At 70.5% G+C, this 54,690-nt stretch carries 53 protein-coding genes and 1 tRNA gene (2 of these 54 cut by a window edge); 32 read left to right on the forward strand and 22 right to left on the reverse strand.

What is annotated here, in order from left to right; all coding sequences use genetic code 11:
* From ACIBQ6_RS21490 to ACIBQ6_RS21510, 5 genes are all read left to right on the forward strand, one after another.
* On the forward strand, positions 1-163 hold the final stretch of the coding sequence (locus ACIBQ6_RS21490) for a GntR family transcriptional regulator (RefSeq protein ID WP_397213826.1). The gene continues 626 nt to the left of window position 1, outside the view; 163 of the gene's 789 nt are visible here — the last part of the coding sequence; its start codon lies off the left edge, out of view; the stop codon is at positions 161-163.
* Between the two features lie 120 nt (positions 164-283).
* Complete coding sequence (locus ACIBQ6_RS21495; RefSeq protein ID WP_397213828.1) at positions 284-682, forward strand: plasmid replication, integration and excision activator; 399 nt, start codon at positions 284-286, stop codon at positions 680-682.
* Positions 683-1,007: 325 nt separating this feature from the next.
* Positions 1,008-1,877: a hypothetical protein gene (locus ACIBQ6_RS21500; RefSeq protein WP_397213830.1), complete on the forward strand. Its 870-nt coding sequence runs from the start codon at positions 1,008-1,010 to the stop codon at positions 1,875-1,877.
* A gap of 1,079 nt (positions 1,878-2,956) precedes the next feature.
* Positions 2,957-3,442: a SigE family RNA polymerase sigma factor gene (locus ACIBQ6_RS21505; protein WP_358289926.1), complete on the forward strand. Its 486-nt coding sequence runs from the start codon at positions 2,957-2,959 to the stop codon at positions 3,440-3,442.
* Entirely contained in the window at positions 3,439-4,488 is a 1,050-nt protein-coding gene (locus tag ACIBQ6_RS21510; protein ID WP_397213832.1) for a hypothetical protein, read from the forward strand. Before ACIBQ6_RS21505 ends, ACIBQ6_RS21510 begins: the two co-directional genes overlap by 4 nt.
* Positions 4,489-5,370: 882 nt before the next feature.
* Here ACIBQ6_RS21510 and ACIBQ6_RS21515 read toward each other — a convergent pair.
* Positions 5,371-5,916: a GNAT family N-acetyltransferase gene (locus tag ACIBQ6_RS21515; protein ID WP_397213834.1), complete on the reverse strand. Its 546-nt coding sequence runs from the start codon at positions 5,914-5,916 to the stop codon at positions 5,371-5,373.
* 642 nt (positions 5,917-6,558) lie between these two features.
* Here ACIBQ6_RS21515 and ACIBQ6_RS21520 point away from each other — a divergent pair.
* Positions 6,559-7,113 carry a hypothetical protein gene (locus ACIBQ6_RS21520; RefSeq protein ID WP_397213836.1) on the forward strand — a complete coding sequence of 185 codons (555 nt, stop codon included), beginning with the start codon at positions 6,559-6,561 and terminating at the stop codon, positions 7,111-7,113.
* Positions 7,114-7,306: 193 nt separating this feature from the next.
* Here ACIBQ6_RS21520 and ACIBQ6_RS21525 read toward each other — a convergent pair whose 3' ends face one another.
* The 4 genes from ACIBQ6_RS21525 to ACIBQ6_RS21540 form a co-directional block, all read right to left on the reverse strand.
* Complete coding sequence (locus ACIBQ6_RS21525; protein WP_397213838.1) at positions 7,307-7,816, reverse strand: hypothetical protein; 510 nt, start codon at positions 7,814-7,816, stop codon at positions 7,307-7,309.
* 652 nt (positions 7,817-8,468) lie between these two features.
* The gene (locus ACIBQ6_RS21530) at positions 8,469-9,269 is read right to left on the reverse strand and encodes a hypothetical protein (protein WP_358289915.1); all 801 of its coding nucleotides are present in this window, start codon (positions 9,267-9,269) and stop codon (positions 8,469-8,471) included.
* A gap of 147 nt (positions 9,270-9,416) precedes the next feature.
* A complete protein-coding gene (locus tag ACIBQ6_RS21535; RefSeq protein ID WP_397213840.1) occupies positions 9,417-10,667 on the reverse strand; it encodes a serine hydrolase domain-containing protein in 1,251 nt (416 codons plus the stop codon).
* 34 nt (positions 10,668-10,701) lie between these two features.
* A complete protein-coding gene (locus ACIBQ6_RS21540; protein ID WP_397213842.1) occupies positions 10,702-12,219 on the reverse strand; it encodes a serine hydrolase domain-containing protein in 1,518 nt (505 codons plus the stop codon).
* Between the two features lie 224 nt (positions 12,220-12,443).
* Between ACIBQ6_RS21540 and ACIBQ6_RS21545 the strand changes: the two genes are divergently transcribed.
* Both ACIBQ6_RS21545 and ACIBQ6_RS21550 read left to right on the forward strand, forming a co-directional pair.
* On the forward strand, positions 12,444-13,646 hold the full coding sequence (locus tag ACIBQ6_RS21545) for a helix-turn-helix domain-containing protein (RefSeq protein ID WP_397213844.1): 1,203 nt from the start codon (positions 12,444-12,446) through the stop codon (positions 13,644-13,646).
* 423 nt (positions 13,647-14,069) lie between these two features.
* Positions 14,070-14,666, forward strand: a complete 597-nt coding sequence (locus ACIBQ6_RS21550; protein ID WP_397213846.1) for a hypothetical protein — start codon at positions 14,070-14,072, stop codon at positions 14,664-14,666.
* Positions 14,667-15,256: 590 nt separating this feature from the next.
* On the opposite strand, the gene ACIBQ6_RS21555 is transcribed toward ACIBQ6_RS21550, so the two are convergent.
* Positions 15,257-15,973, reverse strand: coding sequence for a VOC family protein (locus tag ACIBQ6_RS21555; protein WP_397213848.1), 717 nt, complete (start codon positions 15,971-15,973; stop codon positions 15,257-15,259).
* Positions 15,974-16,380: 407 nt separating this feature from the next.
* Between ACIBQ6_RS21555 and ACIBQ6_RS21560 the strand changes: the two genes are divergently transcribed.
* From ACIBQ6_RS21560 to ACIBQ6_RS21570, 3 genes are all read left to right on the forward strand, one after another.
* Positions 16,381-16,758 carry a hypothetical protein gene (locus ACIBQ6_RS21560; RefSeq protein ID WP_397213850.1) on the forward strand — a complete coding sequence of 126 codons (378 nt, stop codon included), beginning with the start codon at positions 16,381-16,383 and terminating at the stop codon, positions 16,756-16,758.
* Positions 16,759-17,098: 340 nt separating this feature from the next.
* Entirely contained in the window at positions 17,099-17,245 is a 147-nt protein-coding gene (locus ACIBQ6_RS21565) for a hypothetical protein (protein ID WP_358289887.1), read from the forward strand.
* Between the two features lie 142 nt (positions 17,246-17,387).
* Positions 17,388-17,918: a hypothetical protein gene (locus tag ACIBQ6_RS21570; protein ID WP_397213852.1), complete on the forward strand. Its 531-nt coding sequence runs from the start codon at positions 17,388-17,390 to the stop codon at positions 17,916-17,918.
* 18 nt (positions 17,919-17,936) lie between these two features.
* On the opposite strand, the gene ACIBQ6_RS21575 is transcribed toward ACIBQ6_RS21570, so the two are convergent.
* Both ACIBQ6_RS21575 and ACIBQ6_RS21580 read right to left on the reverse strand, forming a co-directional pair.
* Positions 17,937-19,127, reverse strand: coding sequence for a DUF6461 domain-containing protein (locus tag ACIBQ6_RS21575; protein ID WP_397213854.1), 1,191 nt, complete (start codon positions 19,125-19,127; stop codon positions 17,937-17,939).
* A gap of 196 nt (positions 19,128-19,323) precedes the next feature.
* Positions 19,324-19,884 carry a DUF6461 domain-containing protein gene (locus ACIBQ6_RS21580; RefSeq protein ID WP_397213856.1) on the reverse strand — a complete coding sequence of 187 codons (561 nt, stop codon included), beginning with the start codon at positions 19,882-19,884 and terminating at the stop codon, positions 19,324-19,326.
* 291 nt (positions 19,885-20,175) lie between these two features.
* Between ACIBQ6_RS21580 and ACIBQ6_RS21585 the strand changes: the two genes are divergently transcribed.
* A complete protein-coding gene (locus ACIBQ6_RS21585; RefSeq protein WP_397213858.1) occupies positions 20,176-22,458 on the forward strand; it encodes an SCO7613 C-terminal domain-containing membrane protein in 2,283 nt (760 codons plus the stop codon).
* Positions 22,459-22,653: 195 nt separating this feature from the next.
* Entirely contained in the window at positions 22,654-23,316 is a 663-nt protein-coding gene (locus ACIBQ6_RS21590; protein ID WP_358290757.1) for a DUF4097 family beta strand repeat-containing protein, read from the forward strand.
* Between the two features lie 200 nt (positions 23,317-23,516).
* Here the strand turns inward: ACIBQ6_RS21590 and ACIBQ6_RS21595 are convergent, their stop codons facing one another.
* The gene (locus ACIBQ6_RS21595; protein WP_358289875.1) at positions 23,517-23,861 is read right to left on the reverse strand and encodes a nuclear transport factor 2 family protein; all 345 of its coding nucleotides are present in this window, start codon (positions 23,859-23,861) and stop codon (positions 23,517-23,519) included.
* On the reverse strand, positions 23,858-24,295 hold the full coding sequence (locus ACIBQ6_RS21600; protein WP_397213860.1) for a MarR family winged helix-turn-helix transcriptional regulator: 438 nt from the start codon (positions 24,293-24,295) through the stop codon (positions 23,858-23,860). The genes ACIBQ6_RS21595 and ACIBQ6_RS21600 overlap by 4 nt, the downstream gene beginning before the upstream one ends.
* An 884-nt stretch (positions 24,296-25,179) precedes the next feature.
* On the opposite strand from ACIBQ6_RS21600, the gene ACIBQ6_RS21605 reads away from it, so the two are divergent.
* The 10 genes from ACIBQ6_RS21605 to ACIBQ6_RS21650 all read left to right on the forward strand — a co-directional run bounded on the left by ACIBQ6_RS21605 (position 25,180) and on the right by ACIBQ6_RS21650 (position 30,903).
* A complete protein-coding gene (locus tag ACIBQ6_RS21605) occupies positions 25,180-25,734 on the forward strand; it encodes a hypothetical protein (protein WP_397213862.1) in 555 nt (184 codons plus the stop codon).
* Positions 25,731-27,188 carry an SRPBCC family protein gene (locus ACIBQ6_RS21610; protein ID WP_397213864.1) on the forward strand — a complete coding sequence of 486 codons (1,458 nt, stop codon included), beginning with the start codon at positions 25,731-25,733 and terminating at the stop codon, positions 27,186-27,188. The genes ACIBQ6_RS21605 and ACIBQ6_RS21610 overlap by 4 nt, the downstream gene beginning before the upstream one ends.
* A 56-nt stretch (positions 27,189-27,244) precedes the next feature.
* Positions 27,245-27,664, forward strand: coding sequence for a gas vesicle protein GvpJ (gene gvpJ / locus ACIBQ6_RS21615; RefSeq protein WP_358289862.1), 420 nt, complete (start codon positions 27,245-27,247; stop codon positions 27,662-27,664).
* Position 27,665: 1 nt separating this feature from the next.
* Positions 27,666-28,469 (forward strand): GvpL/GvpF family gas vesicle protein, encoded by an 804-nt coding sequence (locus ACIBQ6_RS21620; protein ID WP_397213866.1) that lies wholly within the window; start codon positions 27,666-27,668, stop codon positions 28,467-28,469.
* Between the two features lie 111 nt (positions 28,470-28,580).
* Positions 28,581-28,790 (forward strand): gas vesicle protein GvpG, encoded by a 210-nt coding sequence (locus tag ACIBQ6_RS21625; protein WP_397214246.1) that lies wholly within the window; start codon positions 28,581-28,583, stop codon positions 28,788-28,790.
* A 44-nt stretch (positions 28,791-28,834) separates the two neighbouring features.
* Positions 28,835-29,200 (forward strand): gas vesicle protein GvpO, encoded by a 366-nt coding sequence (gene gvpO, locus ACIBQ6_RS21630; protein WP_358289856.1) that lies wholly within the window; start codon positions 28,835-28,837, stop codon positions 29,198-29,200.
* 26 nt (positions 29,201-29,226) lie between these two features.
* The gene (gvpJ, locus tag ACIBQ6_RS21635) at positions 29,227-29,604 is read left to right on the forward strand and encodes a gas vesicle protein GvpJ (protein ID WP_358290755.1); all 378 of its coding nucleotides are present in this window, start codon (positions 29,227-29,229) and stop codon (positions 29,602-29,604) included.
* Positions 29,594-30,382, forward strand: a complete 789-nt coding sequence (locus ACIBQ6_RS21640) for a GvpL/GvpF family gas vesicle protein (protein WP_397213869.1) — start codon at positions 29,594-29,596, stop codon at positions 30,380-30,382. The genes gvpJ (ACIBQ6_RS21635) and ACIBQ6_RS21640 overlap by 11 nt, the downstream gene beginning before the upstream one ends.
* Positions 30,369-30,608, forward strand: coding sequence for a gas vesicle protein (locus ACIBQ6_RS21645; protein WP_358289850.1), 240 nt, complete (start codon positions 30,369-30,371; stop codon positions 30,606-30,608). The genes ACIBQ6_RS21640 and ACIBQ6_RS21645 overlap by 14 nt, the downstream gene beginning before the upstream one ends.
* Positions 30,592-30,903 carry a gas vesicle protein K gene (locus ACIBQ6_RS21650; RefSeq protein WP_358289847.1) on the forward strand — a complete coding sequence of 104 codons (312 nt, stop codon included), beginning with the start codon at positions 30,592-30,594 and terminating at the stop codon, positions 30,901-30,903. The genes ACIBQ6_RS21645 and ACIBQ6_RS21650 overlap by 17 nt, the downstream gene beginning before the upstream one ends.
* Before the next feature lie 95 nt (positions 30,904-30,998).
* On the opposite strand, the gene ACIBQ6_RS21655 is transcribed toward ACIBQ6_RS21650, so the two are convergent.
* From ACIBQ6_RS21655 to ACIBQ6_RS21675, 5 genes are all read right to left on the reverse strand, one after another.
* Complete coding sequence (locus ACIBQ6_RS21655; RefSeq protein ID WP_397214249.1) at positions 30,999-33,311, reverse strand: FtsX-like permease family protein; 2,313 nt, start codon at positions 33,309-33,311, stop codon at positions 30,999-31,001.
* Complete coding sequence (locus tag ACIBQ6_RS21660; RefSeq protein ID WP_352320949.1) at positions 33,308-34,042, reverse strand: ABC transporter ATP-binding protein; 735 nt, start codon at positions 34,040-34,042, stop codon at positions 33,308-33,310. Before ACIBQ6_RS21660 ends, ACIBQ6_RS21655 begins: the two co-directional genes overlap by 4 nt.
* A 179-nt stretch (positions 34,043-34,221) precedes the next feature.
* Entirely contained in the window at positions 34,222-35,619 is a 1,398-nt protein-coding gene (locus ACIBQ6_RS21665; protein WP_358289844.1) for a glutamate decarboxylase, read from the reverse strand.
* A gap of 660 nt (positions 35,620-36,279) precedes the next feature.
* Positions 36,280-36,741 carry a hypothetical protein gene (locus ACIBQ6_RS21670; protein ID WP_397213871.1) on the reverse strand — a complete coding sequence of 154 codons (462 nt, stop codon included), beginning with the start codon at positions 36,739-36,741 and terminating at the stop codon, positions 36,280-36,282.
* 29 nt (positions 36,742-36,770) lie between these two features.
* The gene (locus ACIBQ6_RS21675) at positions 36,771-37,340 is read right to left on the reverse strand and encodes a DinB family protein (protein WP_397213873.1); all 570 of its coding nucleotides are present in this window, start codon (positions 37,338-37,340) and stop codon (positions 36,771-36,773) included.
* Between the two features lie 59 nt (positions 37,341-37,399).
* Between ACIBQ6_RS21675 and ACIBQ6_RS21680 the strand changes: the two genes are divergently transcribed.
* Positions 37,400-38,380, forward strand: a complete 981-nt coding sequence (locus ACIBQ6_RS21680; protein WP_397213875.1) for a helix-turn-helix transcriptional regulator — start codon at positions 37,400-37,402, stop codon at positions 38,378-38,380.
* On the opposite strand, the gene ACIBQ6_RS21685 is transcribed toward ACIBQ6_RS21680, so the two are convergent.
* Together ACIBQ6_RS21685 and ACIBQ6_RS21690 are read right to left on the reverse strand one after the other, a co-directional pair.
* Positions 38,364-40,856 (reverse strand): bifunctional copper resistance protein CopD/cytochrome c oxidase assembly protein, encoded by a 2,493-nt coding sequence (locus ACIBQ6_RS21685; protein WP_397213877.1) that lies wholly within the window; start codon positions 40,854-40,856, stop codon positions 38,364-38,366. The genes ACIBQ6_RS21680 and ACIBQ6_RS21685 overlap by 17 nt on opposite strands.
* A gap of 166 nt (positions 40,857-41,022) precedes the next feature.
* The gene (locus ACIBQ6_RS21690) at positions 41,023-42,639 is read right to left on the reverse strand and encodes an AMP-binding protein (protein ID WP_358289824.1); all 1,617 of its coding nucleotides are present in this window, start codon (positions 42,637-42,639) and stop codon (positions 41,023-41,025) included.
* 86 nt (positions 42,640-42,725) lie between these two features.
* Between ACIBQ6_RS21690 and ACIBQ6_RS21695 the strand changes: the two genes are divergently transcribed.
* From ACIBQ6_RS21695 to ACIBQ6_RS21705, 3 genes are all read left to right on the forward strand, one after another.
* A complete protein-coding gene (locus ACIBQ6_RS21695; RefSeq protein WP_358289821.1) occupies positions 42,726-43,601 on the forward strand; it encodes a LuxR C-terminal-related transcriptional regulator in 876 nt (291 codons plus the stop codon).
* A 68-nt stretch (positions 43,602-43,669) separates the two neighbouring features.
* Complete coding sequence (locus ACIBQ6_RS21700; RefSeq protein WP_358289818.1) at positions 43,670-44,047, forward strand: DUF2255 family protein; 378 nt, start codon at positions 43,670-43,672, stop codon at positions 44,045-44,047.
* Between the two features lie 68 nt (positions 44,048-44,115).
* On the forward strand, positions 44,116-44,781 hold the full coding sequence (locus tag ACIBQ6_RS21705) for a flavin reductase family protein (RefSeq protein ID WP_397213879.1): 666 nt from the start codon (positions 44,116-44,118) through the stop codon (positions 44,779-44,781).
* Here the strand turns inward: ACIBQ6_RS21705 and ACIBQ6_RS21710 are convergent.
* Genes ACIBQ6_RS21710 through ACIBQ6_RS21720 form a run of 3 tightly spaced genes read right to left on the reverse strand, consistent with a single transcriptional unit; the run spans position 44,778 to position 46,959 of the window.
* Entirely contained in the window at positions 44,778-45,284 is a 507-nt protein-coding gene (locus ACIBQ6_RS21710) for an NUDIX hydrolase (protein WP_397213881.1), read from the reverse strand. The two genes, ACIBQ6_RS21705 and ACIBQ6_RS21710, sit on opposite strands and share 4 nt — an antisense overlap.
* Before the next feature lie 9 nt (positions 45,285-45,293).
* Positions 45,294-46,037, reverse strand: a complete 744-nt coding sequence (locus ACIBQ6_RS21715) for an ABC transporter permease (RefSeq protein ID WP_358289809.1) — start codon at positions 46,035-46,037, stop codon at positions 45,294-45,296.
* Positions 46,018-46,959: an ATP-binding cassette domain-containing protein gene (locus ACIBQ6_RS21720; protein ID WP_397213884.1), complete on the reverse strand. Its 942-nt coding sequence runs from the start codon at positions 46,957-46,959 to the stop codon at positions 46,018-46,020. Before ACIBQ6_RS21720 ends, ACIBQ6_RS21715 begins: the two co-directional genes overlap by 20 nt.
* 305 nt (positions 46,960-47,264) lie before the next feature.
* Here ACIBQ6_RS21720 and ACIBQ6_RS21725 point away from each other — a divergent pair, with 305 nt between their 5' ends.
* Genes ACIBQ6_RS21725 through ACIBQ6_RS21735 form a run of 3 tightly spaced genes read left to right on the forward strand, consistent with a single transcriptional unit; the run spans position 47,265 to position 52,048 of the window.
* A complete protein-coding gene (locus ACIBQ6_RS21725; RefSeq protein WP_397213886.1) occupies positions 47,265-48,221 on the forward strand; it encodes a lysozyme in 957 nt (318 codons plus the stop codon).
* Positions 48,222-48,274: 53 nt separating this feature from the next.
* Positions 48,275-48,805, forward strand: a complete 531-nt coding sequence (locus tag ACIBQ6_RS21730; RefSeq protein ID WP_397213888.1) for a C40 family peptidase — start codon at positions 48,275-48,277, stop codon at positions 48,803-48,805.
* A 33-nt stretch (positions 48,806-48,838) separates the two neighbouring features.
* Positions 48,839-52,048 carry a BTAD domain-containing putative transcriptional regulator gene (locus ACIBQ6_RS21735; protein WP_397213890.1) on the forward strand — a complete coding sequence of 1,070 codons (3,210 nt, stop codon included), beginning with the start codon at positions 48,839-48,841 and terminating at the stop codon, positions 52,046-52,048.
* Positions 52,049-52,063: 15 nt separating this feature from the next.
* On the opposite strand, the gene ACIBQ6_RS21740 is transcribed toward ACIBQ6_RS21735, so the two are convergent.
* A complete protein-coding gene (locus tag ACIBQ6_RS21740; protein ID WP_397213892.1) occupies positions 52,064-52,699 on the reverse strand; it encodes a hemerythrin domain-containing protein in 636 nt (211 codons plus the stop codon).
* A gap of 133 nt (positions 52,700-52,832) precedes the next feature.
* Between ACIBQ6_RS21740 and ACIBQ6_RS21745 the strand changes: the two genes are divergently transcribed.
* Both ACIBQ6_RS21745 and ACIBQ6_RS21750 read left to right on the forward strand, forming a co-directional pair.
* The gene (locus tag ACIBQ6_RS21745) at positions 52,833-53,063 is read left to right on the forward strand and encodes a transposase (protein WP_358289747.1); all 231 of its coding nucleotides are present in this window, start codon (positions 52,833-52,835) and stop codon (positions 53,061-53,063) included.
* Between the two features lie 40 nt (positions 53,064-53,103).
* Positions 53,104-53,176, forward strand: a tRNA-Thr gene (locus ACIBQ6_RS21750).
* Positions 53,177-53,275: 99 nt separating this feature from the next.
* On the opposite strand, the gene ACIBQ6_RS21755 is transcribed toward ACIBQ6_RS21750, so the two are convergent.
* Positions 53,276-54,690: the 3' portion of a tyrosine-type recombinase/integrase gene (locus ACIBQ6_RS21755; RefSeq protein WP_397213894.1), read on the reverse strand. It continues 331 nt past the right edge of the window; the window shows 1,415 of its 1,746 coding nt (coding positions 332-1,746); the start codon falls outside the window, past its right edge; the stop codon is at positions 53,276-53,278.

Consider the following 54,690-nt stretch of genomic DNA (forward strand, 5'->3'; position numbering starts at 1 on the left):
GCCGCTGCGGGATGAGGTTCGAGCGCTCAAGCTCGCTCCAGGCGTTCCAGTGTTTCACCTGGTCCGTACGGCTTATGCGACGGACGGCACGCCGGTAGAGGTGTGCGACACGGTGATGTCGAGCGACGCCTACGTATTGTCGTACGAACTCCCTGCCAGATAGGGGTTTACAAACTCGTCTAGAGGAGTACAAAGGAAGTAGGCAAAACTCCTCTAGTCGAGTAGACGCCTATTGGAGATCTTCCATACGAAGGGAGGCAGGGCAATGGCTCTTCCTGGAGGGATGCGGTTCAAGGTCCGTTTCGAGGACGTGTTCCCGGCCGGCTGTGTGCTGGTGCCGGGTTCGATCGCCCAGGGTGAGGACTACGACGAGAAGTCGGGTAAGCGTTCCCCGTCGAAGGACAAGGTCACGGGCGGGCGGGTCTGGACGTGCCGGGTCATGGACATGGACCCCGAGCTGGGCGCGCGTTCGCGTGAGGTGGCCGTGAAGATCCTGGCCGACGTGCAGCCGGTTCCCCCCACGGGCCAGATGTTCGAGCCGGTCGAGTTCACCGAGATGACGGTGACCCCGTACCTGAACGAGAAGACCAGGCGGCTGGCCTACTCCTACCGGGCGTCCGCGATCGTCAAGCCGAACGGCGTCAAGTCCGCTCCGGCTCCGGTGCACAAGGACGGTGCGTGATGGCGCGCAACAAGTCCTGGCAGCGGACGGCGCTGCACGTGAACGCGTCGTGACCTCGTCCTTGTGATGACCTGAGCAGGGCGGCCAGAGGCACGCTCTCGCTCGTGAGCCGCGATGGACCGGGCTACTCCATGCCAATGTTCCTGCAACGTTCTCGAAGCCCAAAAGGACGAAATCGGGATCACCATCTGTGTGTCGATTTCCGAAGTCGTCTGCACGGGTGACCGAAGTCTCGTGCACAACAAGGCGACGGCCGGGAGGTAAGACCTCGCCGTCACGGAGACAATCACGAGCCATGTGATCACGGCCCAGGCAGGATGCTCCTGTGAACTCTGTCCTATGCGGCCTCGCTACCAATCCAGCCCTTCTGCCCGATCTGGTCGACCGGCTGATCGTGGTTGCCGACGAGGACATCGCCGTGAGTCTGTCCGAGCGGGAGGACCTCACCCACGCGCAGGCGATCGCGCTGGTCTCCCGCGTCGAACAGAGCGCTGGGCGGCTCGCGGAGCGGGGGTTGCTGACGGCTGATGACGTCGATCCTGGCGCACAGCCGTTCGCCGCCCTGGCCCTGCTCACCGAGGGCGCCGGTCGCCCGGCCTGGGCGCGCCTGCTGGCGGCGGATCCGATCATCGAACGCCGGGAACGGTTGGCCGCCTGTCCCGGTCTCCCCGCCGAGGCGCAGGAGATCCTCGCCGTCGATCCGGAGGCACGGGTTGTCGCGGAGCTGGCATTGCAGGCGACTGCGGACATGGCGGCCCGGCTCGCGGCACATCCCCATGCCGAGGTCCGCTGCGCGGTGGCCGTCAACGAGGCGGCGCCGCCAGCGGTGCTGGCCGCGCTGGTCAACGGCGAGGGGCTGCCGCCGGCAAGGCGGTGTCTGGTCTGTGACCGGGAGGAGACGCCGTTCTACCACGATCCGGATTGCCCCAGGCTCGACTGCGACCTGCCGCCAGCCGCCGCATGCGACGGCTCTCATGAGTCCACCGTTCACCAGACGCGCGTGAATGCCCTGTGGAACCCGGCTACGCCCACCGCGGCCGTCGCGGCTTTGCCGATCATCCTTCGATGTTGCTGCGCTGGCCACTGGCGGTCCGCCCCGATCTGCCTGCGGCAGTCTACGAACGTCTCGCTGCCAGCCCGGAACCCGGTGTCCGCGCTGCCCTGGCCGCCAATCCCGCGATCGGCGACGACCTGATCCGCGCGCTGGCCGCCGACGCCGACCCCGACGTGCGGCGCGGCCTCGCCTTCAACCCGCGAGTGCCGCTCGAGGTGCTCACCCGTCTGGCCAACGACACAAGAATCGGTTCCACCCTGCTGCCGAGGATCGCTACCACCTCGCGCGCCGAGATCGAGGAGCTGGCCGCCTCACCACATCCGGTCATGCGGATGTTGCTGGCCGAACGACGTGACCTGCCGCCTGAGATCCGCGATGGGCTGGCCGCCGATCTCGACGCCAAGGTGGTCAAGTCCATCGCTCCGCACCCGGGACTGTCCGACGCGCGGCTGCATGCCATGGTGCGGCGGCACGGGGTACGGGTCATGGCCAAAGTGGCGAAGAACCCGGAGGCCTCACCGGCGTTGCTGGAGGACCTGGCTCGGCACGGGCCGCCGGTGCGCAAGGCACTGCGGGAGATCGCCCGGCACCCCAACGCGACGGCTGCGGCGCTATTGGTCTGCTTGTCGGATCGGCAGGCCAGACCCCTCGCCGCCGGTCACCGGGCCCTGCCGCCCCAGGCCATCGTCGAGCTGCTCACCGATGACGACTGGCAGGTGGTGGAAGCCGCGGCCGCCAATCCGGCCCTGCCGCCCGAGGTGATGTCCATGCTGGCGCCCTGAGCCAAGGCCCTGCCCGGTCATATGGAGCCGTCGAGATACCGGCGCCGGTCGATCAGCCCTGTGCACAGGTACTGCCACCCGTCCGCGTTCGTTGGGAGCGTCGGCGTAGTACCGGCGGTGTCCAGCGATGAGCGCGGTGACGCCCTCGCTGGTTGCCTCCGGGATCTTGTACATCCAGAAGGTTGCGTCGTTGCTGATGACTGGAACCGGCGATGTGGGCAAGGGCGCGAGTTGTTCCTCCGCCGGCGAAGAGCAGCTGGTGGGAATGCCGCACCAGTGTCAGTTTCCGAAGTGGTCTGCACGCCCGCCCTGGTGGGGGCGTACAGGCCACTCGGTGGTGAAAGTTCCCGATGGCATGCAGGCGTATCAGCTCGGCCTGCCATCGCATGATCAGTGCGGGCTCGGCGTGAAAGGTTTTTGCAACGAGGACGTCGGCTCATGCGTCCCTGGAAGGTGGAGTTCGAGGAGTTCGTCCGTGCCAGGAGCCATGCGCTGCTGCGCTACGGCCTGGTGCTGACCGGCAGCGCCGACGACGCGGCCGACCTGGTCCAGGAGGCTCTGCTCAAACTGAGCTCCTCATGGCGGCGTGTACGCAACAAGGACGACCCCGAGGGGTACGTACGGACGATCATGGCCCGGCAGCATGTGAGCTGGTGGCGCAGGCGACGGCTGGAGCACCTCACGGAGGAGGTTCCCGCCCCGGTCCACGAGGACGAACACGAGCTCGGCGAGATCTGGCAGCGCCTGCGGGCCTTACCGGCCAGACAGCGCGCGGTGCTGGTCCTGCGCTACTACGAGGATCTCGCCGACGAGGAGATCGCGGCCAGGCTCGGCATCTCGCAGGCGACCGTACGCAGCCAGGTCTCACGCGCCCTGGCCACACTCCGCGTCCGCGCGGACGCACTCACGGGGAGGTGGAGATGACAACCGAGGAGAAGCTGGCCCAGGCGTTGCGCACCATCGCCGACCGGGCCGAGAACCTGGACGTGCTGCCCGGCGTACTGGCCATGCGGCGGAAGCGGGCGCGCCGGCGGACCCGCGGCGCGCTCGCGGTGGTCTGCGCGGCGGCCCTGGCCTGGGGCGTGACGACCGCCTGGCCCGTACCGCAGCTTGTGGTGGATCCGGCTGGGCCGGGGCCGGCGCGCAACGCGGTCGAGCGGATGTGGCCACAGGCGGTGTTCACCATGCCCGATCGCTCCCGACCGCTGGCGGCGATCAGCGCCACCGAAGTGCTGGTCTGGAACGAGCAGGGAAGGCTCGACGTCTACGACGCCGCCTCCAGGAGTTCACGAACGGTCGCCGCTCCCAGGCAGGCGCCGCGGTATCTGGCCGTCGACCGTGAGCGGGTGGCCTGGCTCGCCGACGGGCACGTCTGGATCGCCCCTCTGCGGGCCGGTGGACAGACGAGCAAGGTCGGACCAGTTCCGGCGGAGAACGTCGATCGCCTGGCACTCGCCGGCCAGGACGTCATCTGGTCGGCGCCGCTCGACGGGGTCTGGCGGATGAGGATCGGCCGTGGAGTCCCCGAACGGGTATCCGGGTCCAAGGGCCTGCAACTCGTGGAGTGGCCATGGGCGACGGATGAGCCTCTGGACATGCGTACCAATCCGACCAAAGTCGTCAACCTGCAGACGGGAATGACCATCCAGATCCGCCCCGCGTCAGGTGTCGAGGGCCTGCGCTGCGGGCCGACCTGGTGTACCGGGACACGCAGAGACGACACCGTCGTCCAGCGCACTGACGGCAGCTGGAACCACGTCCACCAAGGGCTGCGCGGCTACCCGTATCAGGATCGGTTCTTTACTGGCTTCGGCGAGATCTACGACGCCCGCACGCGGACAACCGTGACCTTTGACGGCGCTCGACTGCCGTCGGGGGGCAGGCAGTGGTCCTCAGGCAGCGGTGTCATCTTCTGGACGCAGGGCGGCGGTGTTCGCGTGGTGAACCTGGCCGCCATTGCCCAGCCGTAGGGAGCCCGACGTAGCTACTTGTCATCACGCTCTGACCGAGGGCCGTTCGAGCTTGTTTCACAGGCAGACCACCCAATGAGCAGCGTTCGTGGCGAGACGCGTCGAAGGCGAATGCCGTTTCATGGGTCGGTGCAAAAGGTGGACGGATGAAACACTCCGATAGAACGATCTCGGAGTGCGTGCTGATGACTACCTCCGCCTGGAGGCCACGCCTGACCGATGACCTCCTGTCCAGATGCGGCGGATGGCCTCGCTCTGCTGTGCGTGGATGCATTTGGCGTGGACGCGTAGAAGAACGTCATCGCCGTGTCCTGCCCATTCGGCTACCTGGGGCGCTCGGCACGCCAGCGTTGAGCCATGTGGAGACGGCGGCATGACGTAAGGCGTAGGGGACCTCCATGAGGGGCGACCAGGCTTCGGACGGTTCGAACGCTCGTGCTCTGGCTTCATGGAAGACCTTGAGGGTCGGCGATGTCCTGGCCACCGGCCTCCGACGTTTCCGGGTTCGTCTGCGCGAGCAGCTGGTGCCGGTCGATGATCTCGCGCTGGAAGATCTTTTCGGGTTCCGTAGCGGCCCTGGGGGTGGATGTGGCCGTGCTGGCCTCATCGCCGGAGGTAAGGGGTGGGGGGCGCTGAGGCCGCCTGAGGGCCGTGTGGCGTTCGGGGCCGGGGTGCGTGCGTCCAGGCGGTCCTGTTCGGCGCTCGACCGCGCCGACCCTGTCGGGGCGGTGAAGGCGGCCGCCGATCGGGCCTGGCTGGTCGAGATGATGCGCGGCCGCACCGAATGACCGTCCGGCAACTCCCACCCCTTGCGTCCCGTCGAGGCCTTCGGCGGCGGCCACCTGCGCGAGCTGCGTGATCTGGTGGCTGATGCTCGCGTCTCTATCGCGGGTCGAGTACGCGCGTCATCCAGATCGAGTTGCCGTGTTCGACGTCCTCGTCGATGCGGTCGCTTCGGTGGAAGCCGAGCTTCTCAAGGACGCGGAACGAGGGGGTGTTCCACTCCCGCACAGTGGCCCAGAGGCGGCGACGCCCTGTTCGAATCGCGGCTTCCAAGACCGCACGGGCGGCTTCTGTCGCATAACCATGGCCGTGAGCTCGTTGTGCCAGCTCGTACGCGATCTCGGGTTCGTCGAACGATCCCTGGCCGACGGTCAATCCGCAATACCCGATGAACTCACCGGTGTCGCGCAGCTCTATGGCCAGCAACCCGAGCCCAGGAGCCGCCGTCAGCGGATTGTCAACGAGCCAGCCGCGGACGTCCTCGACCGTCGGCCGTCCCTCGGCGTCGATCCGCCGGGCCGCCGGCACTCGCGGGTCCCGCTCGAACCACAACCCGCGGAACTGCTCTGCATCCGATGGCACCCACCGTCGCAACCGCAGCCGCTCCGTCACCAGCTCCGCCGGAAGGTCCTCATATGTCCTCATCCCGACCAACCTAACCCAAGGCTGGTCAACCTCGGACGGAGACGGGGCACGACGAGCATCCGTACGAAGAGTCCCGTTAGCGGATGGCCACAGCCAACTATTTGATCTTCCGCTCGTCCTGCTTACCGGGCTTGCCCTACCTTCGGCGTCCATGCCCGCTGAGTTCTTGAGTGTTAGTGAGGCGGCCGCGTACGGCCGCTTCTCGGGTGCTCCGTCGCAGGCGGAGCTGGAGCGGTTCCTCCATGCCCTCCGCTCGGGTCCGTGCAACGAGCCGCAGTAGAACGTTGCGCAGGCCACAGGAGGGTGACGGCTGCGGTGCCCAGCCGTGAGTTTCGGTCCGGGCGTTCGGGGATGAGTCCGGCGCTCGCCATCGCGATAACACGGCGGGGATGTTTCCGCAGGTCGCGTTGCTCGCTAACAGCTCTTACGTCAAGCCGTCCGGCAGCCTCCGGTTACTCACAGCTACTTTGCGGCTGGTGGCACGGATCCGAGCGGAGGGCCTGGTACCACGAGCATTTCCACGAACTCGACTGCGGAGCCCTTGTCACAAGTCACTTCCAAGTGTGACTGCAATGGCGTGCGCCACCGTGTTCGTCGTGCCGGAAACGCCGGCACGAGCGACCGATTCGAGGGACGTAAACCGTGTACAAGAAGGTGCTCGCCACTGCGGCGTCCGCCGTCCTGGCTCTGACCCTGACTCCCGCGGGCCCCGCCGCCGCGAAGCCGGTCGTCTCGATCGTCCAGGGGTACTCAGCAACCGTCAAGGAGAACGACAGCAGCTTCTTCTGCCCCGAGAACGAGGTGTTGATCGGCCGGGCGCACCATGGGGACGAGAACGGCTCCACGACGTACTGGTGCGGCAAGATCTGGATCGACAGGACACAGGTCGCCGTGTCCACGAACCACTACCAGCTGGTCGACCCCGAGACCTACTCGTGGTTCGAGGCTCCTGAGAGCAACGCCATGGTCGGCCGCGAGCACGACGGGGACGAGAACGGCATCAGCGTGGCCTACTTCGCCATGCTCACGTATCTGGGCAGGCCCGTGACGCTGGTCAACAAGCGCTGGTCGGAGACCTACACCGAGGAGTCGCACGAGTCGAAGGCGAACCCCGGCGAGATCATGACGGGACGCAAGCACTTCGGCGATGAGAACGGCGACACCGAGTACCAGTACGCCGTGGTCACGTACTACTGACCGATTCGCCACGGAGAGGGCCCACTGGGCGCTCGCGTGGTGGCGGCGCGCCCGCCGACCCGCCGCTCCGGCTACTTGCTGGTAACGGAACAGGGCTCACATCTTTGTAGCGTCTGCCCCTTTGTGATCATGGCTCGTTCATCTAACGAACGTCTGCCGAACGTGCCCCGGATACCAGGCATGGCCTCGTCGGTCACAGGTCAAGGCTCGCCCGCTGGACTTGCCCACGCGCGACCTCCAGCACCTGTTGCGAGGCTGCGTTCATGAACTCTTCCAGAGCCCTGAGTGCTTGGTCACGGCGAGCCTTCAGCTCCACCTGGTCTTCGGAAGAATAGATTTTCCACGCGGCATCTAGTGCCTCGGTAGCTAGGTGATTCAGCGTCGGGTCTGCTGTGACGAGCTGGAGTCTGAAGAGTGCAGACTTGGCGCTCGCTCGCCGGGCGAACGAGATGTCACGTGCCGCCACATCGATCGGCCCGTCGGGATCCTCCCTGTGCCGATGCCATCGATCGTTCTGGCTGTAGCGATACGACGTCAGGGCATCGGCGAACGTACCGTAAGTCGTCAACCGTTCCTGCCACAGGCGCTCATCCCACGCATGCCGCCTCGTCTGCCGAGCGGTACGCAGTTGAAAAACATGGGCGGCCGAAGCACCCAACAGCGTGCCAGCGATCGCGATCAGACTTGCTAAAGCGCTTCCCATCTCACCAGTGGAGCATGAGCAAGACTCCGCCAGCCGCTGGCCTTCGGGAATTGACTGACTAGTGGCCCGTCACGCAGCCTCGGCCGGGTAGCTGATCCAGCTCCTGATCGGCGAGCCGGCGGCGAAGTTCGTCGTGGGTTCGACTTGGGCGTCCCCTCGTACTGGCCTGTAGAGGTGCGCCGGAGGATCAGAAGTTGGCCGTCCTGGCAGGCTCACTCAAGAGCTCCGCAACATGAGGTCTCCGTGATCCGGATGCGGTCCTTCGGAAGGGTGCAGGTACGGCTCCCATTCAGGTACGGGCTCGTCAGGAGGCTGGGTCATGCTCCGGTTCCCCTGCGTGGTACTGCCTCACGTACCGGTAGACCTTCCGACGGCTCCGCTGCCAGGCGCACTTGTAGGCGAGTTGCAGGGGCGAGTCGGCGACCGGCTCCCGCAGGACGCCGCAGGCGACCTCGCCGGCCGTGAGCTTCGGCAGCGGCCTCGCATGCCATAGACCCGCGACGTCGCACCGGACGTAGAAGCGCCTGAAGGCATCGCGCAGATCAAGGCGTGCCTTCGGTTGGGGGCTCCACCTTCACCCCAGGCCCTCGGCCCGCTTCCCTGGCGGGTGGGACGACGGCGAAGCGGTCAAGCGGCCGGCGTGGCGTTCGGGTCAGTCGTCCAACTCCTCCGACGAAACGGTCTCATCCGCGGGCGGGGGCTGTATGTCTGCCTTCATCCCCCAGTTCGACAACCGGAGATCCTCTTCGAAGGCGTAGTACGGGTTCTCTGTGGCGGACTTGTCGCGGCTGTCGTTCGGTTCGCGCCACGCGCTCCACGCCCTGCGGACGAGTTGGTCACGGCCGATCCACAACCGCCAGGACACCTTCCAGGAGGCGTACTCGCCGGTGGGCTTGCTGCGGAAGCCGATGCGCATGGCCGGGTTGACCTTGTGGAGTTGCGCGAAGGTGATGGCGCCCTCGTGGAGGGTGGTGCGCACACCGTCGTAGACTCCGGCGGGCCGCTTGCGCGCGGTGGTGGCCAACACTGCTCTGAGGGTGGCCGGGTCGCTGAGGCTGACATGGTGGCCGGACTTCAGAACGAGCCGGCAGGGCCACTCGTACGTGACCCAACTCTTGCCCGGCGGCAGCGGCTGGTCGGGGTCGGGCTCGGCGTACAGCTGGTAGCCGCGCTTTCCGATGCAGATGTTGCGGATCCCGTGGCGTCCCAAGTTGTAGTTCGTCAGGTCTGTGGCCACGATCTTGCCCTTGCCGAACCCCACGACGCCGCGCACCGGCTTGTGGGTGGACCAACTGCCGAACCAGTTCACCCGGGTACGCTGGACGATCTTCACTCCATGGCCCGGCACGAGCCGGCGCTGAATGGCGTCGGCCGGGTCCGACACGGCATCGGCCCGCACGACCGGCCCTGCAGTCACCGTGGATGCGGTCACCAGGAGAACCGCCAGGGCCATTCGTCGTCTCATGAGCCAGGGATCTTCGCAGCGGCAGATCTCGTCATGATCACGCCTCTTCGGCGGTGTAGCAGGTCGGCCGCCGTGTTCGGCTGCCCTGTGCCACACCAGCGGGAAGAGGCCCGTCACCCCGCGGTCACCGGGTCCTCAGAAGGCGGAACCAGGATTGTCCGGCCGCGTCTGTCCGGTCGGTGTGTCGCAGAACTCCTGCTTGACGAGGGCGTCCACGAGCGTCAGGAAGTCCTTCGCCGAACCTCTGGTGGCCGAGTCCAGCCAGGTCACCGAGGCGGTCAGGGTCTTGCTGCCGTCGGGCGAGCTGTACATCAGCGCGCCGTAGCCGTGCGGCGGGCTGCCGTTGTGCTGGTAGACGGTGCCGCAGCCGGGGCCCAGGTCCTGCGCCCAGATGCCGAGGCCGTAGTCCTGCCTGGGGATCGACGTGGGGATCGCCGTGCGCATCTCGGCCAGCAGCGGGGCGGGCAAGAGCTTGCCGCCGTTCAGCGCGGAGAAGAACGTGGCCAGGTCCTGGGTGGTGGAGATCAGGTCACCGGCGCCGGTCAGCAGGGACAGGTTCTGGTGGGAGAGGTCGATCACGCGGTCCTTGTACTGGTAGTAGCCGTGGGTGTGCGGGCCGGGCAGTGCCGTCGTGCGGTTGCCCGCCGCGAGGGTGCCCCGCAGTCCGAGCGGGCCGGTGATGCGCCGCTTCAGCTCGGTGGCGTAGGAGTGGCCGGTGACGTTCTCGATCAGCAGCAGCGCCACGGTGTAGTTGGTGTTGGAGTAGCTCCATTGCGTCCCGGGTTCGAAGCGCGGCTTCTTGGACAGCGCCAGACGTACCAGTTCTTCGGGCTTGTAGCTGTTGAACCGGTTGGGCACCCATTCGTCGCCGTTGGCGGGGATTCCCGGTTCGTCCATCGTCCCGTCGGGGTTGTACTCGCCGGTGTAGTTGAAGATCCCGCTGGTGTGCCGCAGCAGCATCCGTACGGTGATCCGCTCGTCCAGCCCGTAGCCGGGCAGGTAGTCGGCGGCGGGACTGTCCAGCCCGATCCTGCCCTCGGCCACGAGCTGCAGCACCATGGTCGCGGTGAAGGTCTTGGTGATGCTGCCCGCCCAGAAGCTCCCGTCGGCCGGGGGCTTGGCGGCCGAGCCCAGCTTGCGCACCCCGGCGCCGGCGGCCCAGTCGCCCTGCTGATCGCGCACGCGTAGCTGGATCCCGGTGAAACCGGCGTCGACGAAGGCGTTCATCGCCTTGCGCAGCTCCGGGCGATCCTGTGCGCTGGAGGCGGCCTTGGCGCTGGAGGCGGCCATGGCGGGGGCGGCGGCCATGGCGGGGGTGGCGGCCCCCGCCAGCACCGCCGTTGCGAGTGCCGCGACGGCCGCGCGCCGGCTGATCGTCGTGTTCATGATGTCCTCGTCTCTGGGGGCTTGGTCGCTGTTCTCAGTTCGCGGGCCGGCCGTCGCCGAACACCTCGTCGATGAGCCGCTGTGTCGCCTGCTGGAAGGCCGCCGCCTTGGACAGGGCGGCGTCGTCCACGTAGGTCACGGAGGCCGTCATCGTCTTGCGGCCGTCGGGCGTGCTGTACATCAGGGCCGCGGAGCCGGCCATGCCGCCGTTGTGGTGGTAGACGGTGCCGCCGTTCTCGCCCAGGTCCTGCTCGAAGATCCCCAGGCCGTAGCCGATCTTCGGGTCCGGCTTGCGCATCTCGGTCAGCAGTTCGGCGGGCAGCAGCCGGCCGCCGTTCAGCGCGGAGAAGAACGTGTGCAGGTCCTGGGTGGTCGAGATCATGTCGCCGCCGGCGGAGATCCAGGAAGGATTCTGGCTGGTGACGTCCACCGTGTGCTCCTGGCCGCCGTCCTCGTACCGGTAGTAGCTGTGGGCGTGCGGGCCGGTGATCTCCGTCGAGGTGCCCGGCGCCTCGGTGCCCGTCAGTCCCAACGGGCCCAGGATCAGCCGCCGCAGTTCCTCGGCGAACGAGCGGCCCGTGACCCGCTCGATCAGCAGCCTGGCCAGCACGTAGTTGGTGTTGGAGTAGCTCCAGTCCGTGCCCGGCTCGAAGCGCGCCGGCTTGGACAGCGCCAGCCGGACCAGCTCCTCGGGCTGGTGGGTGTGGAACCGGCCGTCCACCCATTCCTTGCCCGACCACGCGATTCCCGGCGCGAACGTCCCGTCCTCGTAGTACTCGCCGGTGTGGTTGAAGATCCCGCTGGTGTGCTGCAGCAGCATCCGTACGGTGATCCGGCTGTCCAGCGCGAACTCGGGCAGGTAGCCGTCCACCGGGCTGTCCAGTCCGATCCTGCCCTCGGCCACGAGTTGCAGCACCACGGTCGCGACGAACGTCTTGGTGGAGCTGCCGACCCGGAACCGTCCGTCCGCCGGCGGCTTCTCCGGCGAGCCCAGCTCGCGCGCCCCGGCGGTGCCGACCCACTCGCCGCGCTCGTCGTTCACTCGCAGTTGCATTCCGGTGGCCACCCCGGAATCGACGTACGCCTGCATGGCCTCCCGCAGTTCCGGGCGATCCTGCACGGCCACGGTGCTCGCCACGCTCACCTCGGGCGTGGCCGGAGCGGTGTCGAGGGCTGCGCTGATCTTGCGGGCCATCTCGGTCATGGTGGGGCTGGGCCTCCCGTGGGTGGCCGCTTCGACGGCGACCAGGACGGTGCGGCGGAAGTTGTCGGCCTCGGCCGGCGCCGACTTCGCGAGCAGGCTCATGGAGGCGTTCAGGGCAGGCAGCACCTGGTCGGCGAGTTCGGCCACGGTCCTGCCGTACTTCACGCCCTTGGGCGCCTTCGCCAGGACGTGCCCGACCAGGCCGGTCGCGGACGTCAGGGCGACGGAGCCCTCGGCGGCGGCCTTGTGGGCCGAGCCGGCGGCACCGGCGGCGGACATCAGCGAGACGGCGCCCCAGGCGGCGGTGCGCAGGGTGAGCTGGTCCTGGTCGGTGAGGGCGATGGGCATGGCGGTGCTCCTTCGGGTTGCTTCTGGGTTGTCGGCGACGAGGTCCGTTGGCGACGACAGGAACGCTACGGCTGTTGCCACAGTCTTGGCAAGTAGTTGCCAAGACTGATTGCCAAAGCCGCATGGCACCGACGTTGGCGCTGGGCAAGAACTTGTCTAGAAGGAGGCAAGTGAGCTACCCTCCGGACGTCGGACGACGTCAACCGCTACCCGGGAGTTCGGACATGCTCGAACAACCACTCTTCGGCCGCCGACTGAGGCAACTGAGGACCGAACGCGGCCTGACGCTCGCAGCCCTCGCGGGCGAGGGCATGTCCACCGGATACCTGTCCCGGCTGGAATCAGGGGCGCGTCAGCCCACCGAACGGGCCATCACGCACCTGGCCGCCCAGCTCGGCATCAGCCCCGCCGCCCTCACCCAGTCCACCGCCACCTCCCTGGCCGAGAGCCTGACCCTGGCCACTGGCCTGAGCCAGGACGAAGGCGGCCAGACCCTCAGCGACGCCCTGAAAACCTCCCGCGGGGAGGACCCTCTGCTGCGCTGGCAGGCCCTCTGGCAGGTCGCCGAATGGCGTCAGTGGCGTCAGGAGTACGCCGAGCAGCGCACCTGCCTCGACGAGCTGGCCACGCTCAGCGCGCAGATCGGGCTGCCCGAGCTGCAGTCCAGGGTGCTGGCCGCACTGTCGCGCTGCATGCGCAGCACCGGAGAGATCGTCGGCGCCGTCGATGCCGCGACACACGCCTACGAGCTGGCCGAACGCGAAGCGCTGCCCGCCCGCGTGCGCGCCTCCACGCTGCTGGCCCTGGTGTCGGCGCTGGCCGAGGCCGGGCGGCTTCCCGACGCCGCCCGGCATGCCGACGAACTGCTCACGCTGGCGGACCAGGTCTCGGGAACGCTGCGGGCGCAAGCCGTGTGGACCGTGGCCAACATCCGGGTCCGCCAGGGCGACCTCGACACCGGCGCGGAGCTGATGAACCAGGCCATCGACGGCTTCGACGGCCGTGACGACCTGACGCTCTGGATGCGCCTGCGCCTCGGCGCGGCCCGGCTCGACCTCAGGGCCGATCCGCCCAGAACGGAGTCCGCCCGGCGGCGTGTCACCGAAGTCCAGGCCGCGATGCCGTTCGCCGGCGCCCCCGCCATCGAGCAGCAACTGCTGGCCGTGCGCGCCCGGATCGCCGTCCTCGCCGGCGACCTCGACGAGGCCCGCACGGCCCTCGACCGGCTGACCGGCTTCGACGACCTGCTCACCTACCAGGAGCGGATGCGGCTCGACGTCCTGCGCAACCGCGTCCTGCTCCTGGAGGGCGAGCAGGACGCGGCGCTCGCCGGGCTGCGCAAGCTCGCCGAGCAGGCCCAGCAGAGCGGCAACATGGACCTGGCCGCGGACATCTGGCGACTCGTCGCCGAATCCCTGACCAAGTAGGACGCTGTTCCAGCCCGGGTGGCGGCATGCTGCTCGCTTGGAAGATCACCGATCCCTCGCTCGACCGCTCGTCCACGGTGGTGGGGTGACCGTCGAAGCCGAGCCGCGACGGCGATCCGTTCGAGATCTATGAGCATGCGTCAGATCCACAAGTCCGACTGATCGACCGGGCAGTCCGATCGCGAGGTGGCCAGTATTTCCGGCACCTTAAACGCCTGCAAGAGCGGACGAAGAATGCGTGACGCCGGAGCATGATCCGGGATGTACGCGGGATGGACCGACATTGCAGGGCCGAGGGACAACGTCGAACCTTGTATCTTCCATCAGCAGTAAGTGCAGCTCAGAGGCCATTCGGACCTCTTCTGCGTTTCTGGAGGAGACGAGGGCTGTTTCACTCTTGTCAGGTTCCGCGACAATCATCACGTGATCGATCGGTACCGCAATCTGTTCAGCCAACAGCAGTACTTTGAGGAGGCCCTCTGCTGGACCGTCGTGCAACCCCGCGATGAAGAGATCACAGTGGACGATCTCCTGCGGCGGCTGAACGGGGGCCGTGATCCCGAGAAACGCATCATGGAGTACCCCACAGAGGAGGCAGGGGAGGAGGACATGCCCGTGCTCTTCGTCTACCAGGGCGAAGGAGCCTGGGGTTTCCTGGAGTTCTCCCATGGCTTCGCCACGCCCGATCACATCCTCACTGAACTCAGCAAAGAGTCACGCGTGTGGATGACGACCTGGCACTTCAACGGGGGATACACGATTCTCTACGCGGCCGACGGCAAGATCAGGGCATGGATGCGCGACTTCATCTTCGCCGAGCACACCGTCCAAAAGGGTGATCCGGGCATCCTGGCCGAGTTCCGCGCCATGCTCGACAACCTCGACCCCGAGGACTATCGAGGAAAGCGCAGCGCGGCGTTCGCCTTCATCGAGGCGTCCACTGGCATGGGCATCGAATGCGAGTGGCTGGATGTGGAAGAGGCGCCCGTCATCGTTCTCGACAACTGGAACGAGGCATGAAAGGCAGGCTCGACTCCAGCGCTGGTGAGCGTTGAGCCCACGCCTCCGGTGAGGATACTTCGGCTCCGGGGTGATCAGGTGGCGAGGAGGTCAAACGACCGCACCCGAACCGCCTTGGCGGCCCTCCGTTCGCTGCAGATAGGCCATGGATCTCGGTATGAGATAGCAGGTTATGGCCGCCAGCACCCACGCGATCCCCAGGGCGATACCCATCCATGAGATCACCAGCGGTGTCAGAAGGACGCATTCGCTTCCGACGGCTCAACCACCCTCGCGCGCATCCACTTGTCCTGCACCCCCAACTGCATGAGGATGCTGGGAACAAGGACCACAAGCCCGATCCCCATCAACACCCGACTGCATGCCCTTAAAATCATTTGCTCCCCGTTCCGGTCAAGAGTCGCATCAGAGTAAGCGCCCCCAATACGTGGCCGATCGTAGGGCGATTGCGGGTACGAGGACGGTTGGGCGCCGCACCACCTGCGGCATCCGGCGCCGCCTTGGCGCAGCACGGTCCGTACGACCGCAAGCCGGCACTGGCACGAAATGTGCGATGCATCGAAAACGCGGACCGGACGGGCAGAGCCGCGCTACCGGGGGCCGCGTACGGAGAATTCGTTGCCGTCCGGGTCGAACATCAGGATCTGGCCGCCATCGCCCTCGTCGGCACGCGTCGCCCCGAGCGAGAGCAGGCGATCGACCTCCGTCTCCCAGTCGGCGTCGGCGGGCGTCACGAGCTCGAAGCACAATCTGTTCGTGCCCGTCTTCGGCGCCACCGGAGGACCACCCCACGTGATCTTCGTGCCGCCGCTCGGCGACTGGATCGCGGTCTCCTGGTCCTGGTCCCAGACCAGTGGCCACCGCAGCGCCTCGCTCCAGAAGTAGCCGACCTCCTGGGTGCCGTCGCAGGCCAGTGCACCGATGACGCCGGTGTCGGCGAGGAACTTGTTGCCCGCCTCGATGACGCAGAACTCGTTGTCCTCCGGGTCGGCGAGCACCACGTGTCCCTCTTCCGGGAGTTGGCCCACGTCGATGTGCTTACCGCCGAGTCTCAGTGCTCTGGCCACCGTCTGCTGCTGATCGTCCGGGGAGGTGCTCGTCAGGTCGAAGTGCGCCCGGTTCTGGCCGATCTTCGGTTCCAGGCTCGGCAGGAAGCGGACGCGGAAGCCGGCAGGGTCGGGTGGCAGGATCGCGACGTCGTCGTCAGGGCCGTCGGCCATCTTCCAGCCCAGAACCCCCGACCAGAACCGCGCCAGGTCCGAGGGACGGATCGCATTGAAGCAGATCGCGAACAATTGACTCGTCATACCTCACGCGTCCCCGATTCACCAAGATTGATACAAGTCGGGCTTCGCCGGCACAGCCTAAAGGGCGTCCACGCGACGCCGCACCTGAGTTTCGTGGCAGGCGGTCCGGACGGGGGACGCGACCGGTACACCGCTTTGCTCCCCGCCCATGGACGAGTCCTGGGCACCGACCGGCAACCCCAGCGGGTCCTGGATCCACACCTACAATGCTCACCAACATCGCCGACTTGCGTCCGTTCCCGGGCCTGACCGCGAGGGAGGACAACGATGAGGAAGCAGACCCTTCCCGCGCTCGCCCTCGCCGCCACGGTGGCCCTGTCCGCCTGCGATGGGCCCAGCGGCGGCGCACCCGCGACACAAGCGGGCCCGAAGCAGGTGCAGCCCCCGGCTCTGAAGCGAAGGGCTCTTTGGACCTGTCGCTGTTACGCGTGGTCGAGGCCGACTTCGACCCGTACAGAACGCCGGAAGAACTCGCCACGGACCGTCTCGTCGTGGCAGCCGGAACAATCGACGGCTGGCAGCAGGGCCCCGTTCTGAAGACTTATCCCGGCGGTCCTCTGGACCATCGCGTCGTCCTGCGGATGCGTGTCACGGAAGCGCTCAAGGGCGTCAAGGGGCGGAAAACGATCCCTGATGGGCTCGTTTACATAGAGCTCAGCCAGGGTGGTGTGGTCCGCGATCCGAAGGCCCCGGCTGAGCAGTGGAAGCCGCGCCCGCCCAGAGAGCTGTCCGTGACGGCCGGCTCTCCCCGGCGTGGATGCAGACGAACCGTGGTCTGGTGCTGACCTGCCAGTTCAGGGAAGACAGCCGCCAAATCGAACGGCGCCGAAGGCGTCTCAACCCCATGATCACCACTCCGATCACAACAGAGGACGTCGTAACGGCACACCGTAGAGCAGCGGACCGACAGAACGAATCTGTGTTCGTCGCTGTGATTGACGCGCCATGAGCGTGCCGTCAACCGGGCAGAAATCCACGTCGCGCGGCTCCACTCGGGGCCGGGGCGTTCACGCGTTCGTGTCATCGGTAAGAGGCCCGAGCGGGCCGCATGCTGTGTCGATCTCTCCAGACGAGATCAGATCGCGAATCGCGGCCGCCATGCCCTCGTACCCCACGTCCCGAACGGTGATCAAGTCCGAGCACCAGAAGTACCTCGGTGCCGACGAGGACCGCCCGGCCGGCTCCGACCGGGATGCCGGTGGTTTCCGGGCCGAGATCCACAATGTGGTCGTACTGGTCGCCGCTGAACCCGCGCCAGGCGCCGCGCAGTGAAGCGTCGACAGCGAGAAACGGATCGCCGTTCGTCCACAGCCGGCCCAGATGCACCCACGGTTCCCGCATTGGCCCATTGTGGGTGCCAGCTGACATACGTACGGGAAATGATCTAGGCTGGGCGCCCTTTTCCTGCGACCACATGGCGGCTGTCTTGCTTCCGTTATCGGCGATTCCCCCGCGCTGGGGAGTGCCCCTTTTGACCTTGGCGGCTCTGGCGGCTCCCGCTTTGCGTACCTTGCAGTGGCGCCTTTCTGGCGGGCCGACCTACTCGGCGCACGGCTATGCCTGCCCCTTGAGTGCCGAGCCGTGGAAACCCGGCAAGTTCGATTGGCTGGTCGAGATCAACTGGGGGACCATCTCCGCGGAGTTGTCCGGCTGGCCCACCGGCGTGATGGCGCTGGGGCTGTGTGCGACTCTCGCCCTTCGTGGCGGGTGGGGAGCATGCGCCGCATGGGTGACGGTGGCGCTGTTCGTGGTCTTCGCCGGGGTGTTCAGCCTTCCCTACGCTGTTCGGGTCATCTTGGACGATTGCCGGGAAACGCTTGAGTTCGGCGGCTGGGACATCGTCAGGTTCGGGCCGATACTGCACTATTCGATGGGCGCGGTACTGGCCACGTTCTTGGCGTTGGTCCGGCGTGCGGAGGCGGGCGGCGGCGTCCCGGGTTCCTGATCGGCAGATCGACGTCCGCTACGTCGAGGAGGCGCGCAGCGTCGCGGCGACGGACGTCGCGTGGTCGCGGTCGGCCATGAGCTGACCTTGGTGAATCAGGAGGAAATGGGTGTTGTAGGCGGCCCTCCTGGCGTCCGGGGACAGGGCGTGGCGTACCGACGACGCCGCCTGCCAGCGCGGCCGGATCGCCTCCCGCTCCGCTTCGCCCGGACGGTGATGCCACCGGCAACTCGGGCAGGCCGGCATGCCGGTCGCGTTGTCGAGGGCGAAGATGTTGCGCCGGTCGGCCGGGGAGCGGTGCGGGTCGGCGGACGGGCCGGCCATCCACTCGCCGGTGGCCTCGTCGATCGGATGGCCGGTCAGCTCCGACTCGTGACGGCGGATGAGCTCGGCGAGCGGGGAGTCGTACTCGACCGGCCCCGTCTCGCCCCGTTCGGCCGACGCCAGCGCGGCGGCCAGCACCGGGTGGTCGGCCACGCCGACCAGTGCACACTGGCGGCGGGCCTCGGCGACCGCGGCCCGCCGCTGGAGGCCGGGGGAGGCGTGGTCGATGGCCTCGGCGAGCTTCCGGTCGAAGGCGCGCAGGGCGTGCGTGGCGAGCGGGTCGCCTCGCGGAGGGTCGTTCGGAGCGCGGTCGGTGATGACGCCGCCCAGCAGCGGCGCGTTCAGCAGTGCGGGGGTGAACAGCACTCCTGAGATACGGCTTGCCAGGGCGAGGGCCGCGGGAACGCGGCCGGAGAGGTACTGGAACTCGTCCGCCGGTTCGGGGTCGAGGCCCAGCTCGCGCATGTCCTCGTTCAGCGCGTCGGGGTGGCTGCCCCAGCGCTCCTGGGGCGTCTGCGGACGGAATGCCGTCCGGATCCGGCCGTCCGTGGCGTGTTCGAAGTCGTGCGATGCCGCGTAATTGTGGCGCATGACGGAGACGGCCTCGCCGCCGTCGCGGGTCAGCTCGCGCAGCGTCTCGCGGCGGGTTCCCTCCCAGCCGCCGTATTCGAACGCGACGGTCCAGTCGCCGGCCCTGGTCACCAGCACCATGTCGCAGCAGCCTTCATTCACCCCCATGCGCTCGGCGACCTCCCCGTCGTCCACGACATGGATGTTGGCGTCGACGACGCCGAACCGCCGGAGTGTCTCGCGCTCGTCCAGGCCGCGGACGAAGGTGACGGTGTAGATCTCCAAATGCCAGTCGGTCTCCCATGCGTAATCCACGGGCGTGATTGTGCGCACCGGTTTCTCCCTCCTGAGTGATCACGGGGAGTGTGGCACGCGGATCTGACATTCCCGCGGGGATCACCGGCGAGCGGTGTGCCGCACTTGTGGTGCGGTTGACCGTCGTGAAGACCCGAGGAGGGGGACGGGCGCCGGGTGGCCGTCGGCGCAGTCCTCGGCGCAGTCCTCGGCGCGGTCAACCTTCCATGAGGTGATCGGTCGAACCCGTGAGGGCCGGTCGGGCGTAGTGGGCGCGGGACAGGTGTACGCCGGTGGCGCGGGAGGCGAGGGCCAGAGCGCCGGGGATGGGGTCTTCGTGGTATCCGTCCCCGGCGTCGTACAGGCCCAGTTCGCGGACATCCGCGAGCAGCCGGTCGGGATCGTCGCCCTCCCGGTAGCGGTAGCGGTAGCCGTACAGGCCGAACGTGGTGATCAGACGGTCGTTCACCCTGTAGGTGAAGTCCGAGTCCTCGACATTGGCGAACACCATGGCCACGGCCGTGCCCAATGACAACGGTTCGGCCAGGTTGCTGACGTACTTGGTGGCCCATCCCGTGTCGGTGAGGACGGTTCCGCCCCGAGCGGCGTAGGCGGCGACGTTGAAGTCGCCGCGAGTGCCAGGGATGACCTTGATCCGTCGGAGGGCGTCGGCGGGGGACAGGTCACGGACGAACGTGATGCACAAGACGGTGGTGCCGACACCGTCGGTCCACCGGTCGCTCAACCAGGCGTAGTCTGCCGAGGTCGCCCCGCCCATGCGCGCTCCTGGATCGTTTCGGGTGGCCGTCAGCCTAGACCAGGCCGCGGATCCGCCGCTCGATCAGTCGGGCCGGAATCCGCTACGACAACCGATGACAGTGATTCGCAAGGACGTCACGGTGCAATATGGGTCATCTCGTCGGGCTCAAACGGAGTGTCGGTGCAGGGAAACATGAAGTGTCCGGGCTGCGGGGTGATGTTGTCCGGGGCCGGGCTTCAGGAGCCGGTTTCCAGATGCCCGGCGTGTGCGCTGCCTCTGCAGGGCCCTGTCGCGCATGAGCTCTGGCAGGTGGATCAGGCTCTCGCCGGCTTGGGGGACCAGCTCGCCGGGCTGCAGGCCCGCCGTACGGAACTGCTCGGCGCCTTACGTGCCGAAGCGGCGAGCGCCGGTGCGGCGGGTCAGCCAGAGGCGAGCGTGTTGCCGCCGGATCCGGGGGTGGCGGCCGGATCCGGGGGTGCGGGCCCTGGCGCGGCGAGGCCGGAGGTTTCCACGGGTACCGCGAAGAATGTCCTGCTCATCCTCGGTGGTCTGCTGCTGACGGTGGCGGCGGCGGTGTTCACCGTGGTGAGCTGGGGCCAGCTGGGCATAGGCGGGCGCGCGGCCGTGCTGGCCGCGTTCACCGCGCTGGTGATGCTGGCGCCGGTCGTGCTGATCCGGCGCAGGCTCACCGCGACGGCAGAGACCATGGCCGGGTTCGCGGTCGCGTTGCTGCTGCTCGACGGCTACGCGGCCAGGCGGGTGGGACTCCTCGGGGTGGACTCCCTCGACGTGTTGCAGTACACGGCGGGCGTGTTCGGGCTCACCGCGCTGATCCTGGTGGCCTATGCCCGGATCACCCGGCTTCGCGGGCCTGGTCCCGTCGCCGTGGTGCTGGCGCAGCCGGTCCTGGCGCTGCTGGTCGGAGACTGGTCGGTGACCTGGCTGGTGGCCGCGCTGGTGGCGACGGCGGCGCTGGACGTCGCCCTGGTCCGCCGCGGCCGGGGAGCGGTGCGGGTGACGGCCGCCTCGACCGGCAGCGGGGTCGCGGTCCTCGCCCTGCTGAGCGGCGTGCCGTACGCGCTGGGATCGCCTTCCGTCGGTCAGGCGCTGGTCAGGTCGGTGCTGCTGGTCGCCTTGGTGCTGCTCGGCGGGTGGGTGACCTGGCTGCTGGCCAGGCGGGGCGACGCCGAGAGGGAGATCTGGGGCTCCGCGGTCGCCGTCGGGACCGCGCTCACGCTGATCGCCGTGCCGGCGGCGCTGGCGCAACCGATGCTGGACGGTCCGGGCACGGACTGGCGTCCCCTGGCCTACCTCGTCCCGGCGCTCGGGGTGGTGCTCGCCGCCTGCCGGTTGCCCTGGCGGCGGGTACGGGCGGCGGTCATGGGCACCGGCGGGCTGGTGGCGCTGGTGACCACGTTGACAGTGCTGCCCCGGCTCGTGGTCACCCTGGCGGCGCCGTTCGCCTGGCTGGACGTCCTCTGGACGGGCGCCTGGAACGGGCGGGAGTGGCCGCCGTTCGAGACGGCGTCGCCGGTGGACGTGGTGATCCTGGCCATACCGGCGGCCGCCCTCCTGGCGGGGGCCGGGCGCGGCCATGGTGGGTGGTTGGTCAAGGTGGCGGCGGCCGGGGCGTTGGTGGCCGGGGCGCTCGCGATCGCGGTCGCCCCCCAAGCCTTCGGGATGCCCTACCCGGTCGCGACGGCGGCGCAGGCGGCGTCGGCCGTCGCACTCGCGGTGGCCGCCATCCGTGGCCGGACGCCCTGGTGGGCGGTGGCCTGCGCGCTCGTCGCCGCTCCCGTCTCGGTCCGGGCGGCGGCGTACGCGTTCGGCAGCGAGCCCGCGACGCTGATCGTGCTGCCGATCCTGGCGGCGGCGGCCGCCGCGATGGCGCTGTCGGCCAGGCCGAAGGAGCTCCGGCTCTGGGGAGCCGGCTTCGCCGCCCTGTTCCTCGGCCTGGAGGCGATGGCGGCGGGGCTCTCGCTGGGCGTGCGCGTCCTGGTCGCGGGGAGCATGGGGTTCGCCGTGGCGGGGGTGCTGGTGCTGCTCATGTCGCTGTGGACGGGCCCGGCCGGCCGGAGCGGCGGGACCGGCCTCAGGTACGCCGGCGCCGTCCTGCTGCTGCTGGCGTCGTGGCTGCGGCTGGGGGCGGACGAGGTCACCGTCGTCGAGGCGTACACCGTGCCGTGCTCGCTGGTGCTGCTGGGATCCGGCTGGTGGCGGCGGCGCGGCGCGGCGGTCACGTCGTGGGCCGCCTACGGGCCGGGTCTCTCCTTCACGATGCTGCCCAGCCTGGTGGCGGTGTACTCGGACGCCGAATGGCGGCGGTCGCTGGCGCTCGGCGTGCTGGCGCTGGCGGTGCTGCTCGCCGGGGTCCGGTCCAAGCTCCAGGCGCCCACGTCGATCGGCGCGGTCGTGGTCGCCGGGGTCGTGGTGCGGGAACTGGCCCCGTACGTGTCGGAGCTGTTCCTCGCCGTGCCGCGCTGGGTGCCGATCGCCGTGGGCGGCCTGCTGCTCGTGGTGGTCGGGGCGACGTACGAGGCCCGCATGCGCGACCTGCGGCGGCTGCGCGACACCCTCGCGACGATGGGCTGAGGCCCAGGGCGGCGGGGGCCGGCCGCGTCCTGCCGGATGTCAGCGGCCATGTCAGGGCGGTGACGGCGCGGTATCAGAGCGGCCCGCGATGGTTGACCCATGAACGGTTCAGCGATGCGGCCCCAGGGCCGCGAAGCGGGCCAAGTGCCCGTCCCTCCAGGGGCGGGCGTCGGAGACCATCACTCGCAGGAGAGCATCATGCAGTTCACCACCCCCGCCCCCGTCCGCGTCGTCCTCGACATCCCCGCCGGACGCGTGCAGTTCGTGGCGGACGACCGGAGCGACACCACGGTCGAGGTCCGGCCCGCCAACGCCTCGAAGAGCCGCGACGTGCAGGCGGCGGAGCAGACCACGGTCGACTACGCCGACGGCGTCCTGCGGATCGCGACCGCGGCGAAGAGCCAGATCCTCGGCCCGTCCGGGTCGATCGAGGTGACGGTCCAGCTGCCGGCCGGCTCCCGCGTCGAGGCCAAGGCGGCCAGCGCCGAGCTGCGGACCACCGGACGCCTCGGCGACGTCGCCTTCGAAGGCGCGTACAGCCGGATCGAGATCGAGGAGGCCGCGAGCCTTCGCCTCACCGCGGTGGACGGCGACGTCGAGGTCGGCCGGCTGGGCGGGCCCGCGGAGATCAGCACCGCACGCGGGGACATCCGGATCGCCGAGGCCGCGGGCGGCAAGGTCGTGCTCCGCACCCAGTCCGGCGACATCTCGATCACCGCCGCCAACGGCGTCTCGGCGGCCCTGGACGCCGGCACCAGCCACGGCCGCATCACCAACGCACTCAAGAACGACGGCACCGTCGAGCTCGACATCCACGCCACCACCTCCAACGGCGACATCACCGCCCGCAGCCTGTGACCCCCGGCTTCCGACGAGATGGCGGGCCAACCCGCCGGAACCGCCCTCAGGAAGAAGCCACAGGTCAGAGCGCTCATCTGGCGGGACTGTGAAACTGTCGGCCAAGCCCGCGCGAGCTCGGGACCTTGCGCCGGCCGCCGGTTCCAACAGCAGGTCAGAGGCCCTTCGGGGCCTCTTCTGCGTTGCGGGGAAGGCCGGGCTCAGGAGTCGCGTCGCAGCGAGGACAGGCCCCACAGTTCGGCGATCCGTCCGTCGCGCACCCGCAACATCTCCAGCATGGTCGGTGGCTCCCGGTCGGGAATGCCGTGCACGCTCGTGCGGACGGCGACCGTGTCCCCCTCGACGATCAGGTCCTCGACGACCACCTGGACCTCGGGGAACGCCTCGTGGAACCGCCGCCACGCCTGGGAGACGCTGTCGGGGCCGGTCGTGCCCAAGGGGTGGCTGTGGAAGTCCGCCGCGAAGATCTCCGTCGTGGCGGCGTGGTCGCGGGCGTTGAAGGCGGCGTACATGCGGTGGGCCGCGGCCCGTGCGTCCTCGGTCATCGGCTCTCCTGTTCGGTCATGTTCGCGCGGACGCGGCGCAGGGCGTCCAGGACGAGGTCCCGCTGGTGCGGCGGGACGCCGTCGAGGAGCCGCTCCTGGTACGCCTGGTGCGAGCGGTCGAGATCGGCCGCGCATCGTTCGCCGGCGGGGGTGAGCGCGGACAGGGTGTAGCGGTTGTCCGCCGGGTCCAGGCGGCGGCTGACCAGCCCTTCGGCCTCGAACTCCTTGACCAGCCGGGTGACGCTCGCGCCGTCGATGCCGAGCGTCCGGCGCAGCTCGCTGTGGCTGGTCTCGCCGTCGCGCCGCAGGCGGATGAGCAGTTGGACCCGGTGGGGGCTCATGCCCACGTGCCGGGCGAACGCCTGCCGGAGCTCGGCGCAGGCGCCTCCGAGCTCCCGGAAGAACGTGTCCTCAGCGGTCTCTTCGTGCACCATCTTTTTATATCGGCAACTCTTGACAAGCTCAAGAGTCAGCGGAAGATCGTGTGGCACACGCGCGCCCGCAACCCCTCGAACCTGGCGCACGGCGAGTGGTGGTGCCTCCGCCTCTTCGCGTGCTGCGGCTTCCTCGCCGTGTGCTTCGCCGTGTGCTTCGCCCTGTGTTTCGCTGTGTGTTTCGCCGCGGTCTTCGGCCGCGTGACCGGGTGGGGCGGTTGGGCGGCCAGTGGCCGAGGAGGCGCGGACGGGGCCGCCTGCGGGACGGCCGCCCTCGCGACGCCCGCCGGCCCGCGCCCCTGGGCTTCCTCCTGCAGCCCACGGCTGACCGTGAATCCGACGAACACGCCCGTCCCGAGCGAGAGGGCGACCGCGATGACGACGAAGACGTGGCCGAAACGCCTCCGAGGGGCGAGCGGCGATCCCCGGAAGAGCGCGGACGGCGGAAGGACGCCCTTGCCGCGTGCCGCGGACCGGGATGGGGCCGGACGGATGAACACGGAAGATGGCAGGTCGTTCATGGTCGCCTCCGAGATCACGCTCAGACGGTTGCCGTCTGGCCCGTATGACGCTCGGCGCAAGCAGTCCGGTTCGGGAGTTGGCGGATCCTTGGGCAGGTCGGGCCCAGGTCCTGACACTCCCGCTCGTCTGAGCCCGGGGGCAGGCGAGGCTAAACACGCCCTGATGGGTCGGCTTGGATTCGCGCCCGCACACCAACTCCCTGTCCCGTTTTTCGCTAATTGGGTGCTTTGTCGGTTTTCCGGGTAGGTCAAGCCGCGGCGAGCAGGCGTCGGCGTGTTCGGGGTCTGTCCGCGCGCACTGGGACCGCGCACTGTGACTCCAGTGCGGGTCGAGATGGTGAGCGAGCGGAAGGAGAGCTGACCATGTCGAGCAGATTGCAGATGGCCTTTGCCGTACTCGCCGGGTACTACCTCGGCAGGCGCCACAAGTTGCGCACGGCCGCGGCACTGGCGGCGGCCGGGCTGGCGGGACGCGCCAGCTGCGGCCAGGGTGCGGCTGGTGGCCTGCTGGCGCAAGGCGTCAAGACCCTCGGCTCCAATCCTGAGATTCAGCGGATGACCGGCCGCCTTCGCGGCGAACTCATGGAAGTCGGCAAGGCGGCGGTGATCTCCGCGGCCACCAAGCAGATCGACTCCCTGACCCACAAGCTCCAGGAGCGTGGGGAGAAGTCCGGGACCGCGCAGGAAGAAGAAGCCGAGCCGCAGCCCACGAAGCGGCAGGCATCCAGGGACGAGGAAGCCGACTACGGCGAGGAGGACTACGACGAAAGCGATCGCTACCAGGAGGACGACGACGAAGAGGAACCCGAGGCGCCGGAGCAGGCCAGACGCAGGCCCGAGGGTCAAGAGGGTCATGAGGGTCACAGAGGGCAGCGGCGGACACGTCCTGTCCGGCGGGTCGGCCAGTCACGGAGGTGAGTGCGGTGGCTGATGCAGCGAAGAGGACGGCGACCGGAAGCGGCGGGGAAGCCCTGGGCAAGGCCGCCGGAACGGCCCGTCGAGCCGGTCAGGCCGCGACGGGCACGGTCGAGGACGTCACGGGTAAGGCCGGGGACGTCACGGGTAAGGCCGGGGACGTCACCGGTAAGGCCGGAGACGTCACCGGAAAGGCAGGGGACGTCGCGGGGAAGGCCGGGGAGGCCGGCCAGGGCATCGCCGACAACCTGCCGATGGACCGGCTCGTGCAGTCCGCGCAGGGGCTCCTGCAGGCGGCGGGCACGCGCGTGTTGTCCTCCGCCGGGGACAAGCTCGAAGGACTGACCGGCCGGCTCACCGATTACGTCGAACACGGCGGAAAGGGCTTGATGAGCGCGGTCACGGGCTCGGACAAGCCCGGCTTCATGAGCGGAGCCCTGAAAGGCGGCCTCACGGGAGGTCTGAAGGGAGGCATCAAGGGGGGCCTCAAGGGAGGACTCAAAGGCATCTGGCAGAAGATCACCGGCCGTGGCGGCGGGAAAGCCGGCCACGCGAAGATCACCAACATCGTCGAGTCGATCGACATCGGTGCGCCCCGGCGCCTGGTGTACGACCAGTGGACCCAGTTCCAGGACTTCCCGACCTTCATGAAGAAGGTCGAGACCATCAACCAGGAGTCCGACGAGGAGCTGTCCTGGAAGGCCCAGGTCTTCTGGTCGCACCGGACCTGGAAGGCGCACATCATCGAGCAGATCCCCGACCAGCGGATCATCTGGCGGTCCGAAGGCGCGAAGGGGTATGTCGACGGAGCGGTGACCTTCCATGAGGTCTCGCCCGACCTGACCCGGGTCCTGGTCGTGCTGGAGTACCACCCGCAGGGCCTGTTCGAGCGCACCGGCAACCTGTGGCGCGCCCAGGGCCGGCGCGTACGCCTGGAGCTCAAGCACTTCAGACGGCACGTGATGGCGCACCTGCTGCTGAAGCCCGACGAGCTGGAAGGCTGGCGCGGCGAGATCCGCGACAGTCAGGTCGTCAAGGATCACGAGACCGCCGTCCAGGAGGAGCGGGAGCAGCAGGAAGCCGAGGAGCAGCAGCCCGAGGAGGGCGAGCGGGCGGAAGCGGAAGAGCCCGAGGAGGGCGAGCGGGCGGAAGCGGAAGAGCCCGAGGAGGGCGAGCGGGCGGAAGCCGAAGAGCCCGAGGAGGAGTACGAAGAGGAGCCCGAGGAGGAGGAAGAGGAAGAAGAGGAGGAGCCCGAGGAAGAAGAAGGGGAGTTCGAGGAGGAAGAGGGAGAGTTCGAGGAGCCCGAGGAGGAAGAAGAAGGAGAGGAGGAGGAGGAAGAGGAGCCCGAGGAGCGTCCCGCGGCTCCGGCCGTGGCGCGGCGTCGCGCCGGAGCGCCCACCCGCCGGTCCGCCGAGCACGACCGCCCGGTACGCCGGCGCCGGATCCGAGCCGAGTAGCCACTCGTCAGGGCCTGTCGCCGAGGGCCCGGCCACCCAGAACCAGGGGGAACGACATGACCGTTCAGCCTGCCGGTCGCGGTACACCGGCCAGCAGCGGCACCGCGGGGACAAGTCTGGCGGACGTCATCGACACCATCCTCGACAAGGGCCTCGTCATCGACGCCTTCGTCCGGGTCTCGCTCGTCGGCATCGAGGTGCTGACGATCGACACCCGGATCGTCGTGGCCAGCGTGGACACGTACCTGCGCTTCGCGGAGGCGGCCAACCGCCTCGACCTGTCGGCCACCGAGAAGGGTCTGCCGGAGGTGGTCGAGGGCGTGACGGCGGCCAGGGCCGTCGGCCAGGCGAGCCAGCCTGACGCCGGGGAGCTGGAGGCCGCCTCCGACGAGCCCGACGAGTTGCAGGAGCTCACGGGTGAGGTCGTGGACCGCGAGGAAGAGCCGCGCCGGGCACGTCGTAGAGAGGATGACTGAGATGTCGCCACACAGAGAGGCCGCGGAGGCCGCCGGGTCCGAGGACACGTCGCAGGCGAGCATGAACGGCTACGCGTCCTACGTGTACGGGATCGTACCGATGGACGTCGAGGTGGAGCCCGGGACCAAGGGGGTGGGGGATCCCGGCGGGGACGTGCGGCTGGTGCCGTTCGGCCAGGTCGCCGCTCTGGTGAGCGACGTCGAGCCGGACCGCCCGCTCGGCCGCCCGCGCGACCTTCAGGCGCACCAGCGGCTGCTCGACCAGACCGCGGCGGAGGTGCCGGTGCTGCCGTTCCGGTTCGGGGCGGTGCTGACGAACTCCGAGGCCGTGGTGGAGGAGCTGCTGAAGCCGTACCACGACCAGTTCGCCGACGCCCTTCAGCAGGTGGAGGGCCGGACGCAGTACGTCGTCAACGGCCGGTACGACGAGCGCGCGATCCTGACCGAGATCCTGCGTGAGAACGGCGAGGCCGCGAGTCTCCGGCAGCAGATCACCGGCCGCTCGGAGGACGCGACGCGCAACGAGCGCATGCGGCTCGGCGAGATCATCGAGGGCACGATCGCGGACAAGCGCGAGGCCGACACCGCGACGGTGGTGGACGAGCTCTCCGACGTCTGCGAACAGCTGGCCGTGCGCGAGCCCTCCCACGAACGGGACGCCGCGCACGTGGCCGCGCTGGTGGCGGACGACCGGCGGGCCGAGTTCGAACAGGCCGTGGACGAGCTGGCCCGCCGCTGGTCGGGACGCGTCGAGCTGCGGCTGCTGGGGCCGATGGCGCCGTACGACTTCGTCGGCACGAGCTGACCGTACGGCTTGGTCAGCACGAGCTGACCGTACGGCTTCGTCGGCACGAGCTGACCGCGCCGGCACGACGCGGGCACCTGGGAGGAGTGAACATCCTTGGGACTGGGGACGTTGCTTTTTGGCTGGCCACTCATGCCGCTCTACGCGGTCGTCAAGCTCGGCGAGCTCATGCGCGACCAGGTCGAGCGCGAGCTGCACGACCCGGCCGTGGTCCGGCGCCGTCTGGAGGCGGTGGAGCAGGCCAGGGCCGACGGCCGGATCTCCGCGGAGGAGGAGGACCGGGCGGTGGAGGAGATCTTGCGGGGGATGGTCGGCTGGTGAGGCGCTAGCGGGGGGCCGCACCAGGGGAGTACGGGGGTGACGTGGTGCCTGCCAGGCAGGAGACCGAGCACAAGCGCGTGCCGGGGACGACAGGGCATGCGGCAACCGGCGGCGAGGGGCCGCCTCGCACGCGTGCGGCGGACATGCCGGCCGCCGAGGTGGCCGGGGTCGGGTTGCGGATGATGACCGAGCTGACCGGCAAGGAGGCCGAGAGCGTCACGCTGGTCGAGCCGGCCGAGGACGGGTGGCTGGTCGGCGTGGAGATGGTGGAGGACCGCCGGATCCCGTCCTCCGGTGACACCCTGGCCCTGTACGAGCTCGAACTCGACATGTCGGGCGGCCTCCTGTCCTATCGACGGGTGCGCCGGTACAAGCGCGGCAGCGGCGACCTCGCCGAGGGCTCGCGGTGAGCGCCAACGTGCGGTCGAGCCCGTACATGCCCGGGGCGTCGTACCAGCCGGCCTCCGGCGGCCGCGAGTCGGCCAATCTCGGCGACATCCTGGAACGGGTGCTCGACCGGGGCGTGGTGATCGCCGGCGACATCCAGGTGAACCTGCTCGACATCGAGCTGCTGACGATCAAGCTGCGCCTGCTCATCGCCTCGGTCGACACGGCCCGCGAGATGGGCATCGACTGGTGGGAGCACGACCCGTGGCTCACCGGTGGCACCCAGGAGCTGGCGAAGGAGAACCGCAAGCTGCGCCGCCGTCTCGCGGCCCTTGAGGAGATGGTGTCCGCCCGGGTGGTGGAAGGCGGCGCCGCGACCGGGCACGCGCCCGGCCACGTGCCTGAGGCGGTCGAGCGTGGCCACTGACCAGGGCGTCTACCTTTACGCGGTCACCCGCGACGAGGGCGAGGGGCCTGACGGCCTGGCGGGGGTGGCGGGCGCGCCGGTGCGCCGTCTGGCGCACCGGGGTCTGGCCGCGTTCCTCAGCACGGTCTCGCTGGCGGAGTTCGGCGAGGAGGCGCTGCGCCGCTCGATGGAGGACCTCGCCTGGCTGGAGGAGACCGCGCGCGCCCACCACAGGGTGGTGGAGGCCGTCGCCGCTCTCAGGCCCACGGCGCCGGTGCGGCTGGTCACCGTCTACACGGGAGAGGCGCAGGTCCGGGAGCTGCTCGACGAGCGGCACGAACAGTTCGACGCGGTGCTGGCGCGGGTGGCCGGCCGGCGGGAGTGGGGCGTCAAGGCGTACGCCGTTCCCGGCGGGACGGAGCCGGCGGCCGACCCACAGGGCGCGACGGCGACGCCGGGGGCGGCCTACCTGAACCGCCGCCGGGCCGCCCTGCGCAGCCGGGAGGCCGACTGGCGCCGGGCCGCCGAGCACGCCCGGGCCGTGCACGAGGCGCTGATGGACGTCGCCGTCGTCGGCAGATGCCACCGGGCCCAGGACCCGCAGCTGTCCGGACGGCGGGAGCAGATGGTCCTCAACGGCGCCTACCTGGTGGACGACGCACGCGCCGCCGAGTTCGCGCGGGTGATCGAGGACGTCGCCGATCGAGGGGTCGCCGTGGAGCTCGTCGGCCCGTGGGCGCCCTACTCCTTCGCCGCCCTCGACCAGGACGGTGAGGCGGCCCGCGGTGACGCCTCCTGAGCCGAGAGGAGCCCGGCTCGCCGCCCAGGGCCGCCTGCCCGACCAGCGGGTGGCGCTCGTCGATCTGCTGGACCGCCTGCTGGCGGGCGGGGCGGTGGTGACCGGCGACCTCGTGCTGTCCATCTCCGGCATCGACCTGGTGCGGATCTCGCTGCGGGCCCTGCTGGTCAGCGTGCGCGAGGGCGACGCGGTCGAAGGAGGGATGCGCCATGACGAGCCCGACTGACGGGCGGGTGGCCAGACCCGGCGAGTGGCGGCTGGAGACGGACGCCGACTCGGTGCAGCACGACCTGAGCCGTCTGGTGCTGACGCTGGTCGAGCTGATCCGCCAGCTGGTGGAGCGCCAGTGCGTCCGGCGGATGGACAACGGCGACCTGACCGGGGAGCAATTGGAGGCGGTGGGGTTGACCCTCATGCGGCTGGAGGAGGCCATGGCCGAGTTGTGCGACCGGTTCGGGCTGACGCCCGCCGACCTCAACCTCGACCTCGGCCCCCTCGGCACCCTGCTACCGACGGACTGACCGCCTCGGGCTTCTTGGGCAACCCCGCGCACCCGGCGGACTGACCGCCTCGGGCTTCTTGGGCGCCCCGCGCGCCCGGCGGACCGACCGTTCGCTCACGCGGCCGAGCGCATCGTGAGCCGGGCGGGCAGGGCGGTGGCCGCCAGGGCCAGCACGGCCGCCGCCCCGACCACCGCCGCGTACGTCCCCACCGGCACGTACGGCACCGCGGACCCGGTCATCCCCGCCCCGAACGCGGCCAGTGTCACCAGCGCGGCCCCGGTGCCGAGCACGACGGCGGTGGCCACCGCGCCCAGCGTCTCCAGCCGCAGCATGAGCAGCACCTGCCGCCGCGTCGTGCCGGCCAGGCGCAGCGCGCGCATCTCACCCGAGCGGGCCGAGGTGGCCATGGCCAGCGTGTTGACCACGGCGATCGCGGTGAAGGCGATGATCAACCCCAGCGCCACGAACGTGGCCTGTGGGTTCGACGCGCTCACCTCGGCGGCCCGCGCCCGGTCCAGCACCGACGCCCCGGGCAGCGCCTCGGCCAGGGCGTCCACGGTCAGCCCTGGCGCCTTGACCAGCAGGGACGCCGCGGGCTCGTCCACGTGGCCCGCCACCAGGTCGTACGGCAACGTCAGGTCGCCGAAGCCCAGCCCGCGGGTGTACACCGCGCTGACCGTCACCGTCGCGGGGGTGCCGTCGCCCAGCGTCAGCTTCAGCGGGTCGCCCACCCCGATGCCCAGCCGCTCGGCGGCGGTCGAGCTGACGGCCACGTCCTTCATCGAGCCGGCGACGATGCCGAGGTCCATCGTGCGGTCGTCGTAGGTGACCGCCTGCGCGCCGTACTTGTCCAGGCCGGACCGGACGGTCGTGCGCAGCACCCGGGTGACGGCCTCGACGCCGGGAACCCTGGCCGCCTCGGCGGCGGAGACGCCGGTCACGACGTACTCGGCGCGGGTGCCCGCGTCGGCCTGCTCCTGCGCGGCGTGACCCATCGTGGTCTGGACGAAGAGGATCGTGCAGGTCATCGCGATCATCAGGGTCAGCGGCGACAACACCGAGGCCAGCGACCCCGAGTTGGCGCGCAGGTTGCGCGCGGCCAGGAAGCCGCCCACCCGGGAGGCCCGCAGCGCGACCGACAGCACCGCCGCGGCCACCCGTGCGACCAGCGGGCCGAGCAGCGTCAGCGCGATCGTCCAGACCAGCGCGGTCAGCATCGTCACGGGCGTGGCCGCCGCCTCGGTGCGCAGGTTCGACAGGACCACCGTCAGCGTCGCCGCGCCGGCCAGGGCCAGCGGCCCGGCCACCAGCCGCCACCGGGCCACCCTGCCGCTGTCCAGGACCGCCTCGCCCAGGGCCTCCACCGGCCGGATCCTGGTCAGCCGGCGGGCCGACACGCGGGCCGCGACCCAGGCGGCGCCGACCGTGGCCAGCAGCGCGGCCAGCGGCGGGAACGGGCTGACCACCAGGCCGAGGTTGGCGGGGACCGTCCCGAGCGAGACGAACTGGGCGCGCAGCCAGAACCCGACGCCGATGCCCGCCGCCGCGCCCAGCACCCCGGCCGCCCCGGCGACCAGCAGCGCCTCGCCGCCCACCAGCTTGCGCACCTGCCGGGGGGTGGCCGCCACGGCGCGCAGCAGGGCCAGCTCGCGCTGCCGCTGCTGGATGGACAGCGCGAACGTGCCCATCACGACCAGGATCGCGACCAGCAGCGACGTGCCGGCCAGCGCGCCGCCCATGCTGATCAGCTTGACCCGTGCCTGCTCGGCGTCCAGGAACTCCAGCCTGCCGCGCTCGTCGCCCGTGTAGACCACCGCGCCCTCGGGCGCCCGGTCCAGGCCGGGGAACACGCCGACCGCGCTGACCCTGCCGGGGTGACCGGCCAGGCGGCGGGCCTCGGCGGTGCTGAAGAACACGGTGTCCTGGCTCGGCAGCGCCTGCGCGGTGACGCCCACCACGCGGTGTCCGCGCAGCTCGGCGCCCACGTCGAGCCCGGCGCGCGCGTCGACGACGACCTCGCCCGGCGACCTAGGCTCGCGTCCCTTCGCGATGGTGAACGGGGTGAGCGCGGCCGACTCCCAGCCGTGCCCGGTGAAGCCGCCGAAGGGGAACGTCACCTCGGGGACCACCTTGTCGGCCCGGATCGCCGCCACGACCGACTCGGGCAGCCAGGCGCGTTCCGTCAGGGGCTTGGCCTTGGTCTTGCTCTTGCCGTCGCCCTTGTCGACGGTCTGGCGCACGTACTGGTCGGCGGCCACGATCGCGGGGGCGCCGGCGTACCGCTCGGGGGCGACGCCGCCGCGCAGGCCGGTCTCCAGCAACATCAGGCACGCGCACACCAGTGCGGCGGCGCACAGCAGCGCGAAGAACGCGCCGGCGAACGCGGCCTTCCTGTGCCGCAGCGTCCTCAACGCCAAGGTGATCATCGCGTCCACGCTCCCAGCCTGGTCATGCGCTCGGCCACCTTGTCGGCGGTCGGCGCGGTCATCGCGTCCACGATCCGGCCGTCGGCCAGGAACAGCACGGTGTCGGCGTACGAGGCGGCCACCGGGTCGTGCGTCACCATCACCACCGTCTGGCCCAGGCCGTCCACCACCTCGCGCAGCAGCCTCAGCACGTCGCGGGCGGTCATCGTGTCCAGCGCGCCCGTCGGCTCGTCGCCGAACACCACCTCCGGCCTGGTGACCAGCGCCCTGGCGATGGCCACCCGCTGCTGCTGGCCGCCCGAGAGCTGCGCGGGCCGGTGTCCGGTCCGGCCCTCCAGGCCGACCCGGCGCAGGATCTCCGCCAGCCAGTCGCGGTCCACGCGGGCCTTGGCCAGGCGCAGGGGGAGCGTGATGTTCTCGACGACGTCCAGCGCCGGGATCAGGTTGAACGCCTGGAACACGAACCCGATCCGCTGCCTGCGCAGCTCGGTCAGGCCGGTCTCGTCCATGCCCGACAGTTCCGTGCCGCCGAGCCGCACCGAGCCGGACGACGGCACGTCCAGGCCGGCCGCGCAGTGCAGGAACGTGCTCTTGCCCGACCCCGAGGGGCCCATCACGGCGGTGAACGACCCTTGCGGGATGCCCACCGACACCTCACGCAGGGCCGCCACCGCGCCCTGGCCCTTGCCGTACACCTTGCTCACGGCGTCCAACCGCACCACGTCCGTCATGGGTACAAGCCTGCTGGCCTGCGCGTACGCCGACCAGAGACGCGATCACCGATCACTCATGACGTCCTCATGATCCGGACATTTGGCCATATTTCCCCGGGGGCCTGGACGGCTCGCGGGCGACCGACGAGAAGGGCGACCCCCGGACCTGGGGATCGCCCTTCAGTGGGACCGCCGGCTCACCTTCCGGTCGGCACGCCCGGCTGCTCGGCGGACGTCCGCGGCCGCGGGACCCGGTTGTCACGCAGGTACTCGACCTCGGTACGCAGGTTCGCCAGCAGCTTGGCCGCGATGTCCTGGCTGAAGCCGTTGCGGATGACGAAGCGGATGACGGCGATGTGCTCCAGGTTGGGCGGCAGGTAGTACGTCGGGGCCTGCCAGCCGTGCATCTTCAGCCGTTCGGCCAGGTCGAAGACGGTGAAGCCGTCGAAGCCGGGGGCGGTCCGGACGGCGAGCACCGGCAGTTCCGAGCCGTCGGCGATGAGCGAGAGCTCGGGCAGCTTGGCGATCTCGTCGCCGAGGTAGGTCGCCACGTCCCGGCAGGTCTGCTGGACGGCGCGGTAGCCCTCGAAGCCGAGCCGCAGGAAGTTGTAGTACTGGGCGACGACCGGCGCGCCGGAGCGGGAGAAGTTGAGCGTGAAGGTGTCGATGTTGCCGCCGAGCAGGTCGCAGGAGAGCACCAGGTCTTCGGGCAGCGCGTCGGGCTCCTGCCAGACGATCCAGCCGACGCCCGGGTACACCAGGCCGAACTTGTGCCCCGAGGTGTTGATCGACTGCACCCGGGGGAGCCGGAAGTCCCACACCCGGTCGGGCTCCAGGAACGGGGTGATGAAACCGCCCACGGCGGCGTCGACGTGCAGCGGGATCTTCAGGCCGCGCTCGGCCTCCAGCCGGTCGAGTTCGGCCGACATCTGCTCGATCGGGTCGTACTTGCCGCACTGCGTGGAGCCGAGCACGCCGACGACGCCGATGGTGTTCTCGTCGCAGAACTCCCTGAGCCGGGAGGCGGACAGCGTGTAGGCCGGCTCCTCGATCGGGATCCAGCGCGGCTCGACGTCCCAGTACTGGCAGAACTTCGGCCAGCAGGTGTGGACGGCGGTGCCCATCACGAGGTTGGGCCGGTCGACGGGCAGCCCGGCCGCCCGGCGCCGCGCGCGCCACTGGAACTTCATCGCCAGCGCGCCGAGCATGGCCGCCTCGCTGGAGCCGCCCGTGGAGCAGCCGACGCTGACGCCGTTTGGATCGTTCCACAGATGGTCGAGCATGTTGACGCAGCGCGCCTCGATGTCGGCCGTCTGCGGGTACTGGTCGTGGTCGACGATGTTGCGGTCGAGGGTTTCGGCGATGAGCTCGCGGGCCTGCGGCTCCATCCAGGTGGTGCAGAACGTGGCAAGGTTGAGCCGGGCGTTGCCGTCGAGAAGGAGCTCGTCACGGATGAGAGCCTGGGCCGCGCTGGGGTTCATCGGGCTGGCCGGCATCTTGAAGCGGGGCACACCGCCCTCGGGCACCAGGCCGTTGTAGAGGGGGTTGACATCGAGCGCTTCCTGCCACCGGTCGGATTCGACTCGTCTGAGCATGAGCTTCACCTTCTCGATGAGTTCTGTGATGTCGAGCACTCACAGTAGGCAAGTTTTTACTGTCAGTCAACGCCCGTTTTACCGAGAGCCAATGGGCCGCACACCGAGGAGAGGCACGTTGACGGCAGAGCCGGTGTTCGTGAGGTTCCAGAGTCCCGCGCCGAACGGCCGCGGGACGTACCCAGGGGTGTTCGGGCTGGTCAACAGCCTCGCCGAGCAGGGTCTTCTGTCGGACGAGGAGGAGGCGTTCAGGCGCGAGAACAACGCGTGGTACGAGGCCAACTTCACCGACCCGACGACCGTGGACCCCGACGTCTACCGCCGCGACGTCAACCCGACGGCGGCGGCCTGGTTCAAGGCGTCGGCCGCCCGGTTCGTCGAGCGGGTGCCGGGGTACCTGGCGATCCTCGCCGCGCACGATGTGGAGTGTGTACGCCTCGAATCGGCGGATCCCGGCAGGATCATCTACGAAGACGACGATCAGGTGGTCGTCGTCCCGGCGACCGGGATCCAGGGCATGACCAGCGTCGCGGAGCTCATGCACGGCGCGCGGCCCGTCCTGCTCGATCTCGCCGACCGCGCGGACCTGCGCGGCGCGCCACTCCTGGAACACCGTCTGCGCTGGGACGGGCCCCTGTCGAACGCGGGTGACGCCGGCGCTCAGTCGAACCAGACGACCAGGCGCACGCCGTCGGGCCCGAACCGTCGCGCCAGCGCCCGCATCACCTCGAAGACGGCCGCCCACTCGGTCTCCGGCCCCAGCAGGTCGAGGCGGGTCAAGGGAACGGATCCGGCCGCGGGGCGTGCCGTCAGGTCCAGGTCGCGCAGCTCCGCCCAGGAGACCCAGGTGCACCCGTGCACGGCGGGGTCGAGGCGGGCGGTGTCCTCGTACTCGGCGCGGACCGGTCCCAACACGTCGTCCGGCAGGCCGCGGCCGGCCGCGACCGGCGGCCACCCCAGCCGGTCGCGGATGCCGAACAGGCAGGCGAACGACTCGTGGTCCTGGTCGTCGTAGAGCGGGTGGAGCGGGATGGAGACGGCCGTCCAGGGGTCGCCTTCGTACCAGTCCTCGTGGGCGAGCGGGTGACGGGCCTCGATGAAGCCGTAGATGTCGGTGCTCATGGGGAGAGCGTAGGAAGCGACGCCTCCGGTCAGGGGCGGTTCATGTGGAGGTGCAGGTCGCGCAGCAGGCAGACCTCCGACAGGTGGTGGATGAGCTCGCGGTGGACGTGCAGGACCAGGTCGGCCATGGGGGCCTCCGGGAAGGGCTCCGCGTCGCCCATGGGCGCGCGCAGGCTGGCCTCGCCGAGGCCCCGCACGCCCGCCAGCCACCGCTCGGCCTCCGTGTCGAGCTGGTCGAGCGCCGCGGCCGCGCCGCCGGCGTACTCCCAGGTCTCGTACGAGGCCGGCGGCGCCCCGAAGTGCACCGCGTTGCGGACGGCCAGCACGCCGACGATGACGTGGCCGAGCCGCCAGGCGATCGTGGTGAAGGGCGGCGGCACCGGCTGGGGGAAGGCGAAGTCGATCGTGTGGCCGCCCGCGCCGGCCTGGACGGGCGCCGTGGAGGTGCCGCGCGGCCGTACGCTCCAGGCGTCCGGCACCGGCGACCAGAAGTACTCCTCGTCGGTCAGGCCGTCGAGCCGGGCCCGGAGCTGGTGGTTCCAGTGGAACTCCCACTGCTCGCGCAATGTGCGGTTCCAGTCGAGTGTGTGTGCGTCCATGGAAACACGATCACCTCATCGGCGGACAGAATCGGTCCGCTTTCTGGCAGGGTGGCGGCATGGACGAGACGGGCGGCGCGGAGCGGGGCACGACCGAGCGGGTGCTGACCCTGCTCGGCCTGTTGCAGCAACGTCAGGTCTGGACCGGCCCCGAGCTGGCCGGGAGGCTCGGCGTCACGTCGCGCACGGTCCGCCGTGACGTGGAACGGCTGCGCGCGCTCGGCTACCAGGTGCACGCCGGCCAGGGCATCGGCGGCGGCTACCGGCTCGGGCCCGGCCAGGACCTGCCGCCGCTGCTGCTCGACGACGAGGAGGCCATCGCCACCGCCGTGTCGCTGCTCGCCGGGGCGGACAGCGCGGTCGCGGGCGCCGGCGACGCCGCGATCCGGGCGCTGGCCAAGCTCGACACGGTGCTGCCCGCCCGGCTCCGGCACGAGGTGCGCGCGCTGTCCGGGGCGGTGGAGTCGTTCGGCGGCGGGCGCGTGCCGGTCGATCCCGAGGTGCTCATGACGCTGGCCAGGGCCTGCCGGGACGAGGTCGAGGCCGGCTTCGACTACCCGTCAGGAGGGCAGGTGGGGCGGCGGCGGGTGGAGCCGTACCGGCTGGTGACCTCCGACCGGCGCTGGTACCTGCTCGCCTACGACCTCGACCGGGACGGCTGGCGCAGCTTCCGGGTGGACCGGATGGCGTCGGTGGCCGCCCGCACCTTCCGCTTCCGGCCGCGCCCGGCGCCGGACGCGGCGGCGTACGTGCAGGAGGGCGTGGCGAGCCGGGCCTACCCGCACCAGGCGCGTTTCCTCCTGCACGCCCCGGCCGCCACGGTACGCGCGCAGGTCCCCGCGTCGGCGGCCGTCGTGCGGGAGCGCGGGAGCGACCGGTGCGAGCTGGTCAGCGGCGCGGGCAGCCTCGACTACGTGCTCATGCACGTGGTCGCGCTGGGCCACGACTTCGAGGTGCTCGACCCGCCGGAGCTGGGGGAACGCTGCCGGGAGCTGGCCCGCAGGCTGGCCTCGGCCGGGGCGGTCAGGCCGTCGGGGTGACGGGGGCGGTGTCGAGGGTGAAGGTCTCGACGATCTCGGTGCAGGTGCCGTGCTCGCCCATCACGCACAGCGCGAGGGCCTGGTAGGTGGCGGTGAAGGCCGACGGCGCGGCGAGGAAGCCCAGGTCGAGCGGGTGGTCCCGCTGCTGGAGCCGGGTGAGGGTGATGTGCGGGCGGAACAGGTCGCCGATCTCGTCGTAGCCGTAGAGGCCGAGGTTGGCGCGGGCCGTGGGCGGCGCGGTGAGCCGGTGGTCGGCCAGCACGCGGCCGACCGGGTCGCGGTGGCGCAGGCCCGTGCGCAACGGGTTGAGCGCGGCGACGACGTCCTCCTGGAGCCGGGTGATCGCGTCCGTCTTCCGGAAGAACAGCTCGACCATGCCGTGCTCGTTGGCGGCGAAGGACTCGCCTTCCAGGAGCGTCGCGCAGGTGCGGCCGCTGAGGTCGCGCAGCAGCGCGACGGCCTTTTCGAGCTGGTCGGGGGTGAAATTGGCCATGTAGAGGGAGATGTGCGGGTAGAGGCCGTCCTCGCGCAGGACGAACTCGGTCGCGGCGGCCTCCGCGCAACGCCGGCTCAGGCGCACGGCCTCGGCGTTGACGTCGTGCGGCGGCAACAGGACAACGTCGTAGACCGGGAGATCGCCCATAGGGGATGAGTGTAGGACGGACCGGGGGCGGTGCGCGCGGGCGGCCTGCCGTCGCAGCGCCAGGCGTACGGCCGGGAACGCGTAGGCGGCCAGCGGCGCCAGCAGGAACACCGCCCCGGCCGCGCGCTGGTCGGCCAGCGGGTCGGGCACCCCGGGCGGGGCCGCCAGGGCGAACCACTCCGCCGCGACGGCCGGTCCCACCAGCAGGTACGTCCCCAGCCCCAGGTACGCGACGGCGGCCACGGCCAGCAGCCGGACCCGCGCGGCCCACGGGAACGGCCTGGGCAGCGGGTCGAGGTCGAGCACCACCCAGGCGACCAGCAGGCCGGCCCCGGCGGACACGGCCATGGTGACCAGGTGGGGCGCGTACCCGGCGAGCGACCAGGGCAGCCACGGCGTGCCGTACAGCAGCAGGAGCAGCACCGGGACGGCGGCCGTCACCAGCGCGGGACGGGTGAGACGGCGACCGAGGGCGCGGTCGCCGAGCGGGCCGTACTGGGAGCCGGGGCCGGTGGCCCGCGCGGCCAGGGTGAGCGGCGCGCCCGCGCACAGCAGGAGCGGCGCGACGACGGCGAGCACGACGTGCTGCACGGCCTGGGCCGACGACATCGCCCGCGCGTACCCGCCCACGCCGCCGAACAGCGCGACCGCGGCCAGGACCAGCCCGGCGTGCCAGCAGAGCGTGCGCGGGACCGGCCAGCCGGGCACCCGGCGCAGGCCGGCCAGGTAACCGGCGGCGGGCAACGCCAGCAGCAGCAGGACGAGCGGGTCGAACCGCACCTCGCTGAGCAGGGCGCCGGGCGAGAAGGGCGCGAGCGCGTACTCCAGGACGGGATGGTCGTGCCCACCGCCCGCGCCGGGCGGCGGCGGGGTGCGCGAGAGGCCGACGGCCAGCCCGGTCGCCGCCACCATCACGATCACCTCGCCCGCGGCCAGCCGGACGAACGTGCCCCGCACCCCCCGGTCGGCCACGCCGGCTACGGTACGCAGACGGTGCCGCCGGCCGAACCAGGCCAGCACCGCCAGGGCGGCGGCCTTGGCCAGCAGCAGCAGGCCGTACCGGCTCAGCCACAGGTCGGACAGGCGGTCGAGCCGCACCCAGCCGCTGACCACGCCGGAGAGGGCGACGGCGGCGAAGCAGCACAGCGCGATCGTGCTGAACCGGGGCAGCACCACCCGCAGGTCGGCCGAGCGCCGGAAGTGCACCAGTACCGCGGCCAGGCCGCCCACCCACACCGACACCCCCAGCAGATGGGCCATCAGCGCGGACACGGCGATGTCGTGGTCGGCCGCCGAGGCGGCGTGGCCCACGTAGGCGGGCGGCAGCAGCCCGAACGCCGCCACGGCCAGCGGCGCCCAGGCGGGCAGGCGGCGCACGAGCGTGGCCACCGCCACCGCGAACGTCGTGACCAGCACCACCAGGAGCGCCTGCGTCTGCGGGAGCGAGGTGCCGAAGTCGAGCATGCCGGGCTCGGCGAGCAGGTACCGCACCGGCATCGGGATGAAGCTGGACAGGGTGAACACGTAACCGGCCAGGGCGGCGACCGCCCACCCCAGCGCCCACCAGCCCGCCGCGCGCAGGCACCGCGCCGACTCCGGCGAGCCGGCCGGGGCCAGCACGGACGCCGCCAGCAACGTCCCCACGCACGCCACCGCGCACAGGTCGAGGGCGAGGCGGGCCAGCGGCAGCCCCCAGTCGGTGACCGGACCGGCGGTGGGCAGCCCGAAGACCTCCACCGTGCCGGCGCCGCCGCCGAAGCGCAGCACCGCGACCAGCACCAGGACGCCCACGCCGACCGCGAACACGGCGTACGTCCGGACAGAAGCTCTCATAGCCGACCCGCCACGTCGTCGGAGGCCAGGAACCAGGCCGCGCCGCCCGGGGCGGGCGCGACCCCCACATGCTCCCACGGGGTCCCAGGCCGGGCCAGGCGCGAGCGAGGTCTGCTTCGAGCGCACACGCGGAGATACGCGCGCCCGCCGCCCCCGGTTCAGCAGGTCAGGGGTGGAGCCCCAGAAGGGTGACGGCCTGCTCGCGCATCTCGACCTTGCGGATCTTGCCCGTGACCGTCATCGGGAACCCGTTGACCAGGTGCACGTAACGGGGGACCTTGTAGTGGGCCAGGCGGCCGGCGCAGAAGTCCCTGATCGCCTCGGCGGTCAGCGGCTCGGTGCCGGGGCGCATGACGATCCAGGCCATCAGCTCCTCGCCGTACTTCTCGTCCGGCACGCCGATCACCTGGACGTCGGCGATGTCGGGATGCGTGTAGAGGTACTCCTCGACCTCGCGCGGATAGACGTTCTCGCCGCCGCGGATGACCATGTCCTTGATCCGGCCGACGATGTTGACGTAGCCCTCGGCGTCCATGGTGGCCAGGTCGCCGGTGTGCATCCAGCGGGCCTCGTCGATCGACTCGGCCGTCTTGTCCGGCTCGTTCCAGTAGCCGAGCATCACCGAGTAGCCGCGGGTGCACAGCTCGCCCGGCTCGCCCCGGGGCACCGCGAGCCCGGTCTCCGGGTGCACGATCTTCACCTCCAGGTGCGGCATCACCTGGCCGACCGTCTCGGTGCGCCGTACCAGCCCGTCGTCGCGGCGGGTCATCGTCGACACGGGGGACGTCTCGGTCATGCCGTAGCAGATCGCCACCTCGCTCATGTGCATCTCACCGATCACCCGCTTCATCACCTCGACCGGGCACGGCGAGCCCGCCATGATTCCGGTGCGCAGCGACGACAGGTCGAAGTCGGCGAAGCGCGGATGGCCCAGCTCGGCGATGAACATCGTCGGCACGCCGTACAACGAGGTGCACCGCTCGGCCTCCACGGCCCGCAGCGTGGCCTCGGCGTCGAAGCCGGGCGCGGGCAGCACCACGCAGGCGCCGTGCGAGGTCGCGCCCAGGTTGCCCATGACCATGCCGAAGCAGTGGTAGAGCGGCACCGGCAGGCAGACCCGGTCGTCCTCGGTGTAGCCGACGCCCTCGCCGACGAAGTAGCCGTTGTTGAGGATGTTGTGGTGCGACAGCGTCGCGCCCTTGGGGAAGCCGGTCGTGCCCGAGGTGTACTGGATGTTGATCGGGTCGTCGAAGGACAGCGTCGCCGCCCGTACGCGCAGCGCGGCGGGGTCGGCGCGGCGGCCGGTCTCGACCAGCTCGTCCCAGCCGGGCTCGCCGATGAACACCACCTGCGTGAAGCCGATCTCGGCGAGCATCGCGCGGTAGTCGCTCGTCTTGTGCTCGACGGCGCTGACCAGCAGCCGCATGCCCGACTGGCGGACCACGTAGTCCAGCTCGTGGGCGCGGTAGGCCGGGTTGATGTTGACCAGGATCGCGCCGATCTTGGCGGTGGCGTACTGCGTCAGCACCCATTCGGCGCAGTTGGGCGCCCAGATGCCGACCCGGTCGCCCTTGGCGATGCCCCTGGCCAGCAGGCCGAGCGCCACCTCGTTCACCGCGGCGTCGAACTCGGCGTACGTCCAGCGCCGCCCGCTCGCCATCTCGACCAGCGCCTCGCGGCCGGCGTACCGGGCCGCGGCGCGTTCCAGGTTCTCCCCGATCGTCTCGCCCAGCAGGGGGAGCGCGGAGACGCCGGACGCGTAGGAGAGCAGTGAGTCACCCATGCCCGAAGCATCCGCCAGGGCGGTGCGGCACGCTACCCCCGTTCAGGGGTAGCCGCGGGACGCCGGCCGCGTGCCATGCTGGTGACATGGCGGTGACACATCTTCCGTCGAGTGCCCTGGCCCCGCAGGCCGCCGTGCTCCTGCGGGCCGCCCTCACCCGGATGCGGCACGTCGTCGGGCTGCCCGTCCTGTTCGGCGGCGCCGTGTCGGCCCCAGGCGGCGCCGTGCGGCTCACCGAGGTGACGGGGGTCCGCACGGACGTGCTGCGCGGGCTCGCCATCCACACCGGCAGCGGCCTGGGCGGCCGGGTCCTGGTCACCGCCCGGCCGGGCAGCGTCGAGGACTACGTCACCGACTCCCGCATCAGCCACGAATACGACAGACCGGTGGCGGCGGAGGGCCTGCGGGCGATCGCGGCCGTCCCCGTCGTGGTGGGCGAGACGGTCTACGGGCTGCTCTACGGCGGCGTCCGCGAGCCGCTGCCGCTCGGCACCCGCGTCCTCGACGGCATGAACCAGATCGCCGCCCGGCTCGGCGTCGAGCTGGCCGTACGCGCGGAGGTGGAGCGGCGGGTGGCCGCGCTGGAGACGGCCGCGATCACCGGCGCGGCCCGCGAACGGCCCGCCGGCCCCGAATGGGAGCAGCTGCGCGAGGCGCATGCCGAGCTGCGCTCGATCGCCCAGGAGGTCGCCGACCCGGTCCTGCGCGAGCGGCTGCAGGGCGTCTGCGACCGGCTGACCTCGCCGGACGGCGGCCCCGTCCCGGCCAACCCGCTCTCGCCCCGGGAGCTCGACGTGCTCTCCCTGGTCGCGGTCGGCTGCGGCAACGCCGAGGTCGGCCGGCGGCTCGACCTGAAGCCGGAGACGGTCAAGAGCTACCTGCGCAGCGCGATGCGCAAGCTCGGCACCCACACCCGCATGGAGAGCGTGGTCTCGGCCAGGCGCGCCGGCTACCTCCCCTGACCGGCGGATTTACCAACTACGGACGATGACCGCCGGCCCCGTCGACCGGTTCCGGGTAGGCCCCCACCATGACTGCTTGGACGAACGACGAACTCGACCGGATCGCCGCCGCCGAGGAGCTGCAGATCGCGTCCCTGCGCGGCGACGGCGAGCTGCGCCGCCCGGTGACGATCTGGGTCGTCCGCCTCGGCGACGACCTGTACGTCCGGGCCGTGAACGGGCGGGACGGCACCTGGTTCCGCGGCGCCCAGGAGCGCGGACGCGGCCGGATCCAGGCCGGGGGCGTCGACAAGGGCGTCACGTTCGCCGACGCCGACCAGGAGCTCAACGACCGGATCGACGCCGCGTACCGGGCCAAGTACCGCCACTACCCGGAGAGCATCGTGGACTCGGTGGTCAGCGGGCAGGCGCGGGCCGCCACGATCCGGCTCGTGCCGCGCTCCTGACCGGCCCGGCAACGACAGGTCCGAAGGCCGCCAGCGTCCGGCCCGCACCGGCGGCGACAGTGGGACGCATGAACACTGTCGTGGATCAGCACGTCCGCATTGAACCCAACATCCTCTACTTCGGCACCCCCGTCGTCCTGATCTCCACCGTGAACGAGGACGGCACCCCCAACCTCGCCCCCATGTCGTCGGCCTTCTGGCTGGGCTGGCGCGGCATGCTGGGGCTCGGGGCCAGGTCGAAGACGTCCCAGAACCTGTTGCGGACCGGCGAGGGCGTGCTCAACCTGCCGTCCGACGCGCTCGCCCCGCAGGTGGACCGGCTGGCGCTGACCACCGGGAGCGACCCGGTGCCCGAGCGCAAGTACCAGCGCGGCTACCGGTTCGTGCTGGACAAGTTCCAGCGGGCGGGGCTGACCGCCGTCCCGTCGGAGACGGTGGCCGCCCCCAGGGTGGGCGAGTGCCCGGTCGCCATGGAGGTCGTGGTGGAGGAGACGCACCCGGTCGGCGACGGCGGGGTGCTCGCGTTCGAGGTGCGGGTGCAGCGGGTCTGGGTGCACGAGGACATCCGGATGAAGGGCACCGACGACCACATCGACCCCGACGCCTGGCGTCCGCTCATCATGAGCTTCCAGAAGCTGTACGGCCTGGGCCCGCAGGTGCACCCGTCCACTCTGGCGAGCATCCCGGAGCGGCACTACCGCAGCGCCGACCTCGAACGCGCGCGCACCCTCTAGAGGCACTCCAGCAGCGGCAGCCAGGTGCGGTGGGCGCACAGCTCCGTGATCCGCTCCCGGGGCAGCCATTCCGCGCCGGTGCTCTCCGACCCCGCCGGCGGCGCGGTCGCGGCGCCGGGCGCCGCCAGCCGCGCCCGGAACATCACCATGTACGTCAGCGGCGCGTAGCGGTAACCGGCCGGAGCCGGGCGCAGCAGCTCGACGCGCTGCCACCCGAACACCGACAGAGCGGACGGCTCCAGGAGGAGGCCGGTCTCCTCCTGGAGCTCCCGGACCGCGGCCTCGGTGGCGCTCTCACCGGCCTCCAGGTGGCCGCCCGGCACGTCCCAGCCGCGTCCGGGCCGGTCGACGCAGGTGAGCAGGGTCCTGCCGACGCCGTCGGTGACGAACGCGAACGCCGAGGTCGTGCCGTCGGCGGGCGGGAGGTCCGGGGAGAGGATCACGTCGAGGCGGTGCTCGACGGGGATCCACGGCACGGTGCGGGAGGCCATCACACGGGTCATGCCTCCATTTCACACGCCCTTGCGCATGGCCCGGTTGCCCAGGTACAGGCCGATCGCGGCGACCAGGCAGGCCGACGCGGTGCCGTACAGGACGGAGGGGTCCGCGAGGTCGCCGGAGAACAGCGCGCGCTGGCCTTCGACGATGTACGTGACCGGGTTCGCCGCACCGACGGCGCGCAGCCACCCGGGCGCGGTGTCCAGGGGCAGCAGCACGCCCGACAGCAGCAGCAGGGGGAACAGGATCGACTGGCTGACGACGTAGAACAGCGTCCCGCCCGGCGCCGACCGGATGGCCAGGACGAACGAGAACGCCCCCAGCCCCACCCCGAACACGGTGAGCTGCGCCAGCCCCGCCAGGACGCCCGCCGGATACAGCTCGAACCCCAGCGGGACCGCCAGCACGATGATCAGCACGGCCTGGGCCAGCAGGACCACCATCGCCTTCATCGCCCGGCCCACCAGCATCGCCGTCCGGTTCAGCGGCGTGACCAGCATGCGTTCCAGCGAGCCGCCGATCAGCTCGACCAGCAGCGTGTAACCGGCCGACATCGGCCCGGTCAGGCACATCATGACCAGGATGCCCGGCACGAACCACTGCCACGACGAGCCCACCGCGCCGTCCAGCAGCGCGCCGAACAGGAACAGGAACAGCAGCGGCTGGCCCATCTCGAACAGCAGCGCGACCGGCTCGCGCAGGACCGGCCGGAACTCGCGGGTGAAGACGGTGGCGGTGTCACGCAGGAAGGTCGTCATCGGTGAGGCTTCTCCCGGTGAGGGTGAGGAACACGTCGTCAAGGGTGGGGCGCGCGGTCTCGGCGGCGGTCACCTTGATCCCGGCGGCGTCCAGCGCCCGCAGGCAGCCGGGGAGCGCGGCGGGCGCGTTCGCCACCCGCACCCGCACGGTGACGCCCTCGGCTCGGCCACCGGTCAGCTCGGCGGCCCTGGCGGCGTCCTGGGCGGTGTCGGTGGTGACCGTGACGGTGTCGCCCGCCAAGTCGTTCTTGAGCTGCTCGGCCGTGCCGTCGGCGATGATCGAGCCGTTGTCGATGATCATCACCCGTTCGGCCATGTTGTCGGCCTCCTCCAGGTAGTGGGTGGTGAGGAAGATCGTGGTGCCGTACGCCTCGCGCAGGCGCAGGATGTGCCGCCAGATGTCGGCGCGGCTCTTCGGGTCGAGGCCGGTCGAGGGCTCGTCGAGGAAGAGCAGGTCGGGGCGGTGGATCAGGCCGAGCGCGATGTCCAGGCGGCGGCGCTGGCCGCCGGAGAGCGTGCCGGGCCTGCGGCTCGCCAGGTCCTCCAGGTCGAGCAGGCGCATCAGCTCGCCGGCCCGCGCGACGGCGTCGGAGACGGCCAGGCCGTAGCAGCGGCCCTGCGTGACGAGCTCGTCCCGGACGCGGAAGCTCTCGCCCGCGCTGTTCTTCTGGCCGACGTAGCCGATGCGGGAGCGCACGCCGGCCGGGTCGCGGGTGACGTCGTGGCCGGCGACGACGGCGGTGCCGGAGGTGGGCGGGAGCAGGGTCGTGAGCAGGCGGAGGGTGGTGGACTTGCCGGCGCCGTTGGGGCCGAGGAAGGCGACGAGCCGGCCGGGTTCGACGTCGAGGTCGATGCCGCGTACGGCTTCGACGGTCTCCTTCTTCATCTTGAACACTCGGGTGAGGGCCCGGGTGTGGATCATGGGTGGTGCCTCCTGGGCATGGCGAAGAAACCCCTGGTCAGGGGCCCTTTCGGGGATCGGTTCAGTTTGGGCCGGGTGGTATCGATTTGGCAAACGCGAATGTGACGTTCATATACGGCTCTGACCTGCGAAAACGACGTCCGGAGAGATGGTCGCGGAAGGCGGATTTCCGGGCCTCGACATGGGGTTTCGCGCTTTTTCACGGAAAGACGTGATATTTCCGTGCTTGCGGCGTAAGTGGCGACTCCGCGATGATCTCGGGCGTGAAACGCTTGTGGTTAATTGCGGTAATTGCCGCTGTCGGCATGACAGGGGTCGCGGAGGCGGCCGACGGTGTTCCCGGTGTCGACGTCAGCAACTGGACGGGCGACGTGGACTGGGCGAGCGTGGCCGCAGGCGGCGGCAAGTTCGCGTTCGTGCAGGCCACCGAGGGCACGAACTACCGCAACCCACGGTTCGACCCGCAGTTCGGCGGGGCCGCGACGGCCGGGCTCGTGCGTGGCGCTTATCACTTTGCGCAACCACATGAATCCGACGGGACAGCGCAAGCCGACTATTTCCTTCAGAACGGCGGAAACTGGACCAGCGACGGTCAAACGCTGCCCGGAGTCCTCGATATCGAGGACAACCCGTACAAGGACAAGAACGGCAAGAACAACTGTTACGACCTGTCCGCCGAGGACATGGTCACCTGGATCAAGGACTTCACCAAGAAGTACCGGCAGCAGACCGGCCGGGACGCGATCATCTACACCACCACGAGCTGGTGGCAGACCTGCACGGGCAACTCCGGCGCGTTCAAGGCCAACCCGCTCTGGCTGGCCCGCTGGGGGAGCGACCCCGGCGAGCTGCCGAAGAGCTGGAAGCGGCACACGTTCTGGCAGTCGGCGGAGAAGGGCTCGCTGGCCGGTGGCCAGAACTCCTTCAACGGCTCGGAGTCCCAGCTGCGGTCGCTGGCCAACCCGCCCGCGCGGGTGTCGGTCTCCGGCCTGGTCAAGGGCAGGAATCTCTACCGGGTCACGATCACGAACACCGGCCCGCACCCCGTCGAGGACATCGTGGTCTCCGGGCGCGCGTACGGCGGCCAGAAGGTGGTCAAGGCCCCCGGGTGCAAGTTCAGCGGCACGGCCGTGCGCTGCGTGGTCGGCAAGCTGGAGCGGGGCCAGAAGGCCGCCTTCACCTTCACCACCAGGCCGAAGCCGAAGGGCCGGGTCGGGATGGTCGTCGAGGTAGGAACGGTCACACTTGACCTCAAAAGCTGAAATATCGCGATAGGTAGGATAAAACCCGGGATCTCGGCTTAAGGGAGAAACGGGTGGCGCGGCGGCGGCTGGTGCTGGCGGTGACCGCCCTGGTCGTCCTGCTGGCGGGCGCGGCGTCGATGCCGTTGTCGACGTTCGTGCCGTCCAGGATCGTGCGCATCGCGTACGAGATCGAGCGGTACGACATCACGTACTCGTGGGGCGGCGGCCACGGCGAGCGGCCCGGCCCCACGAAGGGCACCTGCCTGGGCTACAGCGGCCGGATCAAGCCATGCCCGGCCGCGCGCACCCGCGGCCTCGACTGCTCCGGCCTGGCCCGATGGGTGTACGCCCTGGCCAACGGAAGGGACGTGCTCGGCCCCGGCAACACCGACGACCACGTGCGCAGGATGCGGCCCGTCAAGCGCGGCCTGCCGGGCGACTTAGTCTTCTTCGGAAAAATCACGAAAAATAAGATCAAGACGCATCATGTGGGCATCTATCTGGGTCGTGGGAAGATGATGAACGCGCCTGAGACGGGGGCCTCGGTGCGCATTGACGATATCGGGCGAAGATCTGACTTCGCGGGCTTCTACCGGTACTGAAAGCGGGCGCTACCGGTACGGAAAAAGGGTGCCATGCTCCAGTTACACCTCCTTGGACCGCTCCACGCCACCCTGGACGGCCGCCGGCTCGACCTCGGCTCCGCCCGGCAGCGCGCCGTGCTCGCCCGCCTGGTCGCCGCCGACGGCCAGGTCGTCTCGACCGACCGGTTCATCGAGGACCTGTGGCAGGGGCAGCCGCCGCCCAAGGCGCTGGCCGCGCTCCAGGTCTACGTCTCGAACCTGCGCCGCGTCCTCGAACCCGACCGGCCGCCGCGCGCCCCCGCCGGAGTGATCGTCAGCGCCCCGCCCGGCTACCGGCTCTGCCTGCCCGACGAGGCCGTGGACGCCTGGCGGCTGCCCGGCCTCATCGACGCGGCCGGCGCGGCGCTCAAGCGGGGCGCGGGCGCCGTCGCCCACGACCTGCTCGACCAGGCGCTCGGCCTGTGGACGGGCGCCGCCTACGCCGAGTTCACCGAGGAGTGGGCCGCGCCCGAGGCGGCCAGGATGGCCGAGCTCAGGCTCGTCGCCGTCGAGTACCGCGCCGAGGCCGCGCTGCTGATGGGCCGCCACGCCGAGGCCGTGCCGGAGCTGCGCGGCCACGCCGACGCCCACCCGCTGCGCGAGAACGCCGTCCGCCTGCTGGCCCTGGCGCTCTACCGAGCCGGCAGCCAGGCCGAGGCGCTGGCCGTGCTGCGCCAGGCCCGCGAGAACCTGGCCGAGGAGCTCGGCGTCGATCCCGGCCCGGCCCTGCGCGCGCTCGAACAGGACATCCTCCGCCAATCCGAGTCCCTGCACGCGCCCGAGGTCGTCGAACACGTCCAGGAACGGCCCGTGGCCGCGCAGGAGCCCTCGATCGTGGGCCGGGCCCGCGAACTGGCCGCGCTGCGGGAGGAGGCCGTGCGGCCCTACCGGCGCACGGTCTGGCTGGGCGGCGAGCCGGGCGCGGGCAAGAGCGCGCTGGCCGAGGCGTTCGCGGCCGAGCTGGCCGAGCGAGGGTGGCGGGTCGCGTTCGGACGCTGCCCCGAGATCGACGGTGACGCGCCGCCCGCCTGGGCGTGGAGCGAGATCGTCCGGCAGCTCGCCGCCGTACGGCCGCCCGCCGCCGCCGACGCGGCCCGCCTGGCCCCCCTCCTGAACGACGGCGTCGCCATCCAGAACCAGTTCCAGCTCGCCAGGGCCGTGGCCGGCTACCTGGCGGGCTGCGCGCCGCTGCTCGTGGTCCTCGAAGACGTCCACCGGGCCGACGGCGAGACCCTGCACCTGCTGCGGCACCTGGACCCCGCCGCGCGGATCCTGGTCGTCGCCACCTACCGCCCGGCCGAGACCACCGAGGACCTGTCCGCCACCCTGGCCGCGCTGGCCACCGGCAGCAGGCACGTCGAGCTCGCCGGGCTCGACGAGGCCGCCGTCGCCACGCTGCTCGAACGCCACTCACAGCGCGCCGGCCTCGACCCCGCCACCGTCCGCACGGTCCTGGACCGCACGCTCGGCAACCCGCTGTTCGTCTGCGAGATCGCCCGCCTGCTGGCCTCCGAGGGGCCGCAGGCCGCCGAGGCGCTGCCGCCCGGCGTGCGCGACCTCATCCGCCGCCGCATCACCCGCCTGCCCGCGACTGCCCAGACCGTGCTGCGCAACGCCGCCGTCGTCGGCAGGGACGCCGACGTGGACGTGCTGATCGCGCTGCACGACGGCGACGAGGACACCGTCTTCGACGGCCTGGAGGCCGGCGTCATGACGGGCCTGCTGGCCGAGCCGGGGCCGGGCCGCGTCAGGTTCACGCACGTCCTGGTCAGGCAGGCGCTGTACGAGGACACCGCGCGGATCCGCCGGACCAGGCTGCACGGGCGCGTGGTGTCGGTGCTGGAGCGGCTGCGGCCCAACGACGTGGCGGCCCTGGCGCACCACGCGCTGGAGGCCGCCGTGCCGGACGCCGTCCGGTACGCCAAGGCGGCGGCCGTCCAGGCGTCCGGCCTGCACGCGCACCGCGAGGCGGCGGCGCTGTGGCGCGCCGCGCTGGAGTTCGCCACCGACGACGCGACCCGGCTCGACCTGCTGTGCGGACTGGTGTCGGCGCTGGGCCACGCCGGCGACGTGCTGGGCGCGCTGGCCGCACGGACGCGGGCCGTCGAGCTGGCCGCCCCGCGCGGCGCGCTCGCCCGCGCGCTGACCTCCTACGAAGCCCCCGTGGTCTGGACGATCCAGGTGGACTCCCTCTACAACCGGGACTTCATGGAGGCGGTGGAACGCGAGCTGGCCGCCGGCCCCGACGACGAGACGCGCTGCCGCCTGCTGGCCGCGCTCGTGTTCGAGCTGGAGGGGCACGACGACGACCGCGTGGACGCCGCCGGCGCCGAGGCCGTGGCCCTGGCCCGCCGCCTCGGCCGTCCCGACCTGCTCTGCCTGGCGCTCAACGCCCGCTACTTCGCCGTGCTCAGCCCCGAACGGCGGGACGAGCTGGAGGCCGTCGGCGCCGAGCTGCTGGAGCTGGGCCGCACCCACCGGCTCGTCGGCTACCTCACGCTGGGCCACTGCGCGCTGCTCATGGCCGCACTCGGACGCACCGACCTGGAGGCGGCCAGACGGCACGCCGACAGCGGCGTGGCGGTGTCCACCAGCGGCCAGCTCGGCATGTCGCTGGCCATCCTGGCGCTGTTCGGCGCGCTGCGGAAGCTGGTCGAGGGCGAGTTCGACGAGGCGGAGGCCGTCTACACCGGGCTCACCGAGCAGATGGCCGAGCGCGGCGGCGTCAACGCGCGGGCCATGGGCGCTCTGTGCAGGTTCGCCGTCCGGATGGCCCGCGGGAACGTCCGCGACTCCCTCGACGAGCTGGCCGCCATCCGGGAACGCGTGAACAGCGCCACCGTGCACGAGATCTACGCCGGGGCGCTGGCGGCCGCGGGCGAGCTGGACGCGGCCCGGCTGGTGTGGCGGCCCGAGTCGTGGTTGCCGCGCAACTACTACTGGCTGATGTGGCAGGCGCTGCGCGGCCAGACCGCCGTCGCCCTGGAGGACCGCGAGGTGGCCGCACGCTCCTACCGCGTCCTGCTGCCGTGGGCGGACGAGCTGGCCGGGATGAGCAGCGGGTCGATCACGCTCGGGCCGGTCGCGCTGGTGCTCGGCGACCTGGCCGAGCTGCTCGGGCTGCCGGCCGACGGCCACTACGCGCAGGCTCTGCAGGTCGCCGAGCGCGTCGGCTCGCCCCACTGGGCGCAGGCGGCCCGCCGCCGCCGGGCGCCCCGCTGAGCGGTCCCAGGAGGCTCACGGCGCGCCGAAGATCAGGCTCTGGCGGCGCCGGTGGCCGCGCCCCATGAGCGCGAGTAGCACCACGAGCACCGGCCCGGCCAGGCGCCGCAGCTCGGCCAGCTCCTCCGGCTGCGCGTACTGGGCGATCCTCGGCAGGTCGAACCGGGCGTCCCCGCCCTTTCTGACCTCGGTCTCGACCTTCGCCCAGTCCGCCTCCGAGACGTACTTGGCGACGACCGGGAAGATCAGCCGCTCCTCCTCCTCGATGTGCTCGTCCAGCAGGTCGGCGAGCGCGGCCAGGGACTTGGCCATCCGCCGGGCCGCCTGCCCGTCGGAGCCGAGCTGGGCCGCGGCCGTCGTGATCTCCTCCAGCAGCGGGTCGAGCGCCGCGTGGTCGTCGGTCAGGTCGCTCAGGTCCACCTCGGCGCCCGCCGAGCGCACGATGACCGGCCACAACACGTTGTCCTCGGCCTGGTGATGGTGGTGGATGCCCGCGCACAGCTTGGCGGTGAACGTCGCGATCGCGCGCAGCCGCTCCTGACCGGCAGGCTGCTCGCCGGCGGCGATCGCGCTCATCACCTCGGCCAGACGGCGGGTGTCCCCGCGCATGGCCCGGTGCGTGATGCGGAAGCCGAGCATGTTGGGTGCCATTTCGGTGCTCCTTCTGTCCGTTTGTCACCAGCGTGGGACGCGGCTCTTAGACACCTCTTGGTGCCGACTTGGCATGGCGGTAACGCCTGTGGCGGACGGAAATTGAGAGACCCGGCGGCTAGGGTGTGCCGCTATGGACAGGCGATGGGTCGGCCTCGACGGCGTCGAGGTCGTGCCGGCGATGCGGGCGGGCCGGCAGGTGCTCCGGGTGCGCAGGAACGGGTGGCTGGTCGCCGACTGCCGTTCGGTGGCGGAGGTGGCCGCGCACGTCGACCTGGCCGATCTGTGCGAGGTGATCGATCTCGCCGCGCGCCGCGGATCCGGCGGCGCGGTGGAGGCCCGTACGAGTTCGCATCATGGCTGAGTGCCGTGTATGGTTACACCTGTCCGCAGCGAGCGGACAGGCCCCTATAGCTCAGTCGGCAGAGCGTCTCCATGGTAAGGAGAAGGTCAACGGTTCGATTCCGTTTGGGGGCTCCCAGTCTGAACAGGCAAAACGCCCGGTCCGAGAAGTCTCGGAGCCGGGCGTTTCTCGTTGTCCGGAGCTTTTCGCGATGAATTCGCGATGAGAGGCGATTAACCCGCACGCGAAGTAGGGAATTGCAGAACCTCTCCGCGAACCTCGAACGGAGCGATCGGCTCCCGCTCTCCATCACGGAACGGAGCCAGCAACTCGTCCAAGACGGCGACAGGAGAGTGGAGACCGAACCACGCTCGCCGGGCGAGCGCGTCCTGCCATAACCGCTCCAACTGCTCCCGCAGCCACGCCCGCGACTCGCGCGACACATGCGTGTAGGTTCCGCGCATGCCGCGCATCTCCGGCGAGGCGTGCCCCATCCGGTCGTCGCGCAGTTGCAGAGGCGTCCCCAGGTCCATCAGCCACGTACTGTGCGCGTGCCGAAGATCGTGCGGGGTGAGCCCCTCCTTGACCGGCAGCCACGACGCGACCGGCGCCCCCTCCGACACGTACCGGGACCGGACGAACAAGTCCAAGATCGCCTCCCGCGTCAGATCATGCGCCTGCTCCTCCGGGATGCCCTGCTGGATGGCGAACGCCACCAACTGCGCGCGAGACGAGGCCGCGTTCACGCCGAGCCCAAGAGGGCGCCGCTGATACCCGCGCAGAGGAGGATGCTCAAACGGCTGCCCAGGAACGGCCGCCGGCCACGCCGGGACGGGCGCTCCCGGCCACGGACTGGCGAGCTCTACAAGGACCGGCTTGTAGGCGGCTTGGTTCTTCTTATCCTCCTTGCGGTTCTTAGCTGTTCCGCGCTTGCCCTTCGAGGTCGGGTACCAGCCGTCGGCGGCGGGGTCGAACACCCGCCGGGCGAAGTTGGAGTTGCGGTGGTGGCCGCCACGCTCGCCGAGGAACACGAAGGGGCCGCCACCTTGGCACGGCTGCTCGTCCTGGCCCTCGACTGTCACCGGCTTGCACCGGCACCGCTGGTCCGGATGGGCGGCAATCTGCCGGTTCAGGAGACTCTGCAGGAACGGGGGAAGGTCGACGTCCCTGTTGCTGTCATCCTTGGGCGGGCCGAGGTAGAACCTGCCGCTGTCTTCGATGAGCTGCCAGTCGATGCGGATGCGGCCGAGCTTGACGTACTCCCGCTGAAGGCCGATGAGTTCGCCATACCGGAGCGCCCCCCACGCTGCCAGCAGACCTGCAATGGTCTCGTCGTCGCGCCCGGACAACACCCCCATGCGCTCAGCCAGGCATAGCGCCTCGAACGGCGTGATGGCGGTCTTCTCTCGGCCGCGGCCCGCGGTGCCGACGCCGGAGCGGCGCCCGCGGTGCCGCTGCCGTAGCGCAGGGTTGGAGCCGATCAGACCTTCTGTCACCGCGTCGCCAAGCAGAGTAGCCAGCCGGGTCCGAGCGCCCGACGCGACGCCATCGCGGGCATAGCCTGCCTTCAGCATGCGCTGCTCCCAGGCGTTGACGTCGCTCGCCTTGATGTCGGCAAGCTTCCAGTGCCCCCACTCCGGCAGGACGT

Source organism: Nonomuraea sp. NPDC049655 (genome assembly GCF_044465465.1).
Classification (GTDB): domain Bacteria; phylum Actinomycetota; class Actinomycetes; order Streptosporangiales; family Streptosporangiaceae; genus Nonomuraea.

Excerpts from the sequence above, each read along its gene's own strand:
- ACIBQ6_RS21495 (WP_397213828.1), top strand. The coding sequence starts at position 284 with ATGCGGTTCAAGGTCCGTTTCGAGGACGTGTTCCCGGCCGGCTGTGTG.
- ACIBQ6_RS21505 (WP_358289926.1), top strand. The coding sequence starts at position 2,957 with ATGCGTCCCTGGAAGGTGGAGTTCGAGGAGTTCGTCCGTGCCAGGAGC.
- ACIBQ6_RS21510 (WP_397213832.1), top strand. The coding sequence starts at position 3,439 with ATGACAACCGAGGAGAAGCTGGCCCAGGCGTTGCGCACCATCGCCGAC.
- ACIBQ6_RS21515 (WP_397213834.1), bottom strand. The coding sequence starts at position 5,916 with ATGAGGACATATGAGGACCTTCCGGCGGAGCTGGTGACGGAGCGGCTG.
- ACIBQ6_RS21525 (WP_397213838.1), bottom strand. The coding sequence starts at position 7,816 with ATGGGAAGCGCTTTAGCAAGTCTGATCGCGATCGCTGGCACGCTGTTG.
- ACIBQ6_RS21530 (WP_358289915.1), bottom strand. The coding sequence starts at position 9,269 with ATGGCCCTGGCGGTTCTCCTGGTGACCGCATCCACGGTGACTGCAGGG.
- ACIBQ6_RS21535 (WP_397213840.1), bottom strand. The coding sequence starts at position 10,667 with ATGAACACGACGATCAGCCGGCGCGCGGCCGTCGCGGCACTCGCAACG.
- ACIBQ6_RS21540 (WP_397213842.1), bottom strand. The coding sequence starts at position 12,219 with ATGCCCATCGCCCTCACCGACCAGGACCAGCTCACCCTGCGCACCGCC.
- ACIBQ6_RS21545 (WP_397213844.1), top strand. The coding sequence starts at position 12,444 with ATGCTCGAACAACCACTCTTCGGCCGCCGACTGAGGCAACTGAGGACC.
- ACIBQ6_RS21555 (WP_397213848.1), bottom strand. The coding sequence starts at position 15,973 with ATGACGAGTCAATTGTTCGCGATCTGCTTCAATGCGATCCGTCCCTCG.
- ACIBQ6_RS21570 (WP_397213852.1), top strand. The coding sequence starts at position 17,388 with ATGGCGGCTGTCTTGCTTCCGTTATCGGCGATTCCCCCGCGCTGGGGA.
- ACIBQ6_RS21580 (WP_397213856.1), bottom strand. The coding sequence starts at position 19,884 with ATGGGCGGGGCGACCTCGGCAGACTACGCCTGGTTGAGCGACCGGTGG.
- ACIBQ6_RS21595 (WP_358289875.1), bottom strand. The coding sequence starts at position 23,861 with ATGACCGAGGACGCACGGGCCGCGGCCCACCGCATGTACGCCGCCTTC.
- ACIBQ6_RS21600 (WP_397213860.1), bottom strand. The coding sequence starts at position 24,295 with ATGGTGCACGAAGAGACCGCTGAGGACACGTTCTTCCGGGAGCTCGGA.
- ACIBQ6_RS21605 (WP_397213862.1), top strand. The coding sequence starts at position 25,180 with ATGTCGAGCAGATTGCAGATGGCCTTTGCCGTACTCGCCGGGTACTAC.
- gvpJ (WP_358289862.1), top strand. The coding sequence starts at position 27,245 with ATGACCGTTCAGCCTGCCGGTCGCGGTACACCGGCCAGCAGCGGCACC.
- ACIBQ6_RS21620 (WP_397213866.1), top strand. The coding sequence starts at position 27,666 with ATGTCGCCACACAGAGAGGCCGCGGAGGCCGCCGGGTCCGAGGACACG.
- gvpJ (WP_358290755.1), top strand. The coding sequence starts at position 29,227 with ATGCCCGGGGCGTCGTACCAGCCGGCCTCCGGCGGCCGCGAGTCGGCC.
- ACIBQ6_RS21650 (WP_358289847.1), top strand. The coding sequence starts at position 30,592 with ATGACGAGCCCGACTGACGGGCGGGTGGCCAGACCCGGCGAGTGGCGG.
- ACIBQ6_RS21655 (WP_397214249.1), bottom strand. The coding sequence starts at position 33,311 with ATGATCACCTTGGCGTTGAGGACGCTGCGGCACAGGAAGGCCGCGTTC.
- ACIBQ6_RS21660 (WP_352320949.1), bottom strand. The coding sequence starts at position 34,042 with ATGACGGACGTGGTGCGGTTGGACGCCGTGAGCAAGGTGTACGGCAAG.
- ACIBQ6_RS21665 (WP_358289844.1), bottom strand. The coding sequence starts at position 35,619 with ATGCTCAGACGAGTCGAATCCGACCGGTGGCAGGAAGCGCTCGATGTC.
- ACIBQ6_RS21670 (WP_397213871.1), bottom strand. The coding sequence starts at position 36,741 with ATGAGCACCGACATCTACGGCTTCATCGAGGCCCGTCACCCGCTCGCC.
- ACIBQ6_RS21675 (WP_397213873.1), bottom strand. The coding sequence starts at position 37,340 with ATGGACGCACACACACTCGACTGGAACCGCACATTGCGCGAGCAGTGG.
- ACIBQ6_RS21680 (WP_397213875.1), top strand. The coding sequence starts at position 37,400 with ATGGACGAGACGGGCGGCGCGGAGCGGGGCACGACCGAGCGGGTGCTG.
- ACIBQ6_RS21685 (WP_397213877.1), bottom strand. The coding sequence starts at position 40,856 with ATGAGAGCTTCTGTCCGGACGTACGCCGTGTTCGCGGTCGGCGTGGGC.
- ACIBQ6_RS21690 (WP_358289824.1), bottom strand. The coding sequence starts at position 42,639 with ATGGGTGACTCACTGCTCTCCTACGCGTCCGGCGTCTCCGCGCTCCCC.
- ACIBQ6_RS21695 (WP_358289821.1), top strand. The coding sequence starts at position 42,726 with ATGGCGGTGACACATCTTCCGTCGAGTGCCCTGGCCCCGCAGGCCGCC.
- ACIBQ6_RS21700 (WP_358289818.1), top strand. The coding sequence starts at position 43,670 with ATGACTGCTTGGACGAACGACGAACTCGACCGGATCGCCGCCGCCGAG.
- ACIBQ6_RS21705 (WP_397213879.1), top strand. The coding sequence starts at position 44,116 with ATGAACACTGTCGTGGATCAGCACGTCCGCATTGAACCCAACATCCTC.
- ACIBQ6_RS21710 (WP_397213881.1), bottom strand. The coding sequence starts at position 45,284 with ATGACCCGTGTGATGGCCTCCCGCACCGTGCCGTGGATCCCCGTCGAG.
- ACIBQ6_RS21715 (WP_358289809.1), bottom strand. The coding sequence starts at position 46,037 with ATGACGACCTTCCTGCGTGACACCGCCACCGTCTTCACCCGCGAGTTC.
- ACIBQ6_RS21720 (WP_397213884.1), bottom strand. The coding sequence starts at position 46,959 with ATGATCCACACCCGGGCCCTCACCCGAGTGTTCAAGATGAAGAAGGAG.
- ACIBQ6_RS21725 (WP_397213886.1), top strand. The coding sequence starts at position 47,265 with ATGACAGGGGTCGCGGAGGCGGCCGACGGTGTTCCCGGTGTCGACGTC.
- ACIBQ6_RS21735 (WP_397213890.1), top strand. The coding sequence starts at position 48,839 with ATGCTCCAGTTACACCTCCTTGGACCGCTCCACGCCACCCTGGACGGC.
- ACIBQ6_RS21740 (WP_397213892.1), bottom strand. The coding sequence starts at position 52,699 with ATGGCACCCAACATGCTCGGCTTCCGCATCACGCACCGGGCCATGCGC.
- ACIBQ6_RS21745 (WP_358289747.1), top strand. The coding sequence starts at position 52,833 with ATGGACAGGCGATGGGTCGGCCTCGACGGCGTCGAGGTCGTGCCGGCG.